Annotated in this window: 59 protein-coding genes and 1 riboswitch (2 of these 60 only partly in view); of the genes, 50 read left to right on the forward strand and 9 right to left on the reverse strand. The window is 32.9% G+C overall.

Going from position 1 to position 57,671, the window contains the following annotated elements; all coding sequences use genetic code 11:
* The 10 genes from DWV06_RS04180 to DWV06_RS04225 all read left to right on the forward strand — a co-directional run.
* Positions 1 to 1,513, forward strand: partial view of a beta-glucoside-specific PTS transporter subunit IIABC gene (locus tag DWV06_RS04180; protein ID WP_115480904.1) — the 3' portion only. 365 nt of this gene lie to the left of the window's left edge; the window shows 1,513 of its 1,878 coding nt (coding positions 366-1,878); the start codon falls outside the window, past its left edge; its stop codon occupies positions 1,511 to 1,513.
* A complete protein-coding gene (locus DWV06_RS04185) occupies positions 1,513 to 2,961 on the forward strand; it encodes a glycoside hydrolase family 1 protein (protein ID WP_115480905.1) in 1,449 nt (482 codons plus the stop codon). The genes DWV06_RS04180 and DWV06_RS04185 overlap by 1 nt, the downstream gene beginning before the upstream one ends.
* A 22-nt stretch (positions 2,962 to 2,983) precedes the next feature.
* The gene (gene licT, locus DWV06_RS04190; RefSeq protein WP_115480906.1) at positions 2,984 to 3,832 is read left to right on the forward strand and encodes a BglG family transcription antiterminator LicT; all 849 of its coding nucleotides are present in this window, start codon (positions 2,984 to 2,986) and stop codon (positions 3,830 to 3,832) included.
* A gap of 377 nt (positions 3,833 to 4,209) precedes the next feature.
* Positions 4,210 to 4,947: an MBL fold metallo-hydrolase gene (locus tag DWV06_RS04195; protein ID WP_115480907.1), complete on the forward strand. Its 738-nt coding sequence runs from the start codon at positions 4,210 to 4,212 to the stop codon at positions 4,945 to 4,947.
* A gap of 136 nt (positions 4,948 to 5,083) precedes the next feature.
* Positions 5,084 to 5,242: a helix-turn-helix domain-containing protein gene (locus tag DWV06_RS04200; protein WP_115480908.1), complete on the forward strand. Its 159-nt coding sequence runs from the start codon at positions 5,084 to 5,086 to the stop codon at positions 5,240 to 5,242.
* Between the two features lie 303 nt (positions 5,243 to 5,545).
* Positions 5,546 to 6,493 carry a flavodoxin family protein gene (locus DWV06_RS04205; protein WP_115480909.1) on the forward strand — a complete coding sequence of 316 codons (948 nt, stop codon included), beginning with the start codon at positions 5,546 to 5,548 and terminating at the stop codon, positions 6,491 to 6,493.
* A 51-nt stretch (positions 6,494 to 6,544) separates the two neighbouring features.
* A riboswitch (ZMP/ZTP riboswitch) is annotated at positions 6,545 to 6,629 on the forward strand.
* Between the two features lie 65 nt (positions 6,630 to 6,694).
* Positions 6,695 to 7,858, forward strand: a complete 1,164-nt coding sequence (locus DWV06_RS04210; RefSeq protein ID WP_115480910.1) for a phosphoribosylaminoimidazolecarboxamide formyltransferase — start codon at positions 6,695 to 6,697, stop codon at positions 7,856 to 7,858.
* Positions 7,859 to 8,007: 149 nt separating this feature from the next.
* On the forward strand, positions 8,008 to 8,616 hold the full coding sequence (locus DWV06_RS04215; protein ID WP_115480911.1) for a TetR/AcrR family transcriptional regulator: 609 nt from the start codon (positions 8,008 to 8,010) through the stop codon (positions 8,614 to 8,616).
* A gap of 14 nt (positions 8,617 to 8,630) precedes the next feature.
* Positions 8,631 to 9,329 (forward strand): ABC transporter ATP-binding protein, encoded by a 699-nt coding sequence (locus tag DWV06_RS04220; RefSeq protein WP_115480912.1) that lies wholly within the window; start codon positions 8,631 to 8,633, stop codon positions 9,327 to 9,329.
* Entirely contained in the window at positions 9,330 to 11,561 is a 2,232-nt protein-coding gene (locus tag DWV06_RS04225) for an ABC transporter permease (RefSeq protein ID WP_115480913.1), read from the forward strand. It begins immediately after the preceding gene.
* Positions 11,562 to 11,563: 2 nt separating this feature from the next.
* On the opposite strand, the gene DWV06_RS04230 is transcribed toward DWV06_RS04225, so the two are convergent.
* Positions 11,564 to 12,001, reverse strand: a complete 438-nt coding sequence (locus DWV06_RS04230; protein WP_115480914.1) for a Crp/Fnr family transcriptional regulator — start codon at positions 11,999 to 12,001, stop codon at positions 11,564 to 11,566.
* A 147-nt stretch (positions 12,002 to 12,148) separates the two neighbouring features.
* Between DWV06_RS04230 and DWV06_RS04235 the strand changes: the two genes are divergently transcribed.
* Positions 12,149 to 13,687 carry a glycosyl hydrolase family 18 protein gene (locus tag DWV06_RS04235; protein ID WP_115480915.1) on the forward strand — a complete coding sequence of 513 codons (1,539 nt, stop codon included), beginning with the start codon at positions 12,149 to 12,151 and terminating at the stop codon, positions 13,685 to 13,687.
* A gap of 52 nt (positions 13,688 to 13,739) precedes the next feature.
* Here the strand turns inward: DWV06_RS04235 and DWV06_RS04240 are convergent, their stop codons facing one another.
* A complete protein-coding gene (locus DWV06_RS04240; RefSeq protein WP_115480916.1) occupies positions 13,740 to 14,357 on the reverse strand; it encodes a GNAT family N-acetyltransferase in 618 nt (205 codons plus the stop codon).
* A 155-nt stretch (positions 14,358 to 14,512) separates the two neighbouring features.
* Here DWV06_RS04240 and DWV06_RS04245 point away from each other — a divergent pair, with 155 nt between their 5' ends.
* The 16 genes from DWV06_RS04245 (at position 14,513) to deoC (ending at position 29,465) form a co-directional block, all read left to right on the forward strand.
* On the forward strand, positions 14,513 to 15,058 hold the full coding sequence (locus DWV06_RS04245) for a TetR/AcrR family transcriptional regulator (RefSeq protein ID WP_115480917.1): 546 nt from the start codon (positions 14,513 to 14,515) through the stop codon (positions 15,056 to 15,058).
* Between the two features lie 129 nt (positions 15,059 to 15,187).
* Entirely contained in the window at positions 15,188 to 15,445 is a 258-nt protein-coding gene (locus DWV06_RS04250; RefSeq protein WP_115480918.1) for an HPr family phosphocarrier protein, read from the forward strand.
* An 11-nt stretch (positions 15,446 to 15,456) separates the two neighbouring features.
* Positions 15,457 to 17,073, forward strand: a complete 1,617-nt coding sequence (gene ptsP, locus DWV06_RS04255) for a phosphoenolpyruvate--protein phosphotransferase (RefSeq protein ID WP_115480919.1) — start codon at positions 15,457 to 15,459, stop codon at positions 17,071 to 17,073.
* Between the two features lie 29 nt (positions 17,074 to 17,102).
* Entirely contained in the window at positions 17,103 to 19,013 is a 1,911-nt protein-coding gene (locus DWV06_RS04260) for a BglG family transcription antiterminator (protein ID WP_115480920.1), read from the forward strand.
* A gap of 10 nt (positions 19,014 to 19,023) precedes the next feature.
* Positions 19,024 to 19,860 carry a Cof-type HAD-IIB family hydrolase gene (locus DWV06_RS04265; RefSeq protein ID WP_115480921.1) on the forward strand — a complete coding sequence of 279 codons (837 nt, stop codon included), beginning with the start codon at positions 19,024 to 19,026 and terminating at the stop codon, positions 19,858 to 19,860.
* Between the two features lie 126 nt (positions 19,861 to 19,986).
* On the forward strand, positions 19,987 to 20,304 hold the full coding sequence (locus DWV06_RS04270; protein WP_115480922.1) for a PTS sugar transporter subunit IIB: 318 nt from the start codon (positions 19,987 to 19,989) through the stop codon (positions 20,302 to 20,304).
* A 33-nt stretch (positions 20,305 to 20,337) separates the two neighbouring features.
* A complete protein-coding gene (locus tag DWV06_RS04275; RefSeq protein ID WP_115480923.1) occupies positions 20,338 to 21,582 on the forward strand; it encodes a PTS sugar transporter subunit IIC in 1,245 nt (414 codons plus the stop codon).
* 40 nt (positions 21,583 to 21,622) lie between these two features.
* Positions 21,623 to 21,964: a PTS lactose/cellobiose transporter subunit IIA gene (locus DWV06_RS04280; RefSeq protein WP_115480924.1), complete on the forward strand. Its 342-nt coding sequence runs from the start codon at positions 21,623 to 21,625 to the stop codon at positions 21,962 to 21,964.
* A gap of 15 nt (positions 21,965 to 21,979) precedes the next feature.
* Complete coding sequence (locus DWV06_RS04285) at positions 21,980 to 23,419, forward strand: glycoside hydrolase family 1 protein (RefSeq protein WP_115480925.1); 1,440 nt, start codon at positions 21,980 to 21,982, stop codon at positions 23,417 to 23,419.
* 18 nt (positions 23,420 to 23,437) lie between these two features.
* Positions 23,438 to 24,328 carry an EamA family transporter gene (locus DWV06_RS04290; RefSeq protein WP_115480926.1) on the forward strand — a complete coding sequence of 297 codons (891 nt, stop codon included), beginning with the start codon at positions 23,438 to 23,440 and terminating at the stop codon, positions 24,326 to 24,328.
* Between the two features lie 16 nt (positions 24,329 to 24,344).
* Positions 24,345 to 25,793 (forward strand): glycoside hydrolase family 1 protein, encoded by a 1,449-nt coding sequence (locus DWV06_RS04295; protein ID WP_115480927.1) that lies wholly within the window; start codon positions 24,345 to 24,347, stop codon positions 25,791 to 25,793.
* 224 nt (positions 25,794 to 26,017) lie between these two features.
* Positions 26,018 to 26,560, forward strand: coding sequence for a hypothetical protein (locus tag DWV06_RS04300; protein WP_115480928.1), 543 nt, complete (start codon positions 26,018 to 26,020; stop codon positions 26,558 to 26,560).
* Positions 26,561 to 26,573: 13 nt separating this feature from the next.
* Positions 26,574 to 27,137: a PadR family transcriptional regulator gene (locus DWV06_RS04305; RefSeq protein ID WP_162300572.1), complete on the forward strand. Its 564-nt coding sequence runs from the start codon at positions 26,574 to 26,576 to the stop codon at positions 27,135 to 27,137.
* A gap of 30 nt (positions 27,138 to 27,167) precedes the next feature.
* Entirely contained in the window at positions 27,168 to 27,956 is a 789-nt protein-coding gene (locus tag DWV06_RS04310) for a 4Fe-4S binding protein (protein WP_115480930.1), read from the forward strand.
* 96 nt (positions 27,957 to 28,052) lie between these two features.
* Positions 28,053 to 28,772, forward strand: coding sequence for a GntR family transcriptional regulator (locus DWV06_RS04315; protein WP_115480931.1), 720 nt, complete (start codon positions 28,053 to 28,055; stop codon positions 28,770 to 28,772).
* Between the two features lie 12 nt (positions 28,773 to 28,784).
* Positions 28,785 to 29,465 carry a deoxyribose-phosphate aldolase gene (gene deoC, locus DWV06_RS04320; protein ID WP_115480932.1) on the forward strand — a complete coding sequence of 227 codons (681 nt, stop codon included), beginning with the start codon at positions 28,785 to 28,787 and terminating at the stop codon, positions 29,463 to 29,465.
* A 126-nt stretch (positions 29,466 to 29,591) separates the two neighbouring features.
* Here the strand turns inward: deoC and DWV06_RS04325 are convergent, their stop codons facing one another.
* Positions 29,592 to 29,897 (reverse strand): hypothetical protein, encoded by a 306-nt coding sequence (locus tag DWV06_RS04325; protein ID WP_115480933.1) that lies wholly within the window; start codon positions 29,895 to 29,897, stop codon positions 29,592 to 29,594.
* A gap of 278 nt (positions 29,898 to 30,175) precedes the next feature.
* Here DWV06_RS04325 and DWV06_RS04330 point away from each other — a divergent pair, with 278 nt between their 5' ends.
* The 4 genes from DWV06_RS04330 to DWV06_RS04345 all read left to right on the forward strand — a co-directional run bounded on the left by DWV06_RS04330 (position 30,176) and on the right by DWV06_RS04345 (position 34,446).
* Positions 30,176 to 31,495: a DUF4474 domain-containing protein gene (locus DWV06_RS04330; RefSeq protein ID WP_115480934.1), complete on the forward strand. Its 1,320-nt coding sequence runs from the start codon at positions 30,176 to 30,178 to the stop codon at positions 31,493 to 31,495.
* Positions 31,496 to 31,597: 102 nt separating this feature from the next.
* Complete coding sequence (locus tag DWV06_RS04335; RefSeq protein WP_115480935.1) at positions 31,598 to 32,659, forward strand: NAD(P)-dependent alcohol dehydrogenase; 1,062 nt, start codon at positions 31,598 to 31,600, stop codon at positions 32,657 to 32,659.
* Between the two features lie 134 nt (positions 32,660 to 32,793).
* Entirely contained in the window at positions 32,794 to 33,216 is a 423-nt protein-coding gene (locus DWV06_RS04340; protein WP_115480936.1) for an NUDIX hydrolase, read from the forward strand.
* Between the two features lie 96 nt (positions 33,217 to 33,312).
* The gene (locus DWV06_RS04345) at positions 33,313 to 34,446 is read left to right on the forward strand and encodes a DUF6765 family protein (protein WP_115480937.1); all 1,134 of its coding nucleotides are present in this window, start codon (positions 33,313 to 33,315) and stop codon (positions 34,444 to 34,446) included.
* Between the two features lie 50 nt (positions 34,447 to 34,496).
* On the opposite strand, the gene DWV06_RS04350 is transcribed toward DWV06_RS04345, so the two are convergent.
* The gene (locus DWV06_RS04350; RefSeq protein ID WP_115480938.1) at positions 34,497 to 35,132 is read right to left on the reverse strand and encodes an SIMPL domain-containing protein; all 636 of its coding nucleotides are present in this window, start codon (positions 35,130 to 35,132) and stop codon (positions 34,497 to 34,499) included.
* Between the two features lie 122 nt (positions 35,133 to 35,254).
* Here DWV06_RS04350 and DWV06_RS04355 point away from each other — a divergent pair, with 122 nt between their 5' ends.
* The 4 genes from DWV06_RS04355 to DWV06_RS04370 all read left to right on the forward strand — a co-directional run bounded on the left by DWV06_RS04355 (position 35,255) and on the right by DWV06_RS04370 (position 41,023).
* Positions 35,255 to 36,166, forward strand: a complete 912-nt coding sequence (locus DWV06_RS04355; protein WP_162300573.1) for a magnesium transporter CorA family protein — start codon at positions 35,255 to 35,257, stop codon at positions 36,164 to 36,166.
* A 220-nt stretch (positions 36,167 to 36,386) separates the two neighbouring features.
* Positions 36,387 to 39,017: a pyruvate, phosphate dikinase gene (gene ppdK, locus DWV06_RS04360; protein WP_115480940.1), complete on the forward strand. Its 2,631-nt coding sequence runs from the start codon at positions 36,387 to 36,389 to the stop codon at positions 39,015 to 39,017.
* A 231-nt stretch (positions 39,018 to 39,248) separates the two neighbouring features.
* Positions 39,249 to 40,535 (forward strand): AAA family ATPase, encoded by a 1,287-nt coding sequence (locus tag DWV06_RS04365; protein WP_115480941.1) that lies wholly within the window; start codon positions 39,249 to 39,251, stop codon positions 40,533 to 40,535.
* Positions 40,536 to 40,645: 110 nt separating this feature from the next.
* Positions 40,646 to 41,023: a hypothetical protein gene (locus DWV06_RS04370; protein WP_235828892.1), complete on the forward strand. Its 378-nt coding sequence runs from the start codon at positions 40,646 to 40,648 to the stop codon at positions 41,021 to 41,023.
* Positions 41,024 to 41,289: 266 nt separating this feature from the next.
* Here DWV06_RS04370 and DWV06_RS04375 read toward each other — a convergent pair whose 3' ends face one another.
* Positions 41,290 to 42,057: a helix-turn-helix transcriptional regulator gene (locus DWV06_RS04375; RefSeq protein WP_115480942.1), complete on the reverse strand. Its 768-nt coding sequence runs from the start codon at positions 42,055 to 42,057 to the stop codon at positions 41,290 to 41,292.
* 192 nt (positions 42,058 to 42,249) lie between these two features.
* Between DWV06_RS04375 and DWV06_RS04380 the strand changes: the two genes are divergently transcribed.
* The gene (locus tag DWV06_RS04380) at positions 42,250 to 43,473 is read left to right on the forward strand and encodes a glycoside hydrolase family 5 protein (protein WP_162300574.1); all 1,224 of its coding nucleotides are present in this window, start codon (positions 42,250 to 42,252) and stop codon (positions 43,471 to 43,473) included.
* A 105-nt stretch (positions 43,474 to 43,578) separates the two neighbouring features.
* Here the strand turns inward: DWV06_RS04380 and DWV06_RS04385 are convergent, their stop codons facing one another.
* Positions 43,579 to 43,944, reverse strand: coding sequence for a metal-dependent transcriptional regulator (locus tag DWV06_RS04385; RefSeq protein ID WP_115480943.1), 366 nt, complete (start codon positions 43,942 to 43,944; stop codon positions 43,579 to 43,581).
* 199 nt (positions 43,945 to 44,143) lie between these two features.
* On the opposite strand from DWV06_RS04385, the gene DWV06_RS04390 reads away from it, so the two are divergent.
* The 5 genes from DWV06_RS04390 (at position 44,144) to DWV06_RS04410 (ending at position 47,760) form a co-directional block, all read left to right on the forward strand.
* A complete protein-coding gene (locus DWV06_RS04390) occupies positions 44,144 to 44,356 on the forward strand; it encodes a FeoA family protein (RefSeq protein ID WP_115480944.1) in 213 nt (70 codons plus the stop codon).
* A 27-nt stretch (positions 44,357 to 44,383) separates the two neighbouring features.
* Positions 44,384 to 44,605, forward strand: coding sequence for a FeoA family protein (locus DWV06_RS04395; protein ID WP_115480945.1), 222 nt, complete (start codon positions 44,384 to 44,386; stop codon positions 44,603 to 44,605).
* Positions 44,606 to 44,639: 34 nt separating this feature from the next.
* Positions 44,640 to 46,823: a ferrous iron transport protein B gene (gene feoB, locus DWV06_RS04400; RefSeq protein ID WP_115480946.1), complete on the forward strand. Its 2,184-nt coding sequence runs from the start codon at positions 44,640 to 44,642 to the stop codon at positions 46,821 to 46,823.
* 61 nt (positions 46,824 to 46,884) lie between these two features.
* The gene (locus tag DWV06_RS04405) at positions 46,885 to 47,166 is read left to right on the forward strand and encodes a DUF2325 domain-containing protein (protein ID WP_115480947.1); all 282 of its coding nucleotides are present in this window, start codon (positions 46,885 to 46,887) and stop codon (positions 47,164 to 47,166) included.
* A 69-nt stretch (positions 47,167 to 47,235) separates the two neighbouring features.
* A complete protein-coding gene (locus DWV06_RS04410; protein WP_115480948.1) occupies positions 47,236 to 47,760 on the forward strand; it encodes an FmdE family protein in 525 nt (174 codons plus the stop codon).
* Between the two features lie 21 nt (positions 47,761 to 47,781).
* Here DWV06_RS04410 and DWV06_RS04415 read toward each other — a convergent pair whose 3' ends face one another.
* The 3 genes from DWV06_RS04415 to DWV06_RS04425 all read right to left on the reverse strand — a co-directional run bounded on the left by DWV06_RS04415 (position 47,782) and on the right by DWV06_RS04425 (position 51,122).
* Complete coding sequence (locus DWV06_RS04415; RefSeq protein ID WP_115480949.1) at positions 47,782 to 49,089, reverse strand: LysM peptidoglycan-binding domain-containing protein; 1,308 nt, start codon at positions 49,087 to 49,089, stop codon at positions 47,782 to 47,784.
* Between the two features lie 114 nt (positions 49,090 to 49,203).
* Positions 49,204 to 50,505 carry a LysM peptidoglycan-binding domain-containing protein gene (locus tag DWV06_RS04420; protein ID WP_115480950.1) on the reverse strand — a complete coding sequence of 434 codons (1,302 nt, stop codon included), beginning with the start codon at positions 50,503 to 50,505 and terminating at the stop codon, positions 49,204 to 49,206.
* A 77-nt stretch (positions 50,506 to 50,582) separates the two neighbouring features.
* Complete coding sequence (locus tag DWV06_RS04425) at positions 50,583 to 51,122, reverse strand: rubrerythrin family protein (protein ID WP_115480951.1); 540 nt, start codon at positions 51,120 to 51,122, stop codon at positions 50,583 to 50,585.
* 155 nt (positions 51,123 to 51,277) lie between these two features.
* On the opposite strand from DWV06_RS04425, the gene DWV06_RS04430 reads away from it, so the two are divergent.
* The 9 genes from DWV06_RS04430 to DWV06_RS04470 all read left to right on the forward strand — a co-directional run.
* On the forward strand, positions 51,278 to 52,102 hold the full coding sequence (locus DWV06_RS04430; RefSeq protein ID WP_115480952.1) for an endonuclease VIII: 825 nt from the start codon (positions 51,278 to 51,280) through the stop codon (positions 52,100 to 52,102).
* Positions 52,103 to 52,125: 23 nt separating this feature from the next.
* On the forward strand, positions 52,126 to 52,593 hold the full coding sequence (locus tag DWV06_RS04435; RefSeq protein ID WP_115480953.1) for a GyrI-like domain-containing protein: 468 nt from the start codon (positions 52,126 to 52,128) through the stop codon (positions 52,591 to 52,593).
* A 248-nt stretch (positions 52,594 to 52,841) separates the two neighbouring features.
* Positions 52,842 to 53,531 carry an alpha/beta fold hydrolase gene (locus DWV06_RS04440; RefSeq protein WP_115480954.1) on the forward strand — a complete coding sequence of 230 codons (690 nt, stop codon included), beginning with the start codon at positions 52,842 to 52,844 and terminating at the stop codon, positions 53,529 to 53,531.
* A 141-nt stretch (positions 53,532 to 53,672) separates the two neighbouring features.
* Positions 53,673 to 54,140, forward strand: coding sequence for a DUF6323 family protein (locus DWV06_RS04445; protein ID WP_115480955.1), 468 nt, complete (start codon positions 53,673 to 53,675; stop codon positions 54,138 to 54,140).
* Positions 54,130 to 55,347, forward strand: coding sequence for a DUF6179 domain-containing protein (locus DWV06_RS04450; RefSeq protein WP_115480956.1), 1,218 nt, complete (start codon positions 54,130 to 54,132; stop codon positions 55,345 to 55,347). Before DWV06_RS04445 ends, DWV06_RS04450 begins: the two co-directional genes overlap by 11 nt.
* Entirely contained in the window at positions 55,344 to 56,324 is a 981-nt protein-coding gene (locus DWV06_RS04455; RefSeq protein ID WP_162300575.1) for a TolB family protein, read from the forward strand. Before DWV06_RS04450 ends, DWV06_RS04455 begins: the two co-directional genes overlap by 4 nt.
* Positions 56,325 to 56,341: 17 nt before the next feature.
* Positions 56,342 to 56,563 carry a hypothetical protein gene (locus DWV06_RS04460; protein ID WP_115480958.1) on the forward strand — a complete coding sequence of 74 codons (222 nt, stop codon included), beginning with the start codon at positions 56,342 to 56,344 and terminating at the stop codon, positions 56,561 to 56,563.
* A gap of 22 nt (positions 56,564 to 56,585) precedes the next feature.
* Entirely contained in the window at positions 56,586 to 57,059 is a 474-nt protein-coding gene (gene ybaK, locus DWV06_RS04465) for a Cys-tRNA(Pro) deacylase (protein WP_115480959.1), read from the forward strand.
* A 5-nt stretch (positions 57,060 to 57,064) separates the two neighbouring features.
* On the forward strand, positions 57,065 to 57,671 hold the beginning of the coding sequence (locus DWV06_RS04470) for a DUF4118 domain-containing protein (protein WP_115480960.1). Its footprint extends 911 nt past the window's final position; 607 of the gene's 1,518 nt are visible here — the first part of the coding sequence; it begins with the start codon at positions 57,065 to 57,067; the stop codon falls past the right edge of the window.

The following is a 57,671-nucleotide window of genomic DNA, read 5'->3' on the forward strand; positions in this document are numbered from 1 at the left end:
CATGTTACTTTTATTGTCCATGTTACATCTTATAGATAAGACAAGTCAGACTTTTCTTATTCTAAGTTATATTGGCGATGCAGTCTTTTACTTTTTACCAATTATGGTTGCCATTACTACATCCACAAAATTGAAGGTGAATAATTTAGTTTCCGTGGGTGTTATATGTGCACTTTTACTTCCGAATATGACAACACTTCTAAGTGAAGGAGCCTCCTTTTTGTCAATTCCTATTACAAATGTTTCGTATCCGTCACAAGTATTTCCTGCTATTTTAAGTGTTATTTTTTATTCCTTCATGGAAAAATTTTTCACTAAGATATCACCAAAATCAATACGTATTTTCTTTGTGCCAATGGTCTCATTGTTAGTCACAGTACCAATTACGCTATTGTTATTAGGGCCTATCGGATTTTTCTTTGGTACAGGATTAACTAATGTTATATTATTTTTATTTCAAAAATTTGGTTGGATAGCAGTAGGCCTTGTAGCTGCGATATTACCATTTATGATTGCTACTGGTATGCATAAAGTATTAGTTCCATATGCAATATCATCCATTACAGGAGTAGGTAAAGAGCTGTTATACTTACCGGCATCTTTAGCTCACAATATATCCCAAAGCGGAGCTTGTTTTGCGGTAGCACTTCGTACAAAAAATACAGAACTAAAGTCAACAGCATTATCTGCAGGTATCTCAGCTCTATTTGGTATTACGGAACCAGCTCTTTATGGTGTGACCTTACAAAGAAAAAGGGTACTTGCCGGTGTTATGATTTCAAGTTTTATTGGCGGCTTAAGTATTGGTTTATTTGGGGTAGCAGCATTTGCTCTTGTAGGGCCAGGTCTAGCAAGTATTTCAATGTATATCGATGAGAGTAACGGAAGTAATTTTATTTTTGCAATAATAGGTTTTGTAGTATCTTTTGTAGTATCATTTGTAGTAACCTTTATTTTATGGAAAGAAGATACAGGTAAACAGGATATTTTAATAAATGAAGATGAGATAAGTAAAGAGGAAAAGACTGTCAGCATGATAGCTAGTGACAGTACAGTTAGCATTGTACAACCAATTAAAGGCGAGGTAATACCTCTTAACGAAGTGAAGGATGATATTTTTTCTAAAAAGATATTAGGGGACGGATTTGCTGTTAAACCAGTAGATGGAAATTTATATGCACCTTGTGATGGAGAAGTAATGATGTTATTTGATACAAAACATTCCATTGCCCTGAAAGCTCAAAACGGAGCAGAATTGCTGATTCATATAGGAATTGATACCGTTCAACTTGATGGGAGACCCTTTGAACCCAAAATAAAAATAGGTGATAAAGTAAAAGCTGGGGATCTGCTTATAAAATTTAATCTGAATGAAATTAAATCTTCAGGCTTTGACAGCGTAATACCGGTAGTGATTACGAATAGTGCTCATTATTTCATCGATAAAAATTCTTATATAAAAGAAAATAATCAAAATGTAATTATGGAAATTTCAAAAATGGAGGTACAATAATGGAAAATTTATTTCCAAAGGATTTTTTTTGGGGAGGTGCCATTGCGGCAAATCAATGTGAAGGTGCTTATTTAGAAGATGGAAAGGGAGAAAGTACCCAAGACCATGTAAGTGCAGCAGCATTTAATAAAACAAGAAAGGTATATGAAAGCATAGAAAAAGATGTTTATTTTCCATCGCATGTAGGGATAGATTTTTATCATAATTATAAAGAGGATATTAAGTTGTTTGCTGAAATGGGATTTAAAATGTTTCGCTTCTCTATCGCATGGTCAAGAATTTTCCCAACAGGAGTCGAAGATACTCCAAATGAAGCAGGCTTAGAATTTTATGATAATGTATTGAAAGAATTAAAAAAATATAATATAGAACCTCTTGTAACGATATCTCATTATGAATCTCCATTTTATTTAACAAGAAAGTATAATGGATGGTATAGTAGAGAAACAATCGATCATTTTGTTAAATACTGTGAAGTTTTATTTAAAAGATATAAAAATGATGTTACATATTGGATTACCTTTAATGAAATTAATTGTTTGACTTTAGATATAAAAGCGTTCCAAGGAGGAGCATTATTATATGATGAAAATGGGGCACCGGTACAACCGAAGCAGATACCGGATAATATGCGCTATCAGGCTCTGCATCATCAATTTGTGGCGAGTGCAGAAGTTGTAAAACTTGCTAAGACAATTAATCCTGATTTTAAATTGGGATGTATGCTGGCGTACATGTGCCAATATCCATTGACATGTAGACCTGAAGATATGATGTTAGCAAACGAAGCTATGCAGCTTAGAAATTATTTATGCGGAGACGTACATATCAGGGGATATTATCCTTCATTTGCAAAAAAATATTTTGAAAGACAGAACATCTCAATTAAAATGGACTCCAAAGATGAAAAAATACTTAGGGAAGGAACTGTAGATTTTTGCGCATTCAGTTATTATCAAAGTATCTGTGTAAGTACAAATCCGAATGAAGAACGGATCCAGGGAAACATATTAGATGGTATAAAAAATCCATATGTAAAAGTCAGTGATTGGGGTTGGCAGATAGATCCAATTGGATTAAGATGGACATTGCACCAATTATATGATAGATATCAAATACCTTTGATGATTGCAGAAAATGGTCTTGGAGCGAATGACATATTAGAAGAGAATGGTAGTATCAATGATACCTATCGTATCGATTATTTACGTTCCCATATAAAAGAAATTGGTAAAGCCATTTCAGAAGGGATAGAAATCATGGGATATACTTGGTGGGGGCCAATTGACATGGTTTCATTAGGGACTGGCGAAATGAAGAAACGATATGGCTTTATCTATGTCGATCGTGATAACGAAGGAAAAGGTTCGTTAAAACGTTATAAGAAAAAATCATTTGAATGGTATAAAAAAGTGATAGCAAGTAACGGAAATAATATAGAAGATTAAAATAAGTATTGGAGGAGTTGCTTTGTATACGATAGAGAAGGTATTAAATTCGAGTGTGGTTTTAGCAAATAATGAAGATGGAAAAAAGTTTATTTTGCTTGGAAAAGGAATAGGTTATGGTAAAAAAACGGGTATGATTATCAATAAGCAAAGTGTTGAGCAGATCTTTATACCTGTAGATAATAAAGAATTGGATAGAATCAATTACCTAGTAAATACAATTCCTCCAAAACTGATTGAAGTAACGCAAGATATTATCACATATGCTCAAAATGTATTGAACGTAAATTTTAATGATAGTCTATATTTTATTTTAGCGGACCATTTGAATTTCGCTATTAAGCGTTATATAGAAAATATCAAAATAACAAATAAAGTATTTTGGGAAATTAAAAATTTTTATTCTAAGGAATTTGCTGTAGGGTTGTATGCTCTGAAATTAATTAACACCAAATTTAATATTACTCTTCCGGAAGAAGAAGCAGCGAATATTGTATTTCATTTAATAAATGCACAAAATGAAAAAGAAGAATCTTTAGATGCTATGAAATCTGCAAAGTTAGTGGGAGTTGTCGTGAATATAGTAAAGTATTCCTTAAATACTAAAATAGATGCTGAAAGTATACATTACTCAAGGTTCATCACTCATATTAAATATTTTGTAGAACGATTTTTTTCTAATAAGTTATTAGACGATAACGACAATACTCTTTATGAACAAATGAAGAATAAATATGAAGAAGCATTTCTCTGTGCTATGAAAATTGACGAGTATTTTCATGAAAAATATCAATTACATTTACCATTTGAAGAAATGGCATATTTAGTAGTTCATATTCAAAGGCTTAATGCAGTTGAGGAACAATTTTAACGAGGAATATACAAAGATATGAATGGAAATAAAATATTATAATACAACAGATTTAGCGAGAATGTTCAATATTCATCCAAATACCGTAAGACTAACTAAATGTTATATAAAAATAATCAATCAAGAAATTATAATAGCTGAAAAGTAGTATTACAATTAAACGCAAATAAAAGAAGAAAACGAGAGGATAGAGTTAAGCTGATTGAAAAATTTTTGGTTGAAACTAGCGTATAGTTAAGGTGCAGGTGTGTTGTTTTGTTTGGTCAAAAATGTTAATATAAATTTTAATAGTAATATTATAACTACCATAAAAAGATAATTTAAAGTTTATATGGTGTTTTATTTAAGCAAAAAGATTCGTAAATGGAGGATTTTGTATGACAGAATTATTTACCCTGCCTTTGCTATTTGAGATGGAAGAAATGAGTTTTTATATCTATCCGGTTGTAATAAAAAATAACGATAGTTTAATTATGGTCGATGTTGGATATCCAATGTTCTTATCAGATATTGAAAAGGCTTTTGACAAAATAGGATTAAATATACATAATCTCACGCAAGTTATTTTGACACATTATGATCACGATCATATGGGAGCTGCAAATGAGCTTATCGAAAAATATCCTAATATTGAAGTGAAATGTTCTAAGGAACAAGAACCATATATTTTAGGAAAGAAGAAATCATTACGGTTAGAACTGGCTGAAAGAAATGGAGAAACGTTAAAAGGTGATGCTAAAAAATTCAATGATGGATTTATCCAAATGTTGAGAAGTGTCAAATATTTAGACAATGTTACTACGCTGTCTGATGGCGATATGATATGTGATGGAGTAAAAGTCATTGAGACTCCTGGGCATATGCCAGGACATATATCACTATATTTTGAGCCTGAGAAAACACTGATTAGTGGAGATATGTTAGTTTCTGAAGATGGTGTGCTTGCGATTGCTGATAAGCGTTTTGTATTAGATGAAGAAGAGGAAATTAAATCAATAGAAAAAATTATGAATTATGATATCGAAAAAATAATTTGCTATCATGGCGGTGAGTATTCAAGTAATAGAATAAAAGAGGAATTAAGAGATATTATTAATAATGGATATAGTAATTAAGAATTCTATTGTTACTTATTTGATTTATTTTAAAGTGTATCTGATGATACACTTTTTTTATTTCCGTTGTATTAAAATAAACATATGTAATAAATGTACTGATAGATAAAATTACATAAAAGGAAGGATAAAAGATATGGATGGAGTAGCAGAAAAAAAGATAATTACTCCTGCTTTGGAAAATTACTTAAAAACGATACTGGAACTTTATGAACGAAATGGTGAAGTAAGAGTTACGTCTATTTCTCTTATGCTCGGTGTGACGAAAGCAACGGTATCACAAACTGAAGCTTGAAGAATATTTATTAAAATCCAAATAAAACTGAGGTGAATAAAATATGAATGTTATTTTTAATCTGGTAAGAGAAAAAAAGATTGACCTGATAATTTATGTGTTAACAGTAGTAAGCAGCTTAATGTTAGTTATCGTCTCTTTTGCACTGGTATACAAGATAATAACATTATGATTTTTCAAAATGCTGAATCAGCCCTAATTATAGATTACAAATTTAATAAAATCTTAATTTACATCCAGTAAATTTTAAGTGTTAAACTTATCACATAAAGTTGAAGATTAAATTAAGAAGAGGAGAATCAAATGAAAGCAAAAGTTTTGGGAATTACAGCAGGACGAGAAAACGGTAACAGTGAAATATTGTTAAAAGAGGCATTGCATTATTGTGAAGAAGCCGGAGCAGATGTCACCATGATTAATTTGAGGAATTATAATATAATGGATTGTACTGGATGTACTTCTTGTGTAACGGGTATGCTGCATGGCAAGAATGTAGGTTGCGTATTAGACAAGAAAGATGATAAGAAAAAGATTATGGATGTATTATTTGAAAGTGATGCGGTTATAGTTTCAGCACCTACATATGACTTAATGGCATGTTCGACCTTTGCTCAATTCGCCCAAAGAAGTTTGAGTTATGAAACTTCTTTTTTAGAATCAATTGGTGCAATAGAATATAAAGACAGAGTCAGTGCTTTAATTGCAGTTGGAGGTTCTACTCGTACATGGCAGTCTATGGCACTTGAATCCATGCAGGCAGCGATGTTTACAGTTGATTTAAAAGTCATAGATATGTATCTTGCAACAAGAGTACCGGCACCTGCACAGTGTTTAATTCATGATGATATGATTGCAAGAGCCAGAAAAGTAGGCGAGAATATAATGACTGCAATTAATACACCGGCAAAGGAACGTAAATGGCTTGGAGAAGAAGATATGGGATGGTGCCCGAACTGTCATTCCAACGCATTGATTCTTGGAGAAGAACAATGGGACGGAACGAGTTTTCCGGTGGAATGTCAGGTATGCGGCGCAGGTGGAACATTAGTGAAGGCGGATAATGATAAGTGGAAATTTGTAATACAAGAGGATGGATTGTGCTGCGATCGTACAACTGTAAAAGGAAGAGCAAATCACTTAATTGAGATTGAGTCTACACAGGGAGAGTTCTTTAGGAATCCAGAAAAGTGTGATATTGTAAAGAAAAAAATTGTAAAATATAAAGCCATGAAGTTTAAGACAATCCAGTGATTCAGCGTTGACAATAATATCGAATAATAATATAATTACTAAAAAATACAAATTTAATCATGTAACTGGCGGATAATATGAAGAATCATATGGGGAGCATGATTATAAAAAATTATCGACCGCCTGGGTAGGTTCATTTACCCAGGCGGTTTTATTATTGCTATCCAATCCGTCTGATGATTTGTTTAGGAGGTTTATAAAATGTATCAATTAAAATATGGTTGTAATCCAAATCAAAAACCAGCCGAAATTCGTTCTGTTGCCGGGGAGTTACCATTTAAGGTACTTAACGGGACACCAGGGTATATTAATTTTATGGATGCTTTCAATTCTTGGCAGCTTGTTAAGGAGTTGAAAAGTGTGATTGGTATGCCGGCAGCGGCTTCGTTTAAGCATGTTAGTCCGGCTGGTGCAGCCATAGGATTACCATTAACTGAAGAACTTAAAAAGGCATATTTAGTGGAAGAAACGGATTTATCACCAGTTGCTACGGCATATGTACGTGCAAGAGGGGCAGATAGAGTATCCTCTTATGGCGATTGGGCCGCACTTAGTGATATCGTAGATACATCGACTGCACTTATTTTAAAAAAAGAAGTATCAGATGGAATCATTGCGCCCGGCTATACGCAGGAAGCATTAGAAATTCTTAAACAAAAAAAAGGTGGTAAATATAATATTATTGAAATCGATACGTCTTATGAACCGTATGAAATAGAAACAAGGCAGATTTTTGGGATAGAGTTTGTACAAAAGCGAAATAATTACAGACCAAGTTCTGAAGATTTGAAAAATATTGTAACGAAAACGCAGGATCTTTCTGAACATTCAAAAAGAGATATGTTATTAGCGATGATAACACTGAAATATACGCAGTCTAATTCTGTTTGTTATGTATCAGATGGTCAGGTAATAGGTTGTGGAGCAGGTCAGCAATCAAGAATACATTGTACAAGACTTGCAGGTGATAAAGCAGATATTTGGTTTTTAAAGCAACATCCAAAAGTGTTAAATCTTAAATTTAAACAGGGTGTTGGAAGAACGGAAAGAGATAATGCAATTGATTTATTTGTCAGAAACGATGTCACTTCGTATGAATTTAATATGTTGAATCATGTTTTAGAAGCGCCTCCAGAAAGACTTACGGAATATGAGAAGGAAAAGTGGATTGAAGGTTTGAAAAATATAACCTTAGGTTCTGATGCATTTTTCCCATTCAGAGATAATATTGACCGTGCATATCGAAGTGGAGTAAAATACATTGTACAGCCGGGCGGGGCACTTAGAGATGAAATAGTGATAAACGCATGTAATGAATATAAAATGGTAATGGCAATGACTGGAGTCAGATTATTCCACCATTAGAAGTATAAGAACAAATCCCTTACTTTTTGATGTGAGGGATTTATTTGTGTAAATTAGCTTAAATCAAGATATTACTTGACAGAACCAAATAAAAGTATATAATATGAGTATACTCATATGAGTGCACTCATATAAAAAGGAGGGATTTTATGACTAGAATAGGGAATGAAAAGAAAATGATGATTCGAAACAATATTTTAAAGGTTTCTAAGGAATTGTTCCTGACAAAAGGTTATGATAAGACAAGTACAAGTGAGATTGCCAAAGCGGTAGGAATCGCGGAGGGCACTATATTTAACTATTTTAAAACGAAAGCTGAAATTTTCCTAGGAATCATGTCTGAGGATTTTTGTAGTCTTACACCGGAAGAGCTGCAGGAAATTGAATATAGTAATGGCGTAGTAGATATTTTCATGGAATTTATCGAAAAAAGTTTAAAAAAGATATTCATTTTACCGAAGCGTGTATTAATTGAAATGGGAATTATCGTTATGAATACTGCAAAATCAAAACCAGATGTAATTAAAAAAATGGCAGCGATTGATTTTAAATTTATGGATCAGACAATGGATATCATTAGAAAACTGGAGCAAGATGGAATTATCAAAGATTGTGATGAAAAAGTTTTTAGTGAATTAATTTATAGCGCTGTGATGTATGACTTTTTAATGTATATTTATGAAAAAGAATGCAGCATTGAAATGGCAAAGAAAAATTTGAGAAAGAAGCTTGAATTTTTGTGCAAGGGCTGTTTATAGGAGGAGGTTTTTAAATGTTTTTAGAAGTTAATAATCTAGTAAAAAAATATCAAACGGGCAAGGTGACCTTTCAGGCTTTAAAAAATACTTCCTTTACTATGGAACAGGGGCAGATTGGCGTTATTCTTGGGCCTTCAGGCTCGGGAAAATCTACATTGCTGAATATCATCGGTGGAATAGATTATGCCGATCAAGGAAGAGTATCCGTAGGAGGAATTGAGATTACCCAAATGTCCGATAAACAGTTAACGGAATATCGAAGAAGCTCGGTTGGATTTGTATTTCAGTTTTATAATTTAATTCCAAATTTAACAGTATACGAAAATATAGAGGTATCATCAAATATTACAAAAGACAGTATCAAGATTGATGAAATGCTTGAGGCAGTCGGTATGAAAGAATTTCGAGACAGATTTCCCAGAGAGCTCAGTGGTGGGCAGCAGCAGAGAGTATCCATCGCACGCGCTCTTATCAAAAAACCTAAACTCCTATTTTGTGATGAACCTACGGGTGCATTGGATTACAATACTTCTAAGGAGATATTAAAATTGCTCCAGGAAGTAAATCGTAAATATCATACTACAATTCTTATCATTACCCATAATAATGCAATTGCTGGAATTGCGCATAGAAAACTTCGTTTGAGAAGCGGGGAGATTGTAGAAGATATGTTGAACGAGAATGTCGTTTCAGCAGAAAGGATTGAATGGTAAATGATAATCAATAAGAAAATCATACGAAATATCAAAGAACAAAAGGTACCATATATTGGATCGATAGTATTGATAGCTTTAAGCAGTATGCTTTTTATTGTTTTTAATATTATGGGAACCAATGTTACTAAAAATTTAGCTGAATTTAAAGAAGACTATGTTCAGGAGGATGCAAGTTTTGTTGTCCAGTCTCCACTTAAAAATATCTCTGAATTGGAAAGTAAATATAATTTGATATTAGAAGAGCGAAACAGTGCGGATTACGCTTATGATAAAAAATCTACCCTTCGTGTATTGAGTAAAACAAAAAAGGTTAATCAATATGTTGTATTGAATGGGGAGGATATCAAAAATAACGATGAGATACTAATCGACCCAGAGTTTGCAAAGGCTCATCGTATTAAGCTTAAACAGAAAATTAAACTATTTCAAAGATCATATACCGTAATAGGATTTGTCTCAACTCCGGATTATATCTATCCTTTGAAAACGGAGGGAGATATGATGAAAAATCCCTCAACGTTTGGAATCGCAGTTGTAAATAGTCAAAATTTTAAAACAGGTATAGAGAATTCTACTTTTTACAGTGTCAAATATAAAGAGGACAAAACCGATGCTTTTAAAAAGGAGATGCAACAGAACCATACAATTATTCAATGGACGGATCGTCAGGATAACATGAGAATGACATTTATTGAAGGTGATTTAAAGGGCGTGGAGCCGATGGGTAAGATTATGCCGGTTACGATTCTTTTCATTACTTGTATTCTTGTATCCGTAGTTTTTGGGAGGCTTTTGAAGCAGGAATTCTCTCAGTTGGGTGTACTATACGCACTTGGTTATCGGAAGATGGAAATACGGATGCATTATCTTACATATTCCATATACATTTCCCTGTTAGGCGGATTGCTTGGAACATTAGCTGGATGTGTAGCGGCAAAGCCCTTTATAACTTATGTAACTACCTTTTACAGTCTTCCTATTTTTGAAATACAGTTTGATATTAAATACATTTTAATTGCTTTTTTATTACCAATGGCATTCTTGATTCCAACTACCATGATTGTTATAGGAAAGGCAATGAGATTATCACCACTTCAACTTTTACGTGGGGAAGGAAGTAAAACCAAGATTGGTTTTCTGGAGAAAAAGTTAAAATTGCAGAGATTTCGCTTTATTACAAAATTTCAGATTCGAGAGGTGGTTAGAAACACTCGAAGAACAATACTATTAGTAATAGGTGTTACCTTTGCTTCCTCATTGCTTTTGGTAGGCTTTTCTACTAAGGATTCTATGGATTACTTAGTAAATAACAGTTTTAATGATGTATATCATTATAATTACCAGTATGTTTTTAATTCCTTTCAAACTGAACAGGAAATGAATGGAGCAACTGCTTCTTTTGCGCCATTTACTTCTGTTGATAATGAAAAATCCGAAAATAGTTTCTTGCTATATGGACTGTCCAAGGATTCATGGTTTATTAAACTCAAGGATCCGCTGGGAAAAGAAATTGATTTGAATCAGGTAATTATAACAAAACCGTTAGCTGAGAAATATGATTTACAAGAGGGTGATACTTTTCATATAAAAAGTAAACTAGATGCAAAAGATTTTTCTATTAAAATTGATAAGGTAGCCGAGAGTTATATGGGCGAAAGTGCATATATGCCACTTGAAATGTTTAATAAGTTGTGTGGCTATCCTGAGGGAAGTTATCTACAGATATATTCGAATCAGAAGCTTAATATAGAACCCGGAAAATTACTTTATGAGATTAATAAAGAGGATATAATCGATGGGTATCAACAAATTATGAAACCTTTTCAATCATTAATAGGTGTGATAGGTGTAATTGCTTTTATAATCGGACTGATTATTATTTATGTCGTTACAACATTAATTATAGAAGAAAATAAGAGCAGCGTATCTTTACTCAAAATTTTGGGATATCGAAAGAAAGAACTTTTTTCAATGATACTAAATGCAAATACCAGCTTGGTAGTATTGGGTTATCTTTTATCCATACCTTTGGTTCTTTACTCATTAGATATATTTTTTAAGATAATGACAGAAGAAATGAGTATGAGTATTCCGGTCAAATTGCATTATATTTATTTGTTAATTGGTTTCGTATTTATTATAGTTACTTATGAAATGGCAAAATTTCTGAATCGAAAAAAGATACAGAGAATTTCTATGGCAGACAGTTTGAAAAATCGTATGGAATAATTTTATAATGAAAGAATTTTCTCAAGCTTATCTAAGTCTTTCATTTCAATGGTTCGTTTTTGAAAGGATATGATTCCCTCTTGTTGCATATATCTTAATTCCCTGGAAAGAGATGTTCTTGAAACATTTATAAATTCTGCCCATTCTTTTTTTGAAAAAGGCAGAGTTATAATCTGAGAGCCATTCATCTTATATTCATGTAACAAGTATCCAGATATCTTTTCACGGATGGAATCAAGCGATAAGATTGCAATCTTACTTTTTGAGGTCAGGGTTGAATTTGAAATGTATTCTAAATAATTTAACAGAATTGCATTATCCAGTTCAAATAATTTGAGTAGATCTGTTTTGGTAAGCAGAAGAACTTCAGATGGGCGGTAAGCTACAAAAGTATCTAAATAATGTTTAAACATAGAAAAAATGGAGGATTCAGCCAGCATAGATCCTTCTTTTTTTCGTTCTATTATAATAACTTTACCTGAATTCGGCTGACTTTTGTATCTGAAAAGATACCATATTTTGTGCTCTATTCATTGAAAATGCCACATGTTATACTTGATTATATAAAAAGAAAGGGAGGAAAAGTGATGAAAAAAAGTAATATTAGATCCATTATACTAGCACTATTTTTTAGTTTCTTATTTATTTTTACAAGTTCCTTTGGACATGTAGTTTTAGCGGCAAAGCCTGATCGTATAGCGCCGACAGCACCGTCTAATTTGAAGGCAGTAAATATTACAGATACATCTATTACACTGTCATGGACTGCATCTACAGATAAAGTTGGAGTAGCAGCATATTATGTTTACTGCGATAATAAATTTTTTGCAACAACATCAGATACTACATATGTCGTAAGTGGTTTAACACCTGAGACAAAATATCAATTCTATATTATGGCGAGAGATGCTAGATATAATATATCACCAGCTAGTAATGTAATATATGAAACGACTCATCCAGCACCTATACCAGAGCCAGTACCAGAGCCAGAGCCCGCACCGGCACCAGAGCCCGCACCGGAACCAACACCAGAACCCGCACCGGAACCGGAACCGACACCTGAATCACCTGCGAAAAAAGTAGTAGGATATTATGCCGCATGGGCAGCTTATTCAGGTTATCTGCCTACTCAGATTGATGCCGGAAAGCTTACACATATCAATTACGCTTTTGCAAATATAGGTTCTGATTTAAAGTTAACGTTAGGCTACCCTGATATAGATGTAAATAATATAAAACTTTTAAATTCTCTCAAACAAACGAATCCAAATTTGAAAACACTAATATCGGTCGGTGGATGGAGCTGGTCCGGCAAATTCTCTGATGCAGCTTTAACGGATGCGACCAGAACTGCATTTGCGGATAGTTGTGTAGCTTTTATCAAACAGTATGGTTTTGATGGAGTTGATTTAGATTGGGAGTATCCGGTCAGTGGAGGTTTGTCGACCAATTCAAGACGTCCTGAAGATAAACAGAACTTTACTTTACTGCTGCAAAAAATAAGAGAAAAACTTGATGCACAAGGTACAATAGATAATAAACATTATCTGCTTACCATTGCAGGAGGAGCATCTTATTCTTATGTAAATAATGTAGAAATGTCAAAATTAGCTCAATATTTGGATTATGCTACTATTATGACTTACGATTTACATGGTACTTGGGATAAATATACAGACCTACATGCACCACTTTATTTAAATAATGATACCACACCTCAATATAAGACAAGTGTAGACAGTGCTGTGAATGCATGGCTGAATGCTTCATTCCCGGTGGACAAGCTTGTACTTGGAATCCCATTTTATGGATACATATATTCATCCGTAACGAATTCAAATAATGGATTATACCAAACATTTGCAGGTGCCAACTCCATCAGTTATCAGTCTATTGTTGCTAATTACTTGAATAAACCAGGATACACCAGATATTTCCATTCGCAGTCTATGGTTCCTTGGTTATTTGATGGCTCAGTATTTATTAGTTACGAAGATTCACAATCAATTAACGTGAAAACAAATTATATACATACAAAAAATTTAGGTGGAGCTATGGCGTGGGAATTAAGCCAAGATCCAAGCGGTACTCTTTTAAATTCAATATACAACGGAATGAAATAACCTAAAAGTAATTATAAGGCTGAAGCCAGGAGGGAATCCAGGCTTCAGCTTTTTATATTGTGGTTTTAAAACTCCAATTACCAACACGGTAATTATAGTTTTCAAGAAACATTTCATTAAATTCAGAAAACCCATTTTTGGTATAAAATATTCGGTTTTTCTGTGTATTTGTTATTAGAGTAAATAATCCGCCACCGTTCGATTGTATATAAGGAAAGATACAGTCCTTCAGCATATGACTGCCAATATTCTGCCCTTGATAATTACCATCAACAACTAAAGTTTCAAGATACCACATCTTATTGCTTAAAAGATGGCAAGCCTGCTTAGATTTCTGCGTTATTTGAAGAAGGTTTTTCATACAAGTAATTCCCCCTTGAATAACTAAGCTCAACCCTCCAGCGATTATATAATCCATTAGATTAATTTCTTTGTCACGGTGTTTCAATAGTGCTGCTGTAATAATATTTCCATCTTTAATCCCAACGAAACAGCAATGTTTTTTATAAAATAACTTAGTATTTAAATAATGAAGTTGATACATTAATTTTTCATCAATTTTGTCAGGCGGCATTAACAAACGGAATAGTGGATAACTTTTAAAAGAATCTGTAATTAACCTCGCTACATTTTTTAGTTCACTAAATTTTGCTTCTCTAAATTCAATCATAATAAATTCTCCTATCTTAAAGATAATAAACAGGTGTTGATTAATGTTTAAATGTATATTACAATAGAGTTGTTCCTTATTCAATAGTTAATAATAATAAGGTTGTTCGTTAATGTACAAGTAGAATAAAATTGTTTAGTAGATTGGAGAGTTTTATGGAAGATAGAAGAAAAATAAGAACAAAAAGAGTAATAAAAGAAACATTTCTAGACTTGTTAAAAGAAAAAGAAATCAACAAAATCAGCGTTGCAGAGCTAGCTGATAGAGCAGATATAGGCAGGGGAACATTTTATCTTCATTATAAAGATATTTATGACCTCTACGAGCAGTTTGAAAATGAAATTTTCGATCAATTAGAAGTTTTTTATGATAATAAGATACTAAACTCATCTTTTTCGAATGTTGAAAAGTTTGTAGAATTGATCATAGAGTATATATTTGCTAATAAAGAAATATTCCAGATTTTGATTGGAAGTAACAAAGGTATACAGAATACGAATAAATTTAAAGAGTTTTTCAAGAAAAAAGAATGGGAACTTTCAAAATCAATAAATGGTGAAGTCTCAGAATATCAAAAAGTAGAGTCTGCTTTTACCGTTGCGGGTGTGGTCAGCGTATTGGAGGAATGGGTGATAGAAGGTATGATTATATCACCAGATGAGCTGGAAAAATATTTAAAAAAAATATTGCTTAAGTTTTAAACATGAAGTAATTATTTATTGCACGATAAGAGTGCAAATCATTATTTGTAGAAAGAATTTTTCAATTCTATAATTAGTATATAATTAATAAAAATGTACTTATTAAAATAGTACGGAATGGAGTAGAATATGAAAAAGTTTGAATATGTAATTAAAGAACCTGTAGGAATTCATGCAAGACCGGCTAGTTTGTTAGTGAAAGAAGCATCTAAATTTAAAAGCAATATTATTATCTTCCGAGATGAAGAAAATGCAAATGTTAAAAGATTAATGTCTTTAATGGCATTAGGTATAAAATGCTCAGAAACAGTGAAGTTTGAAGTTGAAGGTGAAGATGAAGAGATTGCAGCAGAACAAATGGAAAAGTTCTGTCAATTAAACCTGTAAGGGATAATGATATGGAAAAGTACGAAGGAAAGGCTGTCTTTGGTGGGATAGCAATAGGAAAGATTAAAGTTTTTCAAAAAGAAGAAATTGTAGTAAAAAGAAAGCATATTGAAGATGTTGAATTTGAAAAACAGCGTTTTGAAGATGCAAAAAGTGAAGCAATGAAACAATTATCCGAGTTATATTTAAAAGCAGTGAAAGATGTTGGAAAAGCTGGAGCGGATATATTTGAAGTACACCAAATGATGTTAGATGATTTAGATTATCTTGAGTATATTTATCAATTAATAGAGAATCAAAACGTAAATGTCGAATATGCTGTGGCAATGGCAGGGGATAATTTTTCTTCCATTTTTTCAATGATGGACGATGAGTATATGAAGGCTAGAGCAGTAGATGTGAAAGATATTTCTGAACGGTTAATACATATTTTATCAAATGGTAAGGGAATGTCAAAACTTGAAGAGCCTTCTATAATATTAGCAGAAGATTTAACGCCTAGTGAAACCGTACAGATGGATAAAGAAAAGATACTCGCTTTTGTTACCGTAAAAGGATCAGCAAATTCCCATACGGCTATTTTGGCTAGAATGATGAATATACCTGCTCTGATTGGGATTAATATAAAAATAGATGATTTATTGTCTGGTAAGAAAGCGATAGTAAATGGAAATACTGGTACTTTTTATATAGAACCTGATGATGAAACTTTATCAGAAAATATGAAGCAGCAGGAAATAGAAGCAGAAAAGAAGAGATTATTAGAGACTTTAAAAGGAAAAGAGAGTATAACAAAGGCTGGTAGAAAAGTTAAGTTATATGCGAACATTGGAAGCATATCAGATTTAGGTAGTGTTCTGAAGAATGATGCAGAGGGTATTGGTCTGTTCCGGAGTGAATTTTTATATTTAGGAAGAAATTCATTACCTACGGAAGAAGAACAGTTTGAGGTTTATAAACGAGTTGTGGAGACGATGGCAGGGAAAAAGGTTATTATTCGGACCATGGATATTGGTGCAGACAAGCAGGCTGATTATTTAAATTTAGAGGAAGAAGAGAATCCGGCATTGGGTTATCGGGCTATCAGAATATGTCTAGATCGACCCTCTCTTTTTAAAGTACAGCTTAGGGCTATATTACGAGCAAGTGTTTATGGTAATATAGGCATTATGTATCCTATGGTGATTTCTGAAGAAGAAGTTGACCAAATTATTGAGATAGTTGAAGAAGTAAAAAAAGAGTTACTTGATGCCGATATTCATATCGGTGAAGTTGAACAGGGAATTATGATTGAGACTCCGGCAGCAGTCATGATCAGTGACAAGCTTGCAAAAAAGATGGATTTTTTCAGCATAGGAACAAATGATTTGACGCAATATACTTTGGCAATCGATCGTCAGAATCCTAAACTAGATAAGATATATAAACCACATCACGATGCAATATTAAGAATGATACAAATGGTAGTGGATAATGCTCATAGGGAAGGGTGCTGGGTCGGAATTTGTGGAGAGCTGGGTGCCGATACTTCTTTAACAGAAAAATTTGTGGAGATGGGAGTAGATGAGCTTTCAGTAGCGCCAGCCTTAGTTCTTACTGTTAGAGATGTAATAAGAAATCTAATTTAGAAAATAGCTAAACAGAAGCGGAGGCTATTATGATGCAATTTAAGCAAGTAGAATTAATTAATTATATGTTAAATAATAAAGCTAAGGTTCTGACATCACAACAATTAGCGGATGCATTGCATGTGTCGATTCGTTCAGTAAAAACTTATATTTCACAAATTAATGATAGTGGGAAAGGCAAAGTAATCATTTCAAACAAAAATGGTTATATGCTTAATATCCCAATAGCAAAAAGTCTGTTAGAACAGGAAAACAAATTGGTTCCACAAACATATGAAGACAGATCGAATTATATAATTAAATTGTTCTTCCTTAATCATACAAATTGTCTGGATCTATTCGATTTGGCTGATGATATGTTTGTTAGTGATTCAACGTTAAAAATGGATATTAAGAAAATGAATAAAAGATTTAAAAGTTTTAATATCCAGTTTACGATTGAGAAAAATAATATTAAACTAACGGGACCGGAAAAAAATATCAGAAAGCTTTTCAGCTATATTTTATATGAGGAAGTTGATAACCATTATATGGACCTACAAGTATTGAAGAAGAATTTTGTTAATGTAGATGTTGACTCAATACTGCCGATTATTAGAAAAGCGTTTATAAAGAATAATTTTTATATTAATGATTTAGCATTGAGAAATTTATTAATACATTTAATCATAATTATTGAGCGTATCATTGAAGGAAAAACAGTTTCCAACGTCGTATTGCCGTCTTTCGATAATGAAGCTGAGAATTTATGTGTTTCAGAAATATGTGAAAATTTGGAGCAGCAGTTTAATATTCGAATCAGTTCGGAAGAAAAAAATGAAATTTATATGCTCTTTAAATCTAGTACAAACTTAGTCATTAATAATAGTATGCAGGATCTGACATTATTGGTTGGAGAGGAAATCGTTCATCAGACAAAGGAATTAGTGTATTTGATTAAAAGGCAGTACTCCGTAGATTTGGATTCGGAAAATTTTATAATACCTTTTGCTTTGCATTTAAAGAATTTATTATTGAGGGCTAAGAATTCTACTTATATAAAAAATCCAATGCTTGAAATGATTAAGTCACAGCATTTAATTTTATTTGATATAGCACTTTTTGTTTCACTTCAATTATCAAAGAGATATCAAATCATTATGGGTGAAGATGAAGTGGCTTTTATTGCGTTGCATATTGGTGGAGAAATTGAGAGGCAGAAAAACAATAATTCAAAAGTAAGTGTAGTACTTTTATGTCCCAGCTACATGAAAATAGAATCACGCCTTTATAATGAACTTCTTTTAAATTTTAATAATGATATTAATATAGTTGCATCAGTTAAGGATACCTTACAATTAGAAGATATGAATTTTGATTTACTGGTATCTACAATAAAGGTCAAGCCAAAAGTACATTGTGAAATAGCAGTGATTTCTCCATTTATGACGCAGGGTGATAAGTTTGAAATACAGGCTAAAATTGAAAGTACACAAAATAATAAAAAGAAGAAGGTATTAAAGAAATATTTTCATGATTATTTTGAAGAAGATTTATTTTTTGTTTGCAACAAATCCTATGATATGTTGCAGGCAATTGATCTGCTTACAGATAATTTATTAAATATGGAATATGTTAGAAATGATTATAAAGAAAACGTACTTACAAGAGAAAGAGCAGCAAGTACAGCGTTTGGCAAGATTGCAATTCCACATTCGGTTGAAATGAATGCTTATAAAACGTGTATATCTGTGATGATCAGTAGAAGTGGGATAAAATGGGACAAGCAAAGAGTAAACGTAATTTTAATGATTGCTATTAATAAACAAGACAATAATGCTTTTCGGGATTTATATGAATCATTAGCCGTAATTTTCTCAGAAGAAAATAATATTGAGTTAATTAAAGAATGTGATTCGTTTGAATTGTTCGAGAGTACTTTAAAATCAATTATCAGTTAGTAGGTGTAAAATGACGAAATATATTTTTTTAGATATCGACGGGACACTTTTTGATCACAAAACGAATGCCATTCCACAAAGTGCATTATTTGCACTTAAGAGTGCAAGAAGTGCCGGGCACAAAATATTTATTTGTACGGGGCGCTCTTTTTGTCAATTAGAGCATGTCAAGCAAATTGATTACCATGGTGTTGTATGTTCTTCGGGAGCATTTATTGTAGTTGGTGACAAGATTATTTTTCAAGAACATATCGATATAAAAGATATCAATAACATATTAGAATTATGTACTGCATTGAATATTGCTTTGAGTTTAGAAGGACTTACGGGTATCTATATGCAGGAAGCAGCTAAAAAACTTTTTCTTGAAAAAATAAGGATACTTCCAGAACAGGAAGAAGAATTATTAAAAAATCATGGTTCTTTAGATTTTTCTAAGTTTAAATTAGAAAAAGATAAGATATATAAGATATCGCTATATTGTAGAGGTTGTGATTCGTTAGATAGGTTAAAGACAGCTTTAGGAGAAAGATTTAATTTAATAATAACAACAAAAGAAAACGAGGTTGGTAATACAGATATTGCAGTAGCCGAACTTACTCTTACCAAAAACAATAAAGCTACAGGGATTAAAAAAGTCATGAGTTATTATAATGCAGATATGGCAGATACGATTTCAATCGGTGATAGTATGAATGATATAGAAATGCTCGAAGAAAGTTATGTGGGCATCGCTATGGGAAATGCTGATCCGAGATTAAAAGAATATGCAGATTTTATTACTACAGATATTGATAAAAATGGATTGTATCATGCTTTTTTAAAGTATCATTTAATCGAGAATTAAAATGATTAAGAATCAGTTATAAGTTGCATTTGAAGGTGCAAATTGTAATTTGATTCTTTTTTTTGATTTTGACATAATAAAAGTGTAAAAAGCAAGTTAAAAATATGATATCAGGAGGGACGCAAAATGGAAGATTTAAAAGTAATTTTATGCTGTGGTGCAGGTATGTCTAGCGGATTTCTTGCTAATGCATTAAAAAAAGCAAGCAAAAAAAGAAAGATGAATATTTCGGCTTCTGCTCATGCAGAAAGTAACGTAATGTCAGTAGTAAAAGAAGGGGTTGATGTTTTGTGCATAGGTCCTCATTACGCTTCAAGGTTTGATACGTATAAAGAACTATGTTCAGGCTATGATACGGATGTAATTTTAATACCTAAAGATATCTATGGAACACTAGATGGTGAAGGCTTATTGGATTATATAATGCAACAACGAAATAAGTAATAATTATTATATGGAGAAGGAAGGATTGTTAATATGAAAAAGTTTATGGATTGGTTAAAAGATTCTTTTGCACCTACAATGAATAAAGTAGTTGAAAATTCATGGGTGTCTGCTGTATCACAGGCAATGATGAGGGTTTTACCTTTTATTTTAGTTGGATCGTTAGTCTTTTTTTATAATGTATTTGTGTCTTATGTACCAAGTCTTCCAAATTTAAATTCGATACAAGTTTACTCATTTTCTTTTATTGGTATCTTTATCGCATTTTTGATTCCATACAATTTAATGGAATTGAAAAAAAGGAATAAGTTTCAAATACCTGCAGGATTATTGGGATTTTCATCATTTATAATGTGTTTGAATCCAAAATTTGATGAAAATAATTTTATTAGTTTTAGTTTTGGAGAATTTGGACCTTCTGGTATTATGGTTGCCATTGTTGTAGGATTAATTGTTGCATTTATCTTTAATCTTTGGACACGTTTCGGTTTCTTAGAAGATAGTGCTACGATACCTGGATTTTTAGCAAACTGGATTAATAGTATTGTACCTATTTTTGTAACACTTCTCATAATTATGCTGGCCGTTACGAATGGAGGATTTAATTTAGTAAATGCAGTAAATACGGTATTTAAACCAGTAGCTGCTTTTGGACAATCTTATCCTGGTATGATATTCATGTGTCTGACACCAGCTATCTTATACTCCTGTGGTATTTCTTCTTGGGCTTTTGGAGCAATTTCCACACCAGTGTTTATGGCAGGTATTAACGCTAATATCGCTGCAATTGCAGCAGGAGGCACTGCGACAAATATTGTAACAAGTGAGACAGTTTTTACTGCAGCATTAATCACAATGGGTGGTATGGGTGCTACATTACCATTAGTAGTTCAAATGCTATTTTCAAAATCAAAGAAATTGAAAACATTAGGACGAGTTTGTGTTGCACCAAGTATTTTTAATATTAATGAGCCGGTTATATATGGGACTCCAATAGCATTTAATCCAATGTTGATGCTGCCGTTATGGATTAATTCAATTACAGGTCCTACGATTGTATATTTTGCAATGAAAACAGGATTGCTTAATATTCCAGGTAAAATGATTCAGGTAGGTCAGGTTCCGGCACCTATTTCATCCGTAATGATAACAGAAGATTTGAGAGCAATTATTTTCTACGTTATTTTATTTGCAGTATATTTTGTAACATGGTTACCATTTTATAAAGTATACGAATCTCAGTGTGTAAAAGAAGAAATGGAGCAAGCCGAAGCATAATGACACAATTATATTAACATAAGTAAGAAAGAGGTATTATATGGAAGAATATATGGAAAACGAATTAGTAAGCGTTGCAATGCAAATCATATTGAATGCAGGAGATGCAAGAAATGCAGCACTTGCAGCACTTGACGCAGTAAAAACAGGTGATTTTACAGAAGCTAAGAAAAAAATTGAAGAAGCGAAAGCAAGTATCCGTTTGGCACATGTATCACAAACGGAAGTGATTCAAAATGAAACAAGGGGGAAAACATATCAGCCTTCACTACTATTTACACATGCTCAGGACACAATTATGACAATTAATTCAGAAGTAATATTGGCAGAGCAGTTACTGGGTTTATTTGAAAACGTATATAAAAAAATTGAGTCATTATAGAGTAGGAGGACTATTATGTATAACAAAGAATTTCCTGAAGATTTTATGTGGGGTGCATCTACATCTGCCTATCAGGTTGAGGGTGCTGCATTTACAAATGGGAAGAAACCATCTCAACAAGATATTATTAATAAAGAGAACTACAAAAAAAGAGGGTTTGCAACAGCTGAAATAGCAAGTGATCATTATCATCATTATAAAGAAGATGTTGCATTAATGAAAGAAATGGGTTTTAAAGCGTATCGTTTTTCCATTGCTTGGAGCAGAGTTTTTCCAGATGGAGTTGGTGACGTAAATGAAGAAGGAATACAGTTTTACAGGGATTTGATAGATGAATTACTTGCAAATGAAATCGAACCCATTGTTACACTTTACCACTATGATTTACCATGGGCTCTTGTAGAGAAATATAATGGTTGGTTAAGCAGAGAAGTGGTTAAGGATTTTGAGTATTATGCTACATATATCATTGAGGAATTTAAGGATAAAGTTAAGTATTGGACGACAATCAATGAGCAGAGTATCATTGTACAATTTTGGACGCAGAAATGCTTTATACCTGAGGAGCTTCGGTCAAATGATCAACTTAGGTATCAAATTAATCATCATATGAATCTGGCACATGCGATAGCCTGTAAATTAGTTCATGAAAAAGTGAAGGATGGTATGGTCGGATCAGCAATTGGTTATGCACCAGTATATCCTCTGACAAGTAGTCCACAAGATGCTATGGCAGCTCAAAATGCTCACGATTTGCATAATGCATTTTATCTTGATATTTATTTTAAAGGTATTTATACGAAATCAGCAATGGCTTACTTGGAATCCAAAGGACTTGCTCCTGAAATTGAACCAGGTGATATGGAACTGATTAAGGAAGGATATTCAGACTTTTTAGCATTAAATTATTACTACAGCGATTGTGTAAAAGCTTGTCCTGAGGACGATGAACTTCGATTTGCAGGAGTTAATTGGACAGGTGTGAAAGGGGCTATGGATGGGCATGAACATCAACCTGGTTTTTTCCAGATGTGTGCAAACCCAGAACTAGAAACCTCAGATTGGGATTGGGCAATTGACCCTACAGGATTGGAATATCTTTTAAGAGATATTTATACACGTTATAATAAGCCCTTAATGATTACGGAAAATGGGTTAGGAGCTTATGATACTTTAACTGAAGATGGCAGAATTCATGATCCATATCGTGTTGAATATTTAAAAAATCATATTAAGGCAATGAAAAAAGCGATGGATTATGGCGTTGAAGTACTGGCTTATTGTCCTTGGTCTGCAATTGATTTACTTTCTACCAGCAACGGCATAAAGAAACGATACGGATTTATATATGTAGATCGTACGGATGATGATCCAAAAGAATGTAAAAGAATTAAAAAAGATTCATTTTACTGGTATAAGAAGTTGATTGAATCAAACGGAATAGATTTTGATTAAAATGGAGGGCAATAAGATATGATTATTTTTGCCATGGTCATGAATGCAGTATGCTACTTTGTATCGAATATATATCAGAATAAGTTTTCAGAAAGTCTGGCAGATAAAAAGTATCCGTTGCCCTTATTTCAAGAAGTTTGGATGGGAATTGCCGTGATAGCTTTACTAATTATTAAACTCATATCAGGGGAATTCCAACTTTCAGTAGATACATTGGTGATTGCTGCCATTTCAGGAATTTTTGCAGCTTTAAGCGGAATGATGTTGGTATTGGCGCTGGGAAATGGTCCAATGTCGTTAACCATCCTGTTGTTTTCTATTAATTCAGTGATACCAACTATTTTATCGTTATTTTTATTAAATGAGAAGCCTACGGTATTTCAAATTATTGGAATTATATTAATTCTGGGGATTTTCATTTTAATTAACTTTAATAAGAATGATTTGGGAATGCAGATTAAAAAAAAGTGGTTTTCTTATATTAGTTTAGCAGTTTTATTTACCGGAATCAATTTATTCTGCATTAAGTTACAACAAAATAGGCATCCCAATCGTGAACTGATAGAATATACGGTGATACTTTATTTAAGTGGGATGATTATTACTATGATTTGTTTTGTTTTCTTATACAGGACAGAAAAGGATAGAAAGAAAATTAATTTTAATTTCCAGCCATCTGTATTTTATCTACCTGCAATTATAGTTGCATTAATGCAGGTAGGTGCAATGCTTTGCAGCTTATATAATTCGTCAAGAATTCCGTCTATCATTTTGTTTCCGGTCACACAATTGCTGACATTAATGTTAACAACCATTTTTTCAATTGTCAAATTGGGTGAAAGACTGAACAAAAAAACAATATATTGTATAACGGCATCTGTAATAGCGATTGTTATAATAAATTTATAATAGATAGGAGGAAATAATGAGAAAAGCAAGAAAAGGTTTTCCGAATGATTTTTTATGGGGGGGAGCCGTAGCTGCCTGCCAGGTGGAAGGGGCATATGATATGGATGGAAGAGGACTATCAACTTCAGATGTACATATGTTTTCTAAAAATTTGGACAGGGCAAATGTGCCTAAGGAAGGCGGAGGAACTTTAGAGGAGATTCAAATTTATCTAAATGATACAAAAAACTATTATCCAAAGCGCTACGGAATAGATTTTTATCATACTTATAAAGAAGATTTGGCATTATTAGCTGAGATGGGGTTTGGTACTTTTCGAACTTCTATTTCATGGTCTCGCATATTTCCAAAAGGAAATGAATTAGAACCGAATGAAGCAGGACTGAAATTTTATGATAATCTGATCGATGAAATCATAAAAAATGGAATGGAACCAATCATAACAATTTCACATTATGATATGCCTTTATATCTTGTTATGGAATATGGAGGCTTTGCGAATCGGAAATTAATTGAGTTCTTTGTCAGGTATGCTGTGACCTTGTTAAAACGATATAAAGATAAAGTGAAATATTGGATTGTATTTAACCAAATAAATCTATTACAATATTGTTCCTGGGGTTCCATTGGATTACTTGATGATTATGCTGAAGATTTAGAAGAAGTAAAGTTTCAAGCAGTTCACCATCAGTTTGTAGCAAATGCGCTTGTTTATGAGCAAGGGAAAAAAATAAATCCTGATATGCAGATAGGAACAATGGTAGCAGATTGTACTTTTTATCCATTTTCTTGTAAGCCGGAAGATATTGTATTAACTATGAAACGTAACAGGATGCAGTATTTTTATACGGACGTACAGTTACGTGGGGAATATCCGGATTATGCATTAAGATTTTTTGAAGATAATGGATGGAATATTAAAATGGAGCCTAGCGATGAAGAGGTAATTAGAAATAATACACAAGATTTTTTAGCAATTTCTTATTATGCTTCTTATGTAGTTGACTCAGAGAAATGTGGCATGAACCCGAAAGATGTTGTATTAAATCCATATTTAAAACCTACTCCATGGGAATGGAGGATGGATCCTCTCGGTCTATATAATTGCTTATCTCAGTATTGGGATAGATATCAAGTGCCTATCATGATTGGTGAGAATGGTTTTGGTGCAATAGATAGAGTAGAAGAAGATGGTAGTATTCATGATGATTATCGTATTGATTATTATCGACAGCATATCAGCCAGATGAAAGAATGTATTAAAGATGGAGTAAACATATTCGCATATTGTGCGTGGGGTCCGATAGATCTGGTCAGTTCTTCAACAGCAGAAATGAGTAAACGGTATGGTTTTATTTATGTAGATCAAGATGATGAAGGAAAAGGAACAAAGGTTAGAAGTAAAAAGGATTCTTTCTATTGGTATAAAAAAGTAATTGAATCTAATGGAGAAGACTTAGAATAGTAGAAAAATAAGGCTGAAGCAAGAGAATCCCGGCTTCAGCCTTATTTTTATATTTTGAATTTTGCGAATGCTGTCCGTAAGTCTTCAGCCAAGTTAGCAAGTGACTTTACTGAGAGTGAAATTAGAATTTTCTTTGTCGTTTAAAAACGGTAAAAATAAACTAATAAATATTGACTATATTTTATTAAGTGTTATAATTAAAAAAAGGATGAAGGGAGAATAAGATGAAGGAAAAGAAATTGACACTAGGGAAGAAACTTATTATAGGATTTGTAGTAATAATTATTTTCCTATTAGGGGCTGCACTAACGTACAGAATTATAAAAACACAGGGAGTAATAGAGGGGTTTGTGGAAAATTCTAAAATAGATAGTCCGTGTTTTGTATTAGCTGCTCAAAAAAGCGGCTTTAAAGAAGAAGTTGTGAAACAAGTTGTTGATAAGTTGAAGAAAGAGGAGATACAGATCAGGGTAATGGATGTAACTCAGTTGTCTGAATTAGACGATTCTGAATGGGATGGAATGGTCATATTGACCACAGTAGAGTCCGGACAGATTCAAAAAGATTCTCATAAATTTTTAAAAACGCACGTCAACGAATATAATCGAATAGGAGTTGTTTTTACTGCAGATTCGAATTCGTGGAAACAAAAAGATATCGATATTGATGCAGTATCTTCTGCTTCATTAAATAGAAATGTTAACTCATGTGTAGATAGTGTTTTAGAAAAGAGTTATGATATTTTAAAGCGAATTAATGAAAAATGAGAGGATAGAATTTATGCAGTTAGCGAAAATGATAGTATTAGGTTCATTAGAGGTATTAGAAATGGGCAGTGGATATGATATTTACCAATTCTTAGACAAAAATCAAATTAGTAGATGGACAGATATACAAAAGCCTTCTATTTATAATGCTTTACGTCAATTAGAGAAAGAGTGCGCCATAGAACAGACAAAGCAGATTAAGGTTGGTAAATATCCAGAGAAAGTGGTGTATCAAGTCAATGAAAAGGGAAGAAAACTTTTTGATTCTTTACAGGAGGAAGCATTTCTAGGAATATATCCCCGCTTCTTTGGTTTTAAATTAGCATTAAAGTTTAATCGCCGTCGTACTTTAGAAGAGATAAATCACTTTGGAAATAAGGCTATAAGCTTAATTGATGAGAAACTAAAGGATATGGATGAATATTTAGAGAGTCTCCCAAAAAACAGTAATGAATGGAAACGAAATTTATTTTTTATAGATCATGATCGCCGTTTATATAATGCTGAAAAAGAATGGATTAAAGAAGCGTTAGAGCAAATAAAGAAAGAATCGGTTATTTTGAAAAATGTTTTATAATTTAACAAAGAATATAAAGGAAAGGTCTATATGAAGAAAGAAGATTTAATTAATGAATCAAATTTTTTTGTTGAGAGATCTGACTATAATTTTATAAAAAAAGAAGATGCTCTCTCAATTCAAGTAGAAGGTATGAAAATTTTTGATTCACCGCTCTTTGCATTTGGATGTGCAAAGGATCCGTATTTTCAATTATTTCAAAATTCAGCAATCGTAAGTGAAAAGTTTTTGCTTCCCCAAGAATGGCTGGATGGAGCGAAAACCGTAATCTCCTTCTTTTTGCCTTTTACAAAAATAATTAATGAAAGTAACAAAAAACATAAAAGGACTCCTTCACAAGAGTGGCTTCATGGAAGAGTAGAAGGACAGTATTTTGTAGAGAAATTGTGCATTTTTATAAGCGAACGAATTAAGGAAAATGGATTCAGAAGTGTTATTCCTTCCATAGATCCCAGATTTAAAGTCACATCATTTTCCAGTAATTGGTCTGAGAGGCATGCAGGATTTGTATGTGGTCTTGGAACTTTCGGGTTATCCAAAGGATTAATTACTGCAAAAGGTATGTCAGGAAGAATTGGAAGCGTTATTACTGACCAAGAATTTCCACTTGATAAGCGTGAATACAGTGAAGTTTATGAATATTGTACCATGTGTGGTGCTTGTGTAAAAAGATGCCCCGCCAATGCAATTTCAAAAGAGCATGGAAAAAATCATAAGCTGTGTTCGGATTACATAGATGAGATAGCAAAGCTGCATAAATCAAGATATGGTTGTGGAAAATGTCAAGTAGGAGTGCCTTGTCAAAGTAAGATTCCTTAATTTATTACGATAAAAATAGGAACTTTAAATTGTCTCAATTTGTGCTATAATTTAAAAGATTGGGTTTCAAAGTACGAATTAGATTGGGAGAATATTATGAGTAAGTTACCTGCATATATAAAAATGTACAATACAATAAAAGCTGAAATTCAGAAAGAGATATACCAAGTTGGCGATTTACTGCCGGTAGAAGCTGAATTGGAGAAGTTGTTTTCTGTTAGCAGAACTACAGTCCGAAGAGCCATGGAACTGTTATCACGTGAAGGTTTTGTAGAAATTAAACAGGGCCGGGGAACTATGGTCTTAGATTATAGAACCAAGCAGAACCTTAATCAAGTGACTTCTGTTTCAGAAACCTTAAGGCGTAAAGGTTATACTGTAAAAACAAAAAGCATGTACATTGATATTATTCATGCTCCTTCCAATTTGGCAGAAGAACTTATGATAAATCAAGGGGAAATGATTGCCAGAGTTCAGCGTATTCAACTTGCGGATGAAAAACCAGTTGCAATTATGAAAAATTACATCCCATATCCTCTAGTTCAGGGAATAGAGGAATACACGAATCAGTTCACAGCTTTATATCAATTTTTAGAGGAAAAGTATGAAATACAGATTGATGCAGCCAAGGATAAAATATATGCAAAAGGAGCTGATTTTACAGAAGCGGAGATGCTTAGAGTGAAACCAGAGACGGCTCTTCTTTGTATTCGGAGAGTCTGCTTTCAGGATGAGAGACCGGTATGCGTGGATGTAGTAAGTATAATAGGAAATCAATATGAATTAGAACTTTCCATGATGGGACGTTATAAGTAAAGGAGCTGCAATATGGAAAATATGTTTAATAGGGATCTCTCCCGCTGTATCGATATTAGTTGTGTCAAAGCAAACCATACGTTAGCGGAAATCGATGCAATGATAGAGAGTGCAATTAAGTATCAATTTGTCTGCGTTTTTGCACTGCCCTCTTTTACAAAATATATTGCTGACAAGTTGAAAGAAGAAACTGCAGTCAATATCGGAGGTACGGTAGGCTTTCCGACAGGAGCGGATACAACGGCATCGAAAGTATTTCAAGCAAAAGAGTTATTGAGCTTTGGAGCAGACGAATTAGATATGGTAATTAATATTACACAAATGAAATCACACAATTTTGATGTCGTATATCATGATATCAAAGCAGTTGTAGATATTGCGGGTGGAAGACCTGTAAAATCCATTATAGAAACTGCTTATTTAACAGTAGACGAAATAAGAAAAGCATCTGAGATAGCAGAAAAAGCTGGAGTTTCCTTTATTAAGACCGGTACCGGATGGTCCGGCCAGCCTACGACCGTGGAACATATACGTACAATTAAAGAAGTTGTTCAAAATCGGGTTAAAATAAAGGCCGCCGGCGGTATACGAAGTCTGGACACCCTCGTTCAAATGAAAAATGCAGGATGTGACCGTTTTGGAATCGGAGTTTCTTCTGCATTGAAAATTATGGAAGAAGCGGGGCAGAAGTAATTATTTTTTTGTATCATATTTTTGATGTAAATTGGAGCTTAGGTTCCAATGATAATACCGGCATACAATAATTCTTTTAAATCAAACACATTTCCTTTTTCACAATAACTGATCATATCTGTGATTTCATCCTCGGTGCCCTGAATATTCATAAAACAATGACCTTCGACTGTTTAACTTTAAAACGATAGGGTTTGTATATTCAGGACTGATTACGTGATTGACAGATATGATTTTATTGTCATAACCTTTTTCGTCAATGCGGATTTTGATCTTTTGTATTCTTTGCATACTTGTCTCTTCCGTATGATCGTCTGAAATCTCAACTACGGTTCCGTGAATATAGTTATCATCTTTAAATTTCTCAGAATTTATCATAGTAAATCCCACAAGTATTAATATAAATAAAAAGATTAGTTGTTTCGGAAACATGAGTTCACCTTCTCCTTATAATTAAAATTTAGTACAAGTTTAGTTCCTTTAATATAATATTTTTGCCGGACTGAAATATTACAAATTTAAGAATAGAGTAATTATAAAAACGGATATCAGGAAAATGTAAATATAGACGGTTTTAGAAAAATTTTGTCTAATAAAGAAATAAAAATGCTATTTCTTCTATCTTGGAAGATTTTAACAGGATGATTATAATATAGATAGATGGATAACATAACTGGTTTTTATGTATTATTTTCATGGAGGGAAAATGAATGATTGTTGATGAAGAAAAGGTTAAAGAGTATTTAAAAAAATGTAGTACCGATTGTTCGAATATTAATATGAAACTAAGAAAACTGCAGGCAGCATTGGACAAGTTTGTGGCTTTTGATGAATATTCAGGAAAAGAGGCAGAAAGTGCAAAAGCATTTATAAAAAATGTGGAGCAGCCAATGGCAGAAGATATCTCGGTAGCGTTAAACGAGCTAGTGAGAATGCAGAATATTATTTTAGAGGAACTTGATACTGAATTTGCTCCATCTAAAGTGGCAGATATTTATACTGAAAAATTTAATCTGATTGAACAAGATTATAAAAAAATATGTGACGGCTTAGAACTGTGTATCGATACCTGTAACGTTCATTTAGACAGTGACGAGCCGGTATCTTCTATTTATGATGCTTTATGTAATGTATATTATGATAGTGATATGGAAGATTCAGAAAAGAGTGATGCTTCAACTGTGAAAGATGTAATAAACTGGTTTAATTTTCTTACGGATAGAAAGTTAAAGAATGTAACTTATAAAATTTGTGAAAGTATGGTAAATTCAGGGGTTATAGAAGATTTAAAAAAATTATATCATAGTTTATCAGAAGAAGAACGGGGAGATATTCATACAATAGTAAACTTAATAGTTGCCTTTTATGCAGAACATGAGGAAGAGCTTTATCATCTTCCCATATGGCATGAAATTATAGCAGATTTTTTGGGATTTGTTTATGATCCGGAGACAAAATGCTATCATACAAAAGAAGGTTCTCTTCAAAATGCGATGGGATTCGGAGTTACATTCGACAAATTAGGTCCTCTTTTGGGAATGGATCTGGCGGAAGTTTCCGTAGTATTTAAATATAACAATAGACATTATCTTTTTGAAATTTGGGTAGGAAAATATGGATATGGATCATGCAGTGGTGGAGAGATAGGGATTTATAGTTTAAGTACTAATGAGTATGAGCAAATTAAAAAAAATGGTGAAAGTGTATTTTTTCAATGTGCCAAAGAATATGAGCAATTTATAATGAAGTTTGTAGTACGTAATAGAAAGACAGGGGAAGTAATTAGTAGTAAAGATTCTTCTAAAGGAGATGGTGACGGATCAGATTTTTGGGGATTAGCAATAAAGACGGATGATCATACCGATAAAGAAGATTTAGAAATAGCTGCATCGATTAATCATGATGATATTGAATACTTATTAGCATTACAACAAATGTTGCAAGAAAAAGTGAAGACAATTCTTGATAAGAATAACCAAAAATTGTCATTTACATTTTCCTATTACAAAATGAAACATAGTTATGTTTGAACAGAAAAATGTCGTTTAATATTATTGACTATTAAAAGGTTATCAACTATAATGGTGATATCAATGTTACATAATTAACAATTATTATAAGGAGGGTATTTTATGAAAGGTTTTGCAATGCTTGGAATAGGCAAAGTGGGCTGGATAGAAAAAGAAGCACCGAAATGTGGGTCTTATGATGCGATTGTCCGTCCCATTGCAATTGCTCCGTGTACATCAGATGTTCATACGGTTTGGGAAGGGGCTATTGGTGAACGTCATGATATGATTCTGGGACATGAAGCCGTTGGTGAAGTAGTAGAAGTAGGAGAATTTGTTAAGGATTTTAAACATGGAGATAAGGTAATTGTTCCTGCAATTACGCCGGATTGGAATTCCCTTGAAGCTCAGGCAGGTTTTCAAATGCATTCAGGAGGTATGTTATCAGGCTGGAAATTTTCAAATTTTAAAGATGGGGTATTTGCTGAATATTTCCATGTAAATGATGCAGATGGGAATCTTGCTTTGCTCCCTGATGGAATGGATCCGGCTGCTGCATGTATGTTGAGCGATATGGTACCTACAGGCTTTCACGGAGTTGAGCTGGCAGATGTACAGTTTGGTGATGCCGTTGTTGTTATTGGGATTGGACCGGTTGGATTAATGTCGGTAGCAGGAGCTGCTCTTAGAGGTGCATCACGCATTTATGCTGTTGGATCCCGTCCAAATTGTGTCCAAATTGCAAAAGAATATGGAGCTACAGATATTATTAATTACCGTCAAGGTAATATTGTTGACCAAATCATGGACAAAACGAGTGGAAAAGGGGTAGACAGAGTTATTATTGCAGGCGGAGATGTAGATACCTTTGCTCAGGCGATCAAAATATTAAAACCCGGCGGCCGGATAGGAAACGTTAACTATCTGGGAGAAGGAGATTTTATTAAAATTCCCAGGATCGAATGGGGATGTGGAATGAGTCATAAAACAATTGCAGGTGGATTGATGCCCGGAGGAAGGCTTCGAATGGAAAAACTTGCTTCACTTGTGGAAACGGGAAGACTTGATACAAGTAAATTAATTACCCATGCATATAAAGGGATCGAAAATGTAGAACAGGCACTTATGCTTATGAAGGATAAACCGGGAGATTTAATAAAGCCTGTTGTAACGATGAATTGGTAGAAATTTATTAAGAATACATAACATAAGAGTTGTCGCAATCCAATTTGGGATTTTGGCAACTCTTTTTCTTTTCAAGTGATAGTGTTATAGTAGAGTGAGACCCACTAATTAATATCAAAATAAGGAGGAATTTTTTGCAAGGATATAATTGTATTATGATTTTTAATTCACAAAAAAGTGAGTTGCTTTTTATAAAAAGATTAAAAGATCCTTATAAAGGTCTTTATAACTTTGTAGGTGGAAAAATTGAAAAAGAGGAAGACGGATTTGTAGCAGCTTACCGAGAACTTTATGAAGAGACCGGAATCTCGTCTAAGGACATAAAATTATATCATATGATGGACTTTAAATACTATAATCAAGACTGCTATGTAGAAGTTTATGTAGGGATTCTGTTTAATGAAATTCAGTTGAGGCAAGAGTTACATCCATTATATTGGCTCCCTATAAGTGAGGATTTTTTTGATATGAGGAAATTTGCAGGAGAAGGAAATATTGGGCATATGGTAGAGCAAGTCAAAATATATGGTTTGGGAATTTTACAGTCAGATATTTAGTTGTAAGGAAATTGTATGCTTCAGATAGTCATTTAAGAATAGGTATAAACATAGAATGAACAATAAAGTTAGGTTGATTTTATAGGGTGCATAAATATGAACATTGATTTTCATTATTTTACAGTAAAAACGTTGTGCATGGCAGCAGGAATGAGTGAATATGAAGCTCAAATTGTTTCGAGCTATTCGCAATTTGTCGCAGATTATACAGTGTGGGAGAACTATCAATTCTTAGAAGTTCCAGATTTTGCAATGTGCTTAGTTTTGAATACGACAGTACCATATGAGTTTTATACAGTAACAACTGCTTTTACCAGTTTTATCGATGATGCCCGGTTGGTAATAGATAAGTATCAAAAGGAAATTGCGGTTCCTTTTCATTTTATTCCAGATAAAAGATTAAATGAATTTGAGTCTCATACGCAAACGCGAGAATATCGGACGAAAGCGGTAGATATATTCGGCAGTGATTTGATTTGTCAGCTTTTAGATGATGCAAAAATAAAGTATCATAGGCTTCCCGGAAGATATGAATTAATGAGAATAGGAATTCTTTTACATATTTATGCTGATACATATGCTCATCAATTATTCTCTGGATTTCGTAGATGGACTAATTTCAGTTTTCTGAATCACGCTATTTCTCATATAACAGGAGAAGTTATTACCGCTCAATATGATCCTGTTTTTTATAGTGTACTGCCTTCTATCGGGCATGCAAATGTGAATACGGCACCTGACGACTTTTATATCACTTGGAATATGAAAATGGCAAGTAATAAAGAAGAGAAGTATATTCAGAATTATACAATGATTTATGAAAGGAATAATCCAATGGTCTTTATTCAAATGACGAGTTGGCAGATTTTACTATATATCTGTTCCTGCATAAAAAGACCAATGGTGGATGAAAATACTTGGATGGATATAAGTAGTCGCTTGTTACATGCACTTAATACTACGGAAAATGATCCGAAGATGCTCGCAATAAGATGGCATAGGTATTTTCCTAATTATCAATACAATTATGATAAAGACAGTTTATGGAAAAATGCATTAATTCCAATAGAAGGAACACAAGAGAATAATAAGAAATGGAATGTTGATACCATGCTTCCAAGTCAGGTACCGATAGAAAAAGAATTAGGAGGTTTATATAAGACTGCTACAAATGATTTTTTTCAATACAATGTGCTTGCCAAAGAAATCAGAGATGAAGTTATAAAATAAATAAGACCGGTTGAAGAAGTATAAAAGCCGGTCTTACCTACAGATAAAAATTAATATATGAATTCAACCATTACATTGGCTTCAATTTGCTTTTTGCCTGGTTCAATAGGAGTTGCTGCGATACCTTCCCTCAAATTAAAGCTTCTGGGGGGAAAAGGTGCAGTGGTATTTTCGGTAATTTGTTTCGGGACCGGATTTATTAAGATTCCTAAAATGCCAGAAATCGATCTGGCTTTTGTATAAGCGTTCATAACAGCAAGGTTCAGTGCTTCTAAATAGTATGGTTCTATATTAGATATATCAAATTCTATTAAATCGATGATATTAGCCCCTGCGCTAACGGATTTGTCAATAACGTTTCCTATTTGCTTCAAATCATTTATTCGGATTTCTAACATATTCGTGACCATATATCCTTTGTCTATTTGTTTTCCATTTTCAAACTCATAGATTTTGTCTATGTTATATTGAAAAGTCTTGATATTGGTGATACCGAGTTGATTAAGTGTATCCAGTACATTTTGGCTGATCATTGCATTTTCTGTTTGCGCGTCTGTTAAATTTTGATTATTAGTCTTCACACCCAAACGAAGGATTGCAATATCAGGATCTGCTGTGACCTGTCCTTTTCCAGATAATTTCATAGTATTGTATTCAAGTGTATTTTGCATTGTAGAATTGTTCATAAAAAAGCCTTTCAAATAAAGTTACAGTAATATATGTTGAATTTAGTTGAGTGTGTCATTAAATGAAGTGTACAAGCATTCCAGGTATTGGTATAATTGTACAGTGGAAGGAAGGTGTAAAAATGTATTTTATAATTCAAGATGGCATGATTGAAGAAGTAGAAGAAAGCGAGTGGAAGAAAAGTGAAGATGCAATTGGAATATTCACAGTGGAAGAATGGAAGAAACAGTTAGAGTTAAATAATAATCATTATTTTAACCAACAACATGACTCTGTCCACTTTTGTAAACTTGAGTGTCATGCAGAATATTTATACGGAACATTATGTATTTTGGATAAAGTAAATCTAAAAAAAAGTACAGGCTTTGCTTTTTACATTCAAGAAGGAAGAATAATTTTTATAGATGATACCGGTTTTGTAAGTGCTAGTGTAGAAAATATCGCAAAAATCAGGAAGAGACGAGAATATTCGATGGAGCGATTTTTATATGATTTCTTGCTTTTGCTCATAGAAAATGATTTGCAGCATTTAATAACATTGGAAAGAGAAATCTCAAAGATAGAAGAAGAAGTTCTAATAAGAAAGAGTGAAAATTTTAATGGCCGAATGAGTATCATAAAAAAAGAAATTGCTCGTTTATATCGTTATTATTCCCAATTATCAGATGTGGGAGAAGGATTAACTGAAAATGAGAACGATTATTTTGCTAAAAATGATATTACCACATTTAAAGTATTTACAGATAGGGTTACAAGATTGCGGAGCGAAGCGTTAGTATTACGTGAATATGCAATGCAAGTACAGGACGTTTACCAATCAGAGATCAGTATTAGGCAAAATGATGTTATGAAAGTGTTGACAATTGTAACTACCATATTTTTGCCATTAACATTAATTGTAGGATGGTATGGGATGAATTTTAAATATATGCCAGAATTGAAATGGGAGTACGGTTATCCTGTTGTTATATTGCTTTGTATTACCGTAGTTATGATTGGTATATGGATATTTAAGAATAAGAAGTTTTGGTGAATGTTGTAAAAATGAGTCGATTATTAAAAAATTACGAAAATAATTGCAAATAAAGACATAATTTGTAGAAAATTGTTCTGAATGTTCAAATAATACAAACAAATGAGTAAGTTTGAATGAAAAAATCTTATAATGGACTTTTTTACCAAATAAAAGTGTGATATAATAGTTAAGACGCAACTGTTGCAAACACTAAAATCATTTAGGAGGTAGTGATAAAATGGCAAAAAGGGTTTATAAGTTTGAAGAAGGGAACGCTAATATGCGCGACATTCTTGGTGGTAAAGGTGCGAACTTAGCGGAAATGACAAATTTAGGAATGCCAATTCCCCAAGGGTTCACAATTACATCGGAGGCTTGTACAGATTATTACGAAAGTGGAAAACAAATTTCTGAAGAAATTCAAAAACAAATCTTTGAAGCATTGAACTGGTTAGAAGGCGTCAATAATAAAAAATTTGGAGATACGCAGGATCCATTGTTAGTGTCTGTTCGCTCGGGATCACGTGCATCCATGCCTGGGATGATGGATACAATATTAAACCTGGGACTTAATGATATTGCAGTCGAGGGATTTGCTCAAAAAACAGGAAACCCAAGATTTGCTTACGATTCCTATAGGCGTTTTATTCAGATGTTTTCAGATGTAGTTATGGAAGTTCCAAAGTCTTATTTTGAAAAAATTATCGATGAATTGAAAGAAGAAAAAGGTGTTCAATATGATGTTGATTTAACAGTTGACGATTTAAAATTATTAGTAAATAAGTTTAAAGAGATTTATAAAAATGCTATGAATGGACAAGAGTTTCCACAAGATCCGAAGGTTCAGCTGATGGAAGCTGTTAAAGCGGTATTCCGTTCATGGGACAACCCTCGGGCGATTGTTTATCGTCGTATGAATGATATACCAAGCGATTGGGGAACAGCAGTAAATATACAGACTATGGTATTTGGAAATAAAGGAACAACATCTGGTACCGGTGTTGCATTTACAAGAAACCCATCTACCGGTGAAAAAGGCATCTATGGTGAATATTTAATCAATGCTCAAGGTGAAGATGTTGTTGCAGGTGTGCGCACGCCTCAGCCTATCAGCCAGTTAGAAAAGGACTTGCCGGAAAGCTATCAACAGTTTTTAGAGATAGCGATGAAGTTGGAAAACCATTATCGTGATATGCAGGATATGGAGTTTACGATTGAAGAAGGTAAATTATACTTTTTGCAGACACGTAACGGAAAGAGAACAGCACCTGCTGCTCTCCAAATTGCTTGTGATTTGGTAGATGAAGGAAAGATTACAGAAGAGGAAGCGGTTCTTAGAATTGAAGCAAAATCGTTAGACCAGTTGCTGCATCCAACATTTGACCCGGATGCATTAAAAGAAGGAGAAATAATTGGAGAGGCTCTGCCTGCATCTCCCGGAGCTGCTGCAGGAAAAGTTTATTTTACAGCTGATGATGCAAAAGCTGCAGGGGTTGGCGGAAAAGGCGAAAGAGTTATTCTTGTCCGTTTAGAAACATCTCCGGAAGACATTGAAGGAATGCATGCATCTCAGGGTATTTTAACCGTTCGTGGAGGGATGACTTCACATGCTGCTGTAGTGGCTCGCGGAATGGGAACTTGCTGTATCTCCGGTTGTGGAGAAATTAAGATAGATGAAGAGGCCAAAGTATTTGAATTAAGTGGACATGTTTTCCATGAAGGAGATTATGTTTCCTTAGATGGAACGACCGGTAAGATTTATAAAGGTGACATTAAGACTGTGAAGGCTTCCGTAAGTGGAAACTTTGAAAGAATTATGGAGTGGGCTGATAAATTTAGGAAACTAAAAGTCCGTACAAATGCAGATACTGCTGTAGACACCTTGAATGCAGTTCAATTAGGAGCAGAAGGAATAGGACTTTGCCGTACCGAGCATATGTTTTTTGAAGCAGATCGAATTCCAAAAATACGGAAAATGATTTTGTCTAATACAGTAGAACAAAGAGAAAAGGCATTGAATGAATTAATTCCTTTCCAGAAAGCTGACTTCAAAGCGATGTATAAAGCACTTCAGGACAGGCCGATGACAGTACGTTACCTGGATCCGCCTTTGCATGAGTTTCTACCTACAGATGAGGAGGATATCGAGCAGTTAGCCAAAGATATGGGGATAACTGTAGAGCAGGTAAAAGCTAAATGTGATGAGTTGCATGAATTTAATCCAATGATGGGACATCGAGGCTGCCGGTTAGCCGTTACCTATCCAGAGATTGCGAGAATGCAGACAAGAGCAGTTATTGAGGCGGCCATAGAAGTGAAAGAGGAAGATGGGTATGATATTGTACCTGAAATTATGATTCCTTTAGTCGGAGAAGTGAAAGAATTAAAATTTGTAAAAGATATCGTAATAGAAACAGCAGAACAAGTAAAGCAGGAAAAAGGATCTGACATCAAATACTATGTTGGTACTATGATTGAAATTCCTCGTGCTGCATTAACTGCTGATATGGTTGCACAGGAAGCTGATTTCTTCTCATTCGGAACCAATGATTTGACACAGATGACGTTTGGCTTCTCACGTGATGATGCAGGTAAATTCTTAGAATCCTATTATAATACAAAGATTTTAGAATCTGACCCATTTGCTAAGCTAGATCAGACCGGTGTTGGCCAACTGGTTGAAATGGCAGCTAAAAAGGGACGTGAAACAAATGCTGAAATTAAGTTAGGTGTTTGTGGAGAGCATGGCGGAGATCCGGCATCAGTAGAATTTTTCCATAAAATTGGCTTGAATTATGTGTCCTGTTCCCCGTTCCGTGTTCCGATTGCAAGACTGGCGGCAGCACAGGCGGCTATCGTTCATAAGTAGGTGAATTCTTTTTATCTTCATCCCACTATTTGCAGAAATGTAATAGTGGGATTTTTTTTGGAGAAAGTAAATGTAAATCCAAAAACAACTTAAATGCAAAGAAAAATAACGCAACGTATTAATATACGAACACATACATATAATATTTATTAAATAAGAAAAAAAATATTGCGTTTTACAAAAAAATGGTGATATGGTTTTAGTATGGTAAAGAAGAAAGGGTGTGTCACTATGAAGATACAGGCCGTAATGATAGATGGTTTCAAGAATCTATCTAATGTAAAAATAACTTTTGATAATATTACAGCTTTGGTAGCACTTAATAATTTTGGTAAGTCCAATGTACTTTCAGGTATTGATTTTGGTTTAACTTTTATAAAGTCACCCATCGACAATAAGATGGAAATGATGGCGAATTCCAATCTTATACCGATTAACCAGAGTATGCAAGGCAGAAATTACAAGTTTGAGGTAGAGGTGTTAACAGAAGATGCTGGACAGGAATACCGAGTGCAGTATGGATATGAGTTCTCCTGGCAATGTGATGAGGAAGATGAGCCAGAGATTGTTCATGAGTATTTGAAAATTAAGCTGGACGAAAAGGGTCAGAAATATACCCAGCTTATTAGTAGAACGAAAGAATTTGCTCTGTATAAGAGTTCTGAGACTGGTAGATGTTCCTCAAATATTAAGGTTGAGTCATCGGAACTTGTTGTAAATAAGCTTAAAGCATATGATGAGCTTTACTATGCAGAAATCATTAGTAAATTGAATGGCATGAGAATGTATATGGAAAATAATCTAGATGCAAAGAGTTTCTATAAGCCAGATCCAATCATCCGTAAAGGCTTTGAAAAAGAGATGATTAATGCAGATAATCTTCCTCGTATTATTTTCAATCTAAAGAAACAAAATCCAAATAAGTTTGAGTTACTGAAAGATGTATATTTTCAACTATTCCCAGATGTCGAGGATGTTATTGTAAAGAATTTCAAAATAAATGCTGCAGAAAGCGATAAGCTTCCAGATGATGCGCCATTCATATTTTCGAATTCTATCTATGTATTATTTGTAAAAGATAAAAACTTAGTGAACCCAGTTAACTTTTCAATGATGTCTGATGGAGCGAAGAGAGTATTCATGATACTGACCAAGATTATAGTATCCAGTGTCAGCAATATCTCATTGATTGCGATTGAAGAGCCTGAAAACTCTGTTCACCCTGGATTGTTTCAGGCATATATGCAAATTATAAATCAGCTGTTAGATGATTGTAAGGTTATTATTACCAGTCACTCCCCATACATTATCAGCTATCTTGAACCAGCGTGGATACATGTTGGTGTGAATAGACAGCCTGGTGTGGCAAAGTTTTTTGCATTTAAAAAATCAGGTCAGAAGCAATTAGAGAATGATGCATCTGGATTTAATTTGAGTATGGGTGATTATCTGTTCTCAATGTTAGCTGATTCAGAGAGTAATATTAGTGATTATCTGGAGTGTGATGTTGATGAGTAAATGCCTTGTTTTGTTTGTGGAGGGTGATACAGAGGTTGAATTTTACAAGCAAGTAGTCGCAAATATTAGAAAGTTGCATCCGCTGGGGAGATGACTGTGTATTTACGATTGTGTTATGCAGTGATACAGATGTTTTTGATTTTGCTCCTAAGCCTCCAATTAAGTGGGATGAGGTAAAGAAAGAACTTGTGAACAATGGAGCTTCAAAAATCATTCATATTGAAGCAAAGAGGTCAATTGAAGACTGGTTTTTATATGATATGGATGGGATTCTAGGATTTTTGAGGCTGGGTAAGAATATCAAAATATCTGGAAAGAATGGATATGATAAGCTTCAACGCTTGTACAAACGAGCAAATAAGGTTTATTACAAGGGAATACTTAGCAATGGTATGATAGGGCGTTTGGACATCGATAAGATTGCGGATGTGGTAAAAGATCAACTGAATCCTTTATACAGGGCGCTCGGTGTAGATAAAACTAAATAATATTATGCAATCCCCTTATATTAACTGGAAAAGTTAGTATAAGGGTTTCTTTTAAAAATAGTTTAGATGATTAATTCCATCGTTAATTGATAACAACGTTGACATGAATAAACTTGCATCTGCCTCGTTAACAAAAGGGCTGGGAAATGGTAAGAGGCGGACAAATATTCTGTGTTATTGGTTTTTATAAAGAAAGTTGAAGAAATTTTTTAATTTTTAAAGCATATCAAAAAGTCAGAGAGGGAAGTAAAATTAGTACTTCCCTTTTATGTACATTTTTGAGTTTCTTTTCGGAAAGTGCTTGGAGATAGATTTGTAATTTTTTTAAATTGTCTCATAAAATGTTCTTCATTATGATAGCCGCAATGGTATGAAATCTCTTTTATAGACATGTTAGAAAAAGTGAGTAATTCTTTTGCATGATGAACTCTGCTATTTATAACATCGTTGATACAGGATACATCGAAAGTTTCTTTGTATAAACTTTGAAAATAACCTTTACTGATATGGAGTTGTTCTGCCATATCTTTTATATTCCAGTTCTTTTCAGGATATCTATAAATCTGTTGACGTAACTCTAATAATTGGTTATAAAGACTGTGAGGCTTTTCATAAATTTGATTATGTACAGATAAGAATAAAATTTGAAATAAATAGTGTAACAGAATATCCTTATTTTTCTTAACAGAATAAAATATTTGTGTTAGTAATTGGAATAAGAGATTCAGGGAAGTCATATCTGAAACCGGCAGAATTGTATCATAGGTAATTTTTAAATGAGATAAATCATCGTCTGCATAAAACTGCATCCAGTCATTCATATAGATATTTCCATCAGGATAGTAGAAATGAGGTGAACCTGGACGAAAAATAATCATTGAATTAGAAGGGGCATGTATTGTATTTCCATTAAGTTTAAAATAAGCAGGTGTTCTGATAAGTAAGAACAGGTAGCAGTCATAGCCGTTTGGTCTGTTGACTAGAAAATCAGAACCATGTGTCCCATCAACACCCATATTTTTTATTTGTATCATTTATACAGACTCCCTTCATTTTAGTATTAAAATCTTATAATAAATCAGTTCTAGTTTAACATAATTCATTGTTTTAAGTAAATGTATTTCATATAATTATTGGTATATATTGTATATACTTTATATGTTTACGATTTGTTTTGTGGTAAGGTTAAATAAAATTTTTGTATTCAATTTGAAGGAGGAAAGACGATGAAAACAATCAAAATTCAATATTGTATAATTTTATTGGTGGTTTTTACGATAACAGTAATGGGAGGTAGATCTGTTTGTGCAGCTTCAAAAAGTTTTCATAATTTGAACCAAAAAGATATAGTAAAAGTCATGTCTCCGGGATGGAATTTAGGAAATCAAATGGAGGCAATAAAATTTGAAAAAGATACAAATACAGGGATTACGAAAACGTATCCCAGTGAGACTGCATGGGGGAATCCGGTTATTACTGAAGAAATGATAAAGACAGTAAAGGCAGCGGGATTTAAATCTGTTCGTATTCCTGTTTCATATTTCTCTTATATCGGAAATGCTCCTGATTATACGATTAATGCAGGCTGGCTGTCACGTGTTAAAGAAGTAGTTGATATGTGTGTAAAGAATGATTTATATGCAGTAATAAATATCCATGGTGATGGTTATACAACAATAGATGGCGGATGGCTGCATTGCGGTTCCTGGAATCAGGCTGAAATTCAAGCAAAATATGTTGCAGTATGGAAACAGATCGCGCAAGCATTTAAGGGATATGATGAACATTTAATATTCGAGTCCATGAATGAAGAAGGAGATGATAAAGCAGATAGAGCATTTGCATATAGAAATATTAATACATATCAACAATTATTTGTAGATACGGTAAGAAAGACTGGAGGTAATAATGCAAAACGCTGGCTGATTGTTTGCGGATGGTTGACAGATATTGATAAAACTTGTGAAGGTTACTTTGAAATTCCATCAGATAAATATCGTTCCAAAGAGGTGCCTAATAATGAAAAAAGAATTATGATATCTGTGCATTATTATTCACCCTGGGAATTCTGCGGCAATGAGGATTATCAAATTTCTGAATGGGGCTCCTACACCAAATCAAAGAATCTTACAGCACAAACAAATGAGACTTATCTTAAAACACAATTTGATAAGTTATTAAATAAATTTACATCAAAAGGATATCCAGTGTTTGTCGGTGAGTTTGGTTCTTGTGATAAAACAAAGACAAATCGTGGAAATAAAGATAATAATATTTACCGTGCATATTTTGCTAAAATACTATGTGAAAATTGTGTAAGGACTAATTGTATACCGATGTACTGGGATAATGGATGGAATGGTGAGTTCGGATTTGCAGTATTTGACAGACGAACACATAAAATTACTCAAAAGGAAATTATAGATGCAATAATGGGTGTGTATAAATAAGTGAAATGATTAATACATAAATTAAAATTTAAAGTTAATATTAATCATTTGTAAAATAAAAGGTATCTTGATAATAAAAGTCAAGATACCTTTTATTTTACCTAATTATTTTTCATTTACATATTTTTTAATAGCGGCAAAGCTTTCTTTGCTAATCACGTGTTCTATTTTACAGGCATCGTTTGAAGCAGTATTTGGGTCTACGCCAAGTTCCTCAAGCCAAGAGGATAAAAATCGGTGTCTTTCGTATATCATATCAGCAATTTCTTTTCCTGAGTCGGTAAGATAAATAAATCCCGAATCCGTAACAGTAATATAGTTATTAGTGCGCAGATTTTTCATTGCAACACTTACACTGGATTTCTTAAAACCCAGTTCTGTAGCAATATCAATTGAACGGACAACGGGTAAGGTTTTGCTTAAGATTAAAATAGTTTCTAGATAGTTTTCAGCAGACTCATTTATTGTCATAATAATCATCCCTCATTTTCATCAATATGCTGGTTAGTTTCAGGTAACTAAACTACAGTATAACATAGAAAATTGGAGATTTCAAATTTCTATTATTAAGAATTTGAAAAAAGTAATTGACAACTAATGTAAGTTAGAATATACTAACTACAAAGGGTAAATGATAACCAATATCAACTAAGAAGAAAGAAGGTGAGGAATGATGCCTTTAACAATGGTAAAAACAGGAGAGCCCAATATAATTAAGAAAGTTGGCGGCAAAGATGAGACAAGAAAGTTTTTAGAGAGTTTAGGTTTTGTTACAGGAGGACTTGTTACAGTAGTATCTGAGATTGGTGGTAATATGATTGTAAATGTCAAAGAGTCCCGAGTTGCAATTAATAAAGATATGGCGAATAAGATTATAGTTTAAATTAAAAACAGGTAAGAAGGAGTTAATATGAAGACGTTAAAAGAAATAAAATGCGGAGAAACAGTAATAGTGACAAAACTTAGCGGAACCGGACCGGTGAAAAGGCGTATCATGGACATGGGTATCACAAAAGGAACGGAAATTTTTATAAGAAAAGTAGCTCCATTGGGAGATCCGATTGAAGTAAAAGTGAGAGGATACGAGTTATCACTTCGCAAAGAAGATGCACAAATGATAGAAGTTGAATAAATTAGTTGCCTATTAGGCGGGAGGAGTTAAAAAGATGTCAATTAAAATAGCATTAGCAGGAAATCCTAATTGCGGAAAAACTACATTGTTCAATGCCCTGACAGGATCCAATCAATTTGTTGGTAACTGGCCGGGGGTAACAGTGGAGAAGAAAGAAGGAAAGTTAAAAGGACACAAAGATATTACCATTGTTGATCTTCCGGGTATTTATTCTTTATCACCCTATACCTTAGAAGAAGTCGTTGCCAGAAATTATTTGATTAATGAGAAACCGGATGCCATTATTAATATTGTTGATGGAACGAATATTGAAAGAAATTTATATCTTTCAACCCAGCTTATGGAATTGGGAATACCGGTAGTAATGGCAATTAATATGATGGATGTTGTACATAAGAGTGGAGACAAAATTTACATTAATGAATTAAGCAAAAAACTTGGATGTGAAGTTGTAGAAATTTCTGCTTTGAAAGGAACAGGAATTAAAGAAGCTTCTGAGAAAGCAGTGAAATTAGCAAAAGAGAAAAATAAATCAATACCGATACACGAATTTACCCCTGTATTAGAGAGTGTTTTAAATAGTGTAGAAGCAAAAATAGGTTTTGATGTTTCAGAAGAACAAAGACGGTTCTTTGCAATTAAATTACTGGAAAAAGATGAAAAGATTCTTTCACAGATGAAACAAGTACCAAATATTGAAGAGGAAATCAATTATATTGAAAATGAGATGGATGATGATACAGAGAGTATCATTACGAATGAAAGATATTTGTATATTTCTTCTATAATAAAAGACTGTTATAAAAAAACCAATAAAGAGAAAATGTCAGTTTCTGACAAAATCGACAAGATCGTAACGAACAGATTTTTGGCATTACCGATTTTTGCTCTTGTTATGTTCGGCGTATACTATGTTGCAGTTACATCGGTAGGTACAATAGCTACTGATTGGGCGAATGATGGTGTATTCGGAGACGGCTGGAATTTGTTTGGATTGGCAATTCCTAGTATTCCATCAATATTTGAATCATTACTTAATGCTGTTGGATGTGTAGAATGGCTCAAAGGATTGATTATAGATGGGATTGTTGCTGGTGTAGGAGCTGTACTTGGATTTGTACCGCAAATGCTTATTTTGTTTCTGTTCCTGGCATTTCTTGAAGCATGTGGATATATGGCAAGAGTTGCATTTATTATGGATCGGTTATTTAGAAAGTTTGGATTATCGGGAAAATCATTTATTCCTATGTTAATCGGTACAGGTTGTGGTGTGCCTGGAATTATGGCGTCCCGTACTATTGAAAATGACAGAGACAGAAAGATGACAATTATGACAACCACGTTTATTCCTTGTACTGCAAAACTTCCTATCATTGCTTTGATTGCAGGTGCGTTGTTCAATGGAGCCTGGTGGGTTGCTCCCAGTGCTTATTTTATAGGTGTTTTGGCGATTGTCTGCTCAGGAATCATTTTAAAAAAGACAAAAATGTTTACTGGTAATCCGGCGCCATTTGTTATGGAATTGCCTGCATATCATATGCCTACTTTTGGTAATGTAATGAGAAGTATGTGGGAAAGAGGATGGTCATTTATTAAAAAAGCAGGTACTGTTATTCTTTTATCTACGATTGTGATTTGGTTTTCACAAAACTTTGGTTATTCAAATGGTTCATTTGGTATGGTTGACGATATGAATGATAGTATACTTGCACTTTTTGGTGGAATTATTGCACCTATATTCACACCTCTTGGATGGGGGAATTGGAAGTCAACAGTAGCGGCCATAACAGGTCTGATAGCGAAAGAAAATGTGGTAGGAACTTTTGGTGTGCTTTATGGTTTTCAAGAAGTAGCAGAAAATGGGAGTGAAATATGGGCAACTCTTGCAAAGAGTATGACAACATTGTCAGCTTATTCTTTCCTTGTTTTCAATCTTTTATGTGCCCCTTGTTTTGCTGCAATTGGAGCGATTAAGAGAGAGATGAATAATGCAAAATGGTTCTGGTTTGCGATTGGTTATCAGACAGGACTTGCTTATATAGTATCACTTTGCATTTACCAGATAGGTACACTGATTACAACTAGGCATTTCGGATTCGGTACAGTTGTTGCATTTATTATAGTAGCCGCATTCCTATATATGCTATTTAAGCCAAATAAAGACGGGACTACTCATCAATTAAAAAGAAATATTAAATTACAAAAACAGAAAATCTAAATTAGAAGATTATTAAATGCATTGGTTAGCTTTTGCTAACCAATAGAAAGGTGTTGATGGAATGAGTGTGGTGATTATTGGTGGACATGATAGAATGATTTGTCAGTATAAAAAAATATGTAAAGAATATAAATGCAGAGCAAAAGTATTTACACAAATGTGTGGAAATTTACGTGAGCAAATTGGATGTCCGGATTTGATTGTACTATTTACGAATACAGTTTCGCATAAAATGGTCAAATGCGCTCTTACTGAAGCTGAGAGGAGTAATGCAGATGTCGTAAGATGCCATACAAGCAGTGGAAATGCATTGGTTGAAATATTAGAAGAGAAATGTAGATAATGGGGCTTGCCATTAATTTTCCATAGTGATAGTCTAAAGAATAGTTTATACTAAGGAGGCAGTCTGGTAATGGATAAAATAGAGTTATGGAATAGATGTGTAGATTTTCATGGACACGAATGTGGAGGATTGGCAATTGGCTTCAAAGCGTCTTTATATGCTATGGAATTATTAGGTTTAGATTTTTCTAAAGATGAAGAAGTAGTCTGTGTAACAGAAAATGATGCTTGTGGAGTCGATGCAATTCAATTTATTTTAGGATGTAGTGTTGGAAAAGGTAATCTTATTTTTAGGTTAAGAGGCAAACAGGCTTTTTCAATATATAATAGAAGGAACGGAAAATCAATCAGATTAGTTTTAAAAAGTCTCCCTGATATTGGAAAAGAAGAGAGAAAGCAGTATTTGTTAGATGCGGAGAATACAACACTTTTTGATGTGAAAGAAACTACCTTTGAATTACCGGAAAAAGCAAAGCTTTTTAAAAACGTCCGGTGTGAGTGCTGCAAAGAGCTGACAGCAGAAAGTATGATACGCTTAGACAATGGGAAACAACTTTGTCTTGAGTGCTTCGGGAATTATACACGATTTTATTAAGGATGCTTGAAAATGGAATAGTTAAGTGTCATCTGTATTGATATTAGTTTTTATAATATTGAATTGAGTATTGAGAACTGTCCATAATTGAGAGTTAAAACTCATTACATTCCATATGGCATTTCCGTCTAGATTAAAATCAATTATTATTTGATTCAAAGCCATATAACTTCTTGCGTCAATAAACCATACAATATGTTGTATTGTGTTTTCAAAGTACTGTTGCTTATAATAAAAATAAGGAGTCTGAGAATTTTCATCAAAATAGATTACAGAGTTTGTTTCATAAGCAATTTCCATAACAGCATCAAGTGAAAGGGTATAAATATTTGAACTATTTGGAATATATGGTAGAGTCCAATCATAGCCAATTGTAGGTGTACTGATCATAATTTTATTACTTGGAGTATTTAAAGAAACGTATTTAATCAGTTCTCTTAAAAAATTGATATTATTGATCGGTGCTGGGGGAATGTAGTTAGAGGTCCAGACAAACCTCGTAAATATTAACTTGTCAACTAATTCATTGAATTTTGAGAAATCTATTTTAGTGAAATATTTTTCCGCATTATCTGTTGTTATAATATAATTAATGGAAACAACCAGTAAAAAGCCTTCATTATGAAATCGTTGAGACATCCTGCGCAAAAAATTAAGATAAAGCCCCTGATTATTTTCATTTAAATAATAAAAAATAACATTAGTGCCCTGATATCCTTTGTTTTTCATAATTTGAATTATTAAATTAATATGGTTTTCTTGAAAAGTCTCGTTCAATAGAATGTTATAGGCTAATTCGATATTCTGTTCACCACGAGGTGTTAATGTAGATACCAGCATTATTGGTACTGCACCATATTCTTTAGAGGTTTTTATTATATTTGATTCATCTTGGTATGTAAATATATTGCCTTCCTTTGTAGCAGCATAATTAAAAATAGTTAAATAAGTTAAGTAAGGCAAAGTTTTTATCAATGTTTCTTGTTTCATGAAAGGATAACTAAAACCATTTGTAGAAATACTTTTGCTAGTATTATAACTAATAACTAAATTTTCTCCGGGATAGATTGTTTCATTATCTAATAAATGAGGATTATTTCTTATTAACTGCATAATTGTTATATCAAAAGAATCGGCAATTGCTTTTAATGTATCTCCTTGCTGAACGATATATGTCTGTTTTGGAAACGTTATTACTAATGCCTGACCTATCACTAAGTGATTAGGTTGGGCTAATCCATTATCTTCTACTAACTTTTCTACAGTTATCCCATATTTTTCTGCGATTGATTGTATAGTATCATTTGGTTGAACAATATAAATCTCCATAGGTACCCTTAAATTAAAGTTATCAAAATATTATATGAAATATATTTCTATGTGTACGATAGACAAGTGTATAAATTCTATAATTTATCTCTTCTGATAGGAGCTTAGAAATCCTTAACTATCTGTACTTGTTATCAATTTTGTGATACTGAATTGAGATGTAATTACTGTGTATAATTGGGGGTTAAAACTCATAACATTCCAGATGGCATTACCGCTTAAATTATAATCAATTATTATTTGAGTCAAAGACATATAACTTCTTGCATCGATAAACCATATAAGATGTTGTATTATATTTTCTGAATAAAATTGATTATAATATAAATAAGGAGTTAGAGAATTTTCATCAAAATAGATTACAGAGTTGGTTTGATATGCAATTTCCAATACAGTATCAAGTGAAAGGGTATAAATATTTGAACTATTCGGAATATATGGCAGAGTCCAATCATAACCAATTGTAGGTATACTAATCATAATTTTATTGCTGGGCGTCTTTAAAGAAACGTCTTTGATTAATTCTCTTAGATAACTGATATTATTGACAGGTGCAGGGGGAATGTAATTTGAGGTCCAGACAAATTGGGTAAAAACTAAATTGTCAACAATGTCATTGAATTTTGAGAAATCAATGTTAGCGTAATGATTTTTATTATTAGTTGTTATATTATAATTAATGGAAAGAAATAGTAAAAAACCTTCCTCATGAAGACATTGGGATATTTTCAGTATAAAGTTAAAAAATAGGTGCTGGTTATTTTCGTTTAAATGATAAATAATAATATTAGTGCCTTGATATCCTTTGTTTTTCATGATTTGAATTATTAGATTAATAAGATTGTTCTGATATGTTTCGTTCAATAGAATATTATAGGCTAATTCGATATTCTGTTCTCCAAGAGGTGTTAATGTAGAGGCCATTAATAAGGGCACTACACTAAATTCTTTTGCTGTTTTTATAATATTTGTTTCATCTTGGTAAGTAAAAATATTACCTTCTTTTGTAGTGGTATAATTAAAAATAGATAAATAAGTCAAGTAAGGCAAAGATTTAATCAGTGTGTCTTGTTTAATAAAAGGATAACAAAAACCGTTTGTTGAGATGCTTTTACTAGTACTATAACTAATAACTAATTTTTCACCGGGATTAATCGTTTTATTATCTGACAGATGAGGATTATTTCTTATTAACTGCATAATTGTTACATCAAAAGAATCAGCAATTTCTTTTAATGTATCCCCTTGCTGAACGATATATGTCTGTTTTGGAAACGTTATTACTAATGCCTGACCTATCACTAAGTGATTAGGCTGGGCTAAACCATTATCTTCTATTAACTTTTCTACAGTTATTCCATATTTTTCTGCGATTGATTGTATAGTATCATTTAGTTGAACGATATAAATCTCCATAGGTCCCCTTAAATTAAAGTTATCAAAATATTATATGAAATAGATTCATATATGTACGATAGAAAAGCGTTAAAATTTTATAACAAACCTTGCTCTGGAAGAGCCTGATAAAATCCTTGAGGATATAAGCAGATAGGGCAAACATCAGGTGCACATAATCCACTTATGATATTGCCGCAGGCTAAACAAATCCATAGATTTTGTTTCGATTTACAGAATAATTCATTATTACTCATTTCTGTAGCTAAATTTTGAAAGATAAGATTGTGATTCAATTTAACGTTTCCGATTCCATTAAATAAAGAAGCTATGTTATCAAATCCTTCTTCTTTTGCTGTTTTAGCAAAATCTCGATACATACTTGTGGCAAGGAATTCTTCATCTCTGGCTTGCATTAGATTTTCTGAGGTAGAGGGATCTTTGCTCAGAATTATTTTCCGTAGTCTTTGTGCAATTACCACTTCGTTCCCTGCAATGTTATGAAAAGTATGTGAGATTTCTATTAGGATTTCGCTTCTGGCTTTGCCACTGAATATTGCATATTCAGAAGCGGACTTTAATTGGAAATCATATGCTGTTTTAAGGTTTTGAAAAGTTTTACTTTCTTGGAAGTCCATTTTAATCCCTTAATTTATAATTTACTTAATAATATGAGAATTATTTTGAATTCATGTTTTTTACTAAAGGTAAAAAAATATGGAAAATATGACATACTATTGTCATGTAATTAATGGTACTCTTAAAGAGTCAAATAGTGAAAAGGAGGATCGATATGTTAGAAATTCCTGAAAGCAATACTATATCAAAACAATTGAATCAAACTATTAAAGGGAAGAAAATAAAAAAAGTAATAACGAATTCATCCCCTCATCGTTTTGCATTTTATTTTGAAGATCCTGAAAACTATCATGCATTATTAACTGACAAGACAGTTGATTTATCAAAAGCTGTAGGGGGGCTGATAGAAATAGTAGTTCAGGATGCCATAATATTATTTGGAGATGGTGCGAACATCAGATATTTTGAAAAGGGGAATTCAATTCCGGTAAAACATCAGCTTTATCTTGAATTTCATGATCAATCTTCACTTATTTGTACGATACAGATGTATGGAGGTATTTGGGTATATAAGGAAGGGGAAAATGATAATCCTTATTATATAGCTGCAAAAGAAAGAACCTCTCCATTATCGAGTGAATTTAATGAATTGTATTTCTTGAATCTACTTGAGAATACCAAACAAAAACTTAGTTTAAAAGCATTTCTTGCTACAGAACAAAGGGTACCAGGACTTGGAAATGGTGTTTTGCAAGATATTTTATTTCGTGCAGGAATGCATCCAAAACGCAAGTTGGAGTCTTTAGCTGAAGAAGAAAAGAGCAGGCTGTACAAAAGTGTTAAGACTACATTATTAGAAATGACACAAAATGGCGGTCGTGATACTGAGAAAGATCTGTTTGGGAAACTTGGAGGATATCGTTCGATATTATCAAAAAATACATTAAAATCACCATGTCCAATCTGTAAAGGAAAAATTGTAAAACAGAATTATTTGGGCGGAAGTATATATTATTGCCCAAATTGTCAACCAAACTAATGTTTTTAAGGAGGAACAAGTTTATGCCAAAAGTATCAAAAATTGAAATTCTAAAACCAAGAGAGCAGCATGCATTAACAGTAAGAACAACAACGAAGGTTGAAAATTTACCAATGTTAATTGGACAGACGTACGATAAAATGTGTAAATACGTGGAAGAGATGGGAGAATATCTTACGGATGTACCATATGTTGCATACTATAACATGGATATGGAGAATCTTGATGTAGAAATGGGATTTCCCGTATCAAAAAAACTGGCGGATAAAGAAGATATGAAATCTGTTATAATACCTGAAGATTATGCTATTTTCTGTATGTACAGAGGTCCATATGCAGAAATGGGTCCCGTTTATGAAGAAATGACAAAATGGATTGAAGATAATGGGTATCGTCCTAAAATGCCGGTATATGAGTATTATTATAATAGTCCTGAAGTTCCTGAAAGTGAATTATTAACAAAAATACTGATGCCTGTGGAAAAAGCTTAATAGATATGTTATGATAAAACGGCAATTGCATATGATAAATATGCATTGTCGTTTTATTTAATTATAAGAATTTCCTTTCGAGGTGAAAATATGTTAGAGAATGGTAAGGCTATATGTTCATGCAGGTGGAAGAAATGTGAGCGTTGGGGAAAATGCAAAGAATGCATAGAACATCACAAAATTCATAAAAAATATAAAGAACCCTATTGTAAAAGGAAAACAAATAAAAAATAGCAGGTGATAACAGGATGGATATAAAATTAAATTATGTAGAAAAAGGGAAAGGCAAGCCTCTTATCTTATTACATGGAAATGGGGAAAATCTTAAATATTTTGTACACCAGATTGAATATTTTTCAAAAAGTTATCGAGTGATCGCAATAGATACGAGAGGTCATGGGAAATCTCCAAGAGGAAATAGACCTTTTACTTTAAAACAGTTTGCAGAAGACTTAAAAGATTTTGTGGAAGAAAAGAAATTGGAAGAAATAATTCTGCTGGGTTTTAGCGATGGAGCTAATATTGCGCTCTTGTTTGCGTTAAAATATCCTCATTATTTAAGTAAACTGATTCTAAATGGTGCTGATCTTCATCCGTCTGGTGTGAAAAGAAGAGTGCAGATACCTATTATTATTACATATGGAATGTTTTGTATTCTATCATTTTTTCATAAGAAATGGGTTGCCAAAAAGGAAATGTTTGCTTTGATGGTAAACCAGCCTAATATTCAAAAAGAAGAGTTGAAAAAGCTGAATATAAAATCTCTTGTAATTGCAGGAACTAATGATATGATTAAACTAAATCATACTTTAAAAATCCATCGTTATATAAACAATAGTAAACTTTGTGTAATACCAGGAGATCACTTTATTGCAAAAAAAGAAAGTAAGAGATTTAATAAAGAAGTAGAAGAATTTATAAAAGAGAATAGATATTAATCGGACCTCGCATGGATTGTGCGAGGTAAATTTTTCTTAAAATCTGTATATATAATACCACAAAATGGAGAAATTTTCAAGTCTTGTAACCTGGTTCAATTAGAGGTAAAATCAGTATTTATCAAGAAAGAGAGGGATTCCATGAATGATAAAATGTTTTTACGTCTAATTGGTCAGAATGAAAAAACGCAGCTTCAAACAATAATTGCTTGTAATCAGTATACAAAAAAATTTGGACTGAGTTTAACGGAACAAGATGTTTTGGTACTTATGAATGATCGGAAAAGCAGTTTGAAAGAACAAGAGAGAATCGAATTTGGAGAAGGAATTCTGCCTAAATTAATATTTGCATTTTGTGATTCACCTTATATTTATCAAGAGAATTATGTTGATGTTATTGGAAGGCTCCAAGATATATTCTATTATTACAAAAATGAATCTATGGATGAGTTAAGTGATGACGAATTGTTAGATTATATGAAAGAATTGTTTGATGGGAAATGTGAAGGCTCATTAGACTATCTGGAAGAGACTTGTCTGGAACATATTTCAAGAGAAATTCGAGCAGGAAGACAAGGTTTTACAGGGGGGGACACAGATGAATTTTAGTGAAGAAGAAATCTTGCAACTGCTATCTGATAGAGTCAGGAAATACACCAGTAATGAAAGCTCTTCGGTCAGTTATGAAAAAGCAAGACAGCTTATGGGTTCCATACTTTTTTGCATGGAGGATGCGCAGTCTTGCAGTCAGAACAATGAGAAGAAGTTAACGTTGTTTCATAAGAAGATGAACGCAAAAGAAGCATTTGAGGTGGGGTTAAACAAGAAAAAAGTAAAAATAAAAGAAACTCAAAAACTATTTGAAACAATTATGAAAACTTTTTGTACCTATCAGAATCAATGTTACTATGATACAATAATAAAAGGGATGCCAGGTTTTTTCAAAACTTATGATGTTGAGTATAATGCCCAAAATCATATTTTAACGTTAGATTATCCGCTGATCACAGCTCCGAGCTTAAATCTTAAAGGTATTGATTTGATTTATGAGTACTTAAAGAGAACTTGGATAGAGCAATGTTTTTTAAGTTCATTTTCATATGATAACATTTTAGATATTTTAAAAAATTATCATAAGAAACATGAGGAGCTTATATTTAATATTTGTAGAGTTGTTTTTAGAAATGCGATTGGATGCGTTTTACTTGATAAGTCTATTTATGAATTAATGATTCAATGTGATGAGAGAGAATTGCTTAAGAGATTAGGTGATTCTAAGAACGTTGCAGAGCTTGAGGCTATTCTTATAGAAGCATTTGAGAGAATGCTCAATTTACATTTTAATAATAATCAAGAGTATTTCGTATATTTTTTGAATGAAATAAAAGATTTTGCATTTGAAATTAAAAGTAATGCGGAAAATAATCATTTAGATAAAATATTTTTAGGCTCAACTACAGTTGAACCGCAAAATCAAGTTATCTATAAAGATGGCAGTCCTATGGAAGATGAAAAATTGAGGGAACTTATCGATGGTTTGAGTCAGATACGTTTTTTAACAGAAAAGTTAGATATGATAAAAACGCAGGTTAAAAGCTTAGAAGATTTGAAGGAAGTTTTAAAAGAATGTTTTTTTGATGAGGAGTTCCTAAATGTCTTTGCATTGCTGAGTACAAATGAAATTGAGGTTCTGAAAGAAGAAATTATACAAAAAATAGAGTATAATGAAGAGTTAGAAGAATGGGAAATAGCATTCAAAAAAGAAATGATTACAAGGGAATCGAAAAACAAAGAGGAAAAAAGGAGTATAACATGAAAAAAGCAGTTACATTATTCTTATTATGTTTGACATTAGGTTTATCTATTTTTAATGATGCACAGGCAGCACAAGAGAATCCGGAACCGGAAATTAAAGGAAAAATGGTCTATCATACTTATTCAAGTTATGAAGCGCAAGATAGTAAATTATATGTATATGATTTTAGCAGCAAAGAAAATCGTTGTATTAGTGAGGAGCTGACAGGAGTTACAGATGCTATGAATGGAGATTTTGGGAGTGAATCCGATGAAATTATTTTTATGGGGATATCTGTTCAATATAATGAGTGGCATATTTACAGATATAATCTAAAGTCAAGGAAACTGACGGATTTGACACCTGGAAATGAATATAGTTATCAGGATCCGAAGTATTCACCGGACGGTAAAAAAATAGTGTATAAAAGAGGAAAATGGGATAATAAAAGAAATACGATGGTCTATGATATAGTAGAGAAGAATTTATCTGATTTATCTCAAATAAAGCTTACAAATGATGTTTACGAGGATTCCATGCCATACTATTCTATGGACGGAAAAAAAGTATATTATGCAAGAGGAGTCAGAAAAAATTCGGCAATCTATTCCGTCACAACAAGTGAACCACACAGAATATCTAAAGTATATGGTGCGAATAATATATGTAGTTATTATCCAATTACAGATGGGAATGGATCATTATATTTTTCTAAATGGTATTCAGCTCAAAATGAAACAGATCAAATAATGGAAATGAAGACAGATACAAAAAGCATAAAATCTTTAGCTTTTAATAGCAAAGATTATAATTGTTCAGATGCTTGTCCGGTATTTGGAGAATATATGATTATAAGCAGTACGAAAGCAGGTGGACAGGGAAACTATGATTTATATATAGTAAATAAAAATAGTGGAGCCATGTGGTCGTTAAATAATTATAATCAGACAATCAATGATGCCAATCATCAGCTGGGCGCAAGTTTCTTGGAAAAATAGAAGGAGATTAATTCAATATGAGTGAAGAACGAAAAGAAAAGACTTTTAAAGAACAATACTTGGCAGGGGAAATTGAATTTGAAGAAATCGATACTTATAGTCAACGATGGGGAAAAAGTGATGATATTAGGACCTTAAGAGAATATCTGGGTCTAAATGAAAAGGAAGAAGATATCTGGATCAGTGAAAGTGAGGAAGCACTTCAGGAAATACTCGATACGCAGAAGAGAACGAAGTAATTTAAAGTAAGGTGAAATGCAGATGATTAAAACAAATGTAATGCGTCTTTTGGATAAGGCAGGTATCTATTACGAAGTTAAGGAGTATCCGGTAGACGAAAATGATTTATCGGGAGTTCATGTGGCAGCTGTATTAGGGCAGTCGGTAGAACAAGTATTTAAGACATTGGTTTTAAAAGGAGACAAAATTGAATATATTGTTTGTTGCATCCCGGTTGCAGATGAGTTAAATCTAAAAAAGGTTGCAAATATTACCAATAATAAAAAAGTAGAAATGCTACATAGGAAGGATTTGCAGAAAGTAACCGGATATATCAGAGGCGGTTGTTCACCAATAGGGATGAAGAAAAAGTTTCCTACTTTTTTAGATGAGACAGGGATTTTATTTGACAAGATTGCAGTAAGTGCAGGTGTCAGAGGGGCTCAAATAATTATCAATCCTGAAGTATTATGTGAATTTTTGGAAGGGCAGTTTGAGGATTTAGTGAAGGTATAAAAGAAATGTTTGAAAAACTATTTAGAAATATATTTTTTATGATATTAATAACTCTTATATGTACCATGATATCCGTTTTTTTTGAACATATTAAAATGTCAGAATCCAATATAGTTATGATATATTTGCTTGGAATATTATTGTTTTCATTTATTGCGGAAGGATATGTTTATAGTTTTTTTGCCTCAGTTTTTGCTGTGCTTTTATATAACTTTTTTTTTACAGAACCATTCTATACTTTTAAGGTAAAAAATCCGGATTATATAATTACTTTTTTTGTTTTGTTTATTGTGGGATTTATTACAAGTATGCTTACTATCAGGGTAAAGCTAGGAAGACAGTTGCTGGAAGATAGAGAGGCATATATCTATTCTTTATATTTTATTGAAAAGCGATTGTTGAATGTCAAAAGTGGTGTAGAACTTGCAGAAGTATCTGCAGAAGAGCTTTATAAACAACTGAATGCGAATATAATGATAAAGTTTTTTGATTCTTCTGGAAAAATCACATGTTGTAAGGTTAGAGGGGAGGAAATATTTAGTGGTACTATAGATATTTCGGCATGTTTAGAAACTTTTCAATCGGGAAGTCCATGTGGAAAAGGCAGCAATT

This window comes from Anaerosacchariphilus polymeriproducens (assembly GCF_003363435.1).
GTDB classification, from domain to species: Bacteria; Bacillota; Clostridia; order Lachnospirales; family Lachnospiraceae; genus Anaerosacchariphilus; species Anaerosacchariphilus polymeriproducens.

Coding starts and splice junctions, on each gene's coding strand:
- DWV06_RS04380 (WP_162300574.1), top strand. CDS start 42,250: ATGAAAACAATCAAAATTCAATATTGTATAATTTTATTGGTGGTTTTT.
- DWV06_RS04375 (WP_115480942.1), bottom strand. CDS start 42,057: ATGATACAAATAAAAAATATGGGTGTTGATGGGACACATGGTTCTGAT.
- ptsP (WP_115480919.1), top strand. CDS start 15,457: ATGGAAAAGTACGAAGGAAAGGCTGTCTTTGGTGGGATAGCAATAGGA.
- DWV06_RS04300 (WP_115480928.1), top strand. CDS start 26,018: ATGAAGGAAAAGAAATTGACACTAGGGAAGAAACTTATTATAGGATTT.
- DWV06_RS04395 (WP_115480945.1), top strand. CDS start 44,384: ATGAAGACGTTAAAAGAAATAAAATGCGGAGAAACAGTAATAGTGACA.
- DWV06_RS04365 (WP_115480941.1), top strand. CDS start 39,249: ATGAAGATACAGGCCGTAATGATAGATGGTTTCAAGAATCTATCTAAT.
- DWV06_RS04450 (WP_115480956.1), top strand. CDS start 54,130: ATGAATTTTAGTGAAGAAGAAATCTTGCAACTGCTATCTGATAGAGTC.
- DWV06_RS04455 (WP_162300575.1), top strand. CDS start 55,344: ATGAAAAAAGCAGTTACATTATTCTTATTATGTTTGACATTAGGTTTA.
- DWV06_RS04410 (WP_115480948.1), top strand. CDS start 47,236: ATGGATAAAATAGAGTTATGGAATAGATGTGTAGATTTTCATGGACAC.
- DWV06_RS04315 (WP_115480931.1), top strand. CDS start 28,053: ATGAGTAAGTTACCTGCATATATAAAAATGTACAATACAATAAAAGCT.
- DWV06_RS04435 (WP_115480953.1), top strand. CDS start 52,126: ATGCCAAAAGTATCAAAAATTGAAATTCTAAAACCAAGAGAGCAGCAT.
- ppdK (WP_115480940.1), top strand. CDS start 36,387: ATGGCAAAAAGGGTTTATAAGTTTGAAGAAGGGAACGCTAATATGCGC.
- DWV06_RS04440 (WP_115480954.1), top strand. CDS start 52,842: ATGGATATAAAATTAAATTATGTAGAAAAAGGGAAAGGCAAGCCTCTT.
- DWV06_RS04285 (WP_115480925.1), top strand. CDS start 21,980: ATGTATAACAAAGAATTTCCTGAAGATTTTATGTGGGGTGCATCTACA.
- DWV06_RS04230 (WP_115480914.1), bottom strand. CDS start 12,001: ATGCTGGCTGAATCCTCCATTTTTTCTATGTTTAAACATTATTTAGAT.
- DWV06_RS04445 (WP_115480955.1), top strand. CDS start 53,673: ATGAATGATAAAATGTTTTTACGTCTAATTGGTCAGAATGAAAAAACG.
- DWV06_RS04345 (WP_115480937.1), top strand. CDS start 33,313: ATGAACATTGATTTTCATTATTTTACAGTAAAAACGTTGTGCATGGCA.
- DWV06_RS04240 (WP_115480916.1), bottom strand. CDS start 14,357: ATGATTGAATTTAGAGAAGCAAAATTTAGTGAACTAAAAAATGTAGCG.
- DWV06_RS04225 (WP_115480913.1), top strand. CDS start 9,330: ATGATAATCAATAAGAAAATCATACGAAATATCAAAGAACAAAAGGTA.
- DWV06_RS04215 (WP_115480911.1), top strand. CDS start 8,008: ATGACTAGAATAGGGAATGAAAAGAAAATGATGATTCGAAACAATATT.
- DWV06_RS04355 (WP_162300573.1), top strand. CDS start 35,255: ATGTATTTTATAATTCAAGATGGCATGATTGAAGAAGTAGAAGAAAGC.
- DWV06_RS04270 (WP_115480922.1), top strand. CDS start 19,987: ATGGAAGATTTAAAAGTAATTTTATGCTGTGGTGCAGGTATGTCTAGC.
- DWV06_RS04325 (WP_115480933.1), bottom strand. CDS start 29,897: ATGTTTCCGAAACAACTAATCTTTTTATTTATATTAATACTTGTGGGA.
- DWV06_RS04405 (WP_115480947.1), top strand. CDS start 46,885: ATGAGTGTGGTGATTATTGGTGGACATGATAGAATGATTTGTCAGTAT.
- DWV06_RS04195 (WP_115480907.1), top strand. CDS start 4,210: ATGACAGAATTATTTACCCTGCCTTTGCTATTTGAGATGGAAGAAATG.
- DWV06_RS04220 (WP_115480912.1), top strand. CDS start 8,631: ATGTTTTTAGAAGTTAATAATCTAGTAAAAAAATATCAAACGGGCAAG.
- ybaK (WP_115480959.1), top strand. CDS start 56,586: ATGATTAAAACAAATGTAATGCGTCTTTTGGATAAGGCAGGTATCTAT.
- DWV06_RS04415 (WP_115480949.1), bottom strand. CDS start 49,089: ATGGAGATTTATATTGTTCAACCAAATGATACTATACAATCAATCGCA.
- DWV06_RS04260 (WP_115480920.1), top strand. CDS start 17,103: ATGATGCAATTTAAGCAAGTAGAATTAATTAATTATATGTTAAATAAT.
- DWV06_RS04205 (WP_115480909.1), top strand. CDS start 5,546: ATGAAAGCAAAAGTTTTGGGAATTACAGCAGGACGAGAAAACGGTAAC.
- DWV06_RS04335 (WP_115480935.1), top strand. CDS start 31,598: ATGAAAGGTTTTGCAATGCTTGGAATAGGCAAAGTGGGCTGGATAGAA.
- DWV06_RS04385 (WP_115480943.1), bottom strand. CDS start 43,944: ATGACAATAAATGAGTCTGCTGAAAACTATCTAGAAACTATTTTAATC.
- DWV06_RS04295 (WP_115480927.1), top strand. CDS start 24,345: ATGAGAAAAGCAAGAAAAGGTTTTCCGAATGATTTTTTATGGGGGGGA.
- DWV06_RS04245 (WP_115480917.1), top strand. CDS start 14,513: ATGGAAGATAGAAGAAAAATAAGAACAAAAAGAGTAATAAAAGAAACA.
- deoC (WP_115480932.1), top strand. CDS start 28,785: ATGGAAAATATGTTTAATAGGGATCTCTCCCGCTGTATCGATATTAGT.
- DWV06_RS04390 (WP_115480944.1), top strand. CDS start 44,144: ATGATGCCTTTAACAATGGTAAAAACAGGAGAGCCCAATATAATTAAG.
- DWV06_RS04210 (WP_115480910.1), top strand. CDS start 6,695: ATGTATCAATTAAAATATGGTTGTAATCCAAATCAAAAACCAGCCGAA.
- DWV06_RS04200 (WP_115480908.1), top strand. CDS start 5,084: ATGGATGGAGTAGCAGAAAAAAAGATAATTACTCCTGCTTTGGAAAAT.
- DWV06_RS04460 (WP_115480958.1), top strand. CDS start 56,342: ATGAGTGAAGAACGAAAAGAAAAGACTTTTAAAGAACAATACTTGGCA.
- DWV06_RS04310 (WP_115480930.1), top strand. CDS start 27,168: ATGAAGAAAGAAGATTTAATTAATGAATCAAATTTTTTTGTTGAGAGA.
- DWV06_RS04290 (WP_115480926.1), top strand. CDS start 23,438: ATGATTATTTTTGCCATGGTCATGAATGCAGTATGCTACTTTGTATCG.
- DWV06_RS04265 (WP_115480921.1), top strand. CDS start 19,024: ATGACGAAATATATTTTTTTAGATATCGACGGGACACTTTTTGATCAC.
- DWV06_RS04350 (WP_115480938.1), bottom strand. CDS start 35,132: ATGAACAATTCTACAATGCAAAATACACTTGAATACAATACTATGAAA.
- DWV06_RS04235 (WP_115480915.1), top strand. CDS start 12,149: ATGAAAAAAAGTAATATTAGATCCATTATACTAGCACTATTTTTTAGT.
- DWV06_RS04425 (WP_115480951.1), bottom strand. CDS start 51,122: ATGGACTTCCAAGAAAGTAAAACTTTTCAAAACCTTAAAACAGCATAT.
- DWV06_RS04280 (WP_115480924.1), top strand. CDS start 21,623: ATGGAAGAATATATGGAAAACGAATTAGTAAGCGTTGCAATGCAAATC.
- DWV06_RS04250 (WP_115480918.1), top strand. CDS start 15,188: ATGAAAAAGTTTGAATATGTAATTAAAGAACCTGTAGGAATTCATGCA.
- DWV06_RS04430 (WP_115480952.1), top strand. CDS start 51,278: ATGTTAGAAATTCCTGAAAGCAATACTATATCAAAACAATTGAATCAA.
- DWV06_RS04185 (WP_115480905.1), top strand. CDS start 1,513: ATGGAAAATTTATTTCCAAAGGATTTTTTTTGGGGAGGTGCCATTGCG.
- DWV06_RS04420 (WP_115480950.1), bottom strand. CDS start 50,505: ATGGAGATTTATATCGTTCAACTAAATGATACTATACAATCAATCGCA.
- DWV06_RS04330 (WP_115480934.1), top strand. CDS start 30,176: ATGATTGTTGATGAAGAAAAGGTTAAAGAGTATTTAAAAAAATGTAGT.
- DWV06_RS04305 (WP_162300572.1), top strand. CDS start 26,574: ATGCAGTTAGCGAAAATGATAGTATTAGGTTCATTAGAGGTATTAGAA.
- DWV06_RS04275 (WP_115480923.1), top strand. CDS start 20,338: ATGAAAAAGTTTATGGATTGGTTAAAAGATTCTTTTGCACCTACAATG.
- feoB (WP_115480946.1), top strand. CDS start 44,640: ATGTCAATTAAAATAGCATTAGCAGGAAATCCTAATTGCGGAAAAACT.